Here is a 57,671-nt window from a genome sequence, read left to right as displayed (position 1 = left end):
CGGCTACGGCTTCTTCCAGCGTCAATTCGAGGTTATAGCGCAAATCCGCGCCGCGCTGCACGGAACCGCGAGAACGTCCGCCGCCGAAAATATCGCCAAACACATCGCCGAAAACATCACTGAAGCTCTCGGCGCCGAAACCACCACGACCGCCGCCCATGGACTGATCAACGCCGGCATGACCGAACTGATCGTAAGCGGAGCGCTTTTTAGGATCCGACAGAACTTCGTAAGCTTCCTTAATCTGCTTGAACTTTGCTTCAGCTTCAGCCGGATTCTCTTTATTTCTGTCCGGATGATACTTCATCGCCAAACGGCGATAGCTTTTCTTTATCTCTGCGTCACTGGCGTTTCTATCCAGACCGAGAAGCTTATAAAAGTCTTCTTTTGCCATGTTCCTATCGTTTCGTTTCGTCTTGTTTCGCTTAAATCCATTCCCGAGGACTCACTCAGGAAATGCAAGCATGCCATAAGGTTATCGATAACCGCGCCGGCAAAGGCGCGGCGTAACCATGTCTCAATTACTTTTTATCGTCATCCTTAACTTCTTCGAACTCCGCATCGACAACGCCTTCGTCAGCAGCCGCATGCTCGGAAGCTTGATGGGCGCCCGCGGATTCGCCGCCTTCAGCGCCCGCTTTTTGCGCATACACGCGCTCGGCCAGCTTGCCTGATAGTTCGGTCAATGCGTTTGTTTTTGCTTCAATATCGGCTTTGTTATCGCCTTTGACCGCCTCTTTCAAAGCATTGATTGCATCTTCGATCGCGCTTTTTTCATCGGCGCCGACTTGATCACCCAGTTCTTTCAAGGACTTTTCCGTAGCGTGAATCATACCATCGGCATGGTTGCGCGCCGTTACCAGCTCCGTCAACTTGCGGTCTTCATCCGCATGGGCTTCCGCATCCTTGATCATGCGTTCCACTTCTTCATCCGATAAGCCGCTGGACGCCTTGATGACGATAGATTGCTTTTTACCGGTTGCCTTGTCTTTGGCCGAAACGTTCAGAATACCGTTGGCATCGATATCAAATGCCACTTCAATCTGTGGAATGCCACGCGGTGCGGGTGGGATATCAGTCAGATCGAAACGTCCCAGCGACTTATTGGCGGAAGCCACTTCGCGCTCACCCTGCAGCACATGAACCGTTACCGCAGTCTGGTTGTCATCAGCCGTGGAGAAAATCTGCGAAGCATTGGTTGGAATCGTGGTGTTTTTCTCGATCAGCTTGGTCATGACGCCGCCCATGGTCTCGATACCCAGCGACAACGGGATCACATCCAGCAGCAACACGTCCTTGACTTCACCGCCCAATACGCCGGCCTGAATCGCGGCACCCAGTGCAACCGCTTCATCCGGATTGACATCTTTACGCGGCTCTTTGCCGAAAATGGTTTTCACCATCTCCTGTACTTTCGGCATACGGGTTTGACCGCCTACCAGAATCACGTCATCGATATCGGAGGCTGACAAGCCGGCATCCTTAAGCGCGATCTGACACGGGCCTTTAGTCCGATTGATCAGCTCTTCAACCAGAGACTCCAGTTTGGCGCGGGTCAATTTGACATTTAAATGCTTGGGGCCTGACGCATCGGCCGTAATATAAGGCAGGTTGACATCGGTTTGCTGGCTTGAAGACAATTCAATCTTGGCTTTCTCCGCCGCTTCCTTTAAACGTTGCAGCGCCAGCGGATCATTATGCAGGTCAACACCGCTTTCTTTTTTGAATTCCGCCGCCAGATATTCGATGACTCTTGAGTCGAAATCCTCACCACCCAGGAAGGTATCGCCGTTGGTCGACAATACTTCAAACTGGTGTTCGCCTTCTATCTCGGCAATTTCAATGATGGAGATATCAAACGTACCGCCGCCCAGGTCATAAACGGCAATCTTGGTATCACCCTTAGGCTTATCCATGCCGAAAGCCAACGCCGACGCGGTCGGCTCATTGATGATACGTTTTACATCCAACCCGGCAATACGTCCAGCGTCTTTAGTGGCCTGACGTTGCGAGTCGTTAAAATAAGCGGGTACGGTAATAACGGCTTCCGTGACTTCTTCGCCCAGATACGCTTCGGCGTCTTTTTTCAGCTTCATCAAAACACGCGCCGAAATTTCAGGGGCTGCCATTTTTTTACCGTGCACCTCCACCCAGGCATCGCCGTTTTCAGCTTCGACAATTTTATAAGGCACCATTGTGATGTCTTTTTGCACAACATCGTCTTTAAAGCGGCGGCCGATCAAACGCTTGATAGCGAATAACGTATTCTTAGGGTTGGTTACGGCCTGACGTTTAGCCGATTGGCCTACCAATACTTCGTCATCGCTGGTAAAAGCGATAATGGAGGGCGTCGTACGGGCACCTTCACTATTCTCGATCACTTTCGCCACGCCATTCTCTAAAACCGCAACGCAAGAGTTTGTGGTTCCTAAATCAATTCCAATTATTTTAGCCATTGAAGTCTCCAGACTTGAATATGTAAATGTTAAAAGTTGTTCTTAATATGGGGATTGTTTTATAGGGTTCAAGCCTGCTCATCAATGCTTGGCGTATCCGCCGCCGGTTTATCGGGCGCCTTTGCAACCACGACCATGGCGGGGCGCAACAAACGTCCGTTCAATAGATAACCTTTTTGAAAAACGTTAACCACTGTATTTGGCTCGACACCCTCCACGGCTTGCATGGTCATAGCCTGGTGGTGTTCAGGGTTAAAAGGCTGGCCGGCTGGATCAATCATTTCAATGTTAAACTTGGCAAACACCGATTCGAATTGCTTAATCGTCAATTCGCTGCCCACGCGGAATTTCTCCACTTCAGGGCTATCACCTGTCGCCGCTTGCAACCCTAACTCCAAACTATCCAATACCGGTAATAATTCCTTGGCAAATCCTTCCAGCGCGAACTTATGCGCACTCTCCAGATCTTTTTGCGTTCTTTTCTTCAGATTTTCCATTTCCGCCTGAGCGCGAACTGCTTTATCCCAGTTTTCCTGGGCTTTCTGCTCAGCCTGTGCCAATTGCTCCCTCAGCTCTTCAATAGTTGCCTCAGGCAGCAACTGCTCTTCGGTAGCGGCTTCTTCAGCCAGCTCTTCGTTCTTAGCCTCGGTTTCAACCTGTGATTCAGGCACTTCCTGATCATTACTCATTCGCTATAGCTCCTCAAATATAAAGTTTAGTTGCCGTGCCCAATTGCACGAGAAAAAACAGCTGTCAGTTATGATGGGGACGATGATTTGGGATTCAAGGCGGCGCCTAACAATTTTGCAGTAATATCGACAAACGGGATGATTTTCTCGTAAGCCATGCGTGTCGGCCCGATGACGCCCAATACCCCTACCACTTCATCGCTGACCGAATAAGACGAGGTAACCAGACTGCAATGATCGAACGCCTGATAGCCCGACTCTTCGCCGATGAAAATCTGCACGCCTTCGGCTTTCATGCACTGATCCAATAGATGAATCACATCCTGCTTCTGGCTGAACGCTTCAAATAATTTTTTCAACCGGTCCATGTCCGCCAACTCTGAAAAACCCATTAAATTGGTTTCGCCGGTCAGCACGTAATCTTCTTTTTCATTGTCCCGCTCAAACGTCAGTTGCGCTATTTTTATCGCGTCAAGCATGCCCTGATTCATGCGCGCCTGAGCCTCTTTCAACTCTTCAAAAACCGCCTGCCGCACAGCAACCAGACTTCGACCACAATAAATTGAATTTAAATAATTGGCTGCCTGCTGCAATTCGGAAGGGCTAAATACTTTGGCCGTATGGATGATTTTATTATGGACTTCCTGCTCATTGGTAACAAAAATCACCAGCACACGCGTATTGGATAAAGGTAAAAATTCAATATGCCGTAAACAGACCATCTCCCGCCTGGGCAGCGTTACGACTCCCGCCATGCGAGTCAATTCCGAAAGCAAACGCGATGCGACCCCGATAGCATCATTATTATTGTCAGTCACTGACAATCCCTGATGCAAAAGCGTCAAATCTTCCGATTTCAGCGGCTTAACCGTCAACAGACTGTCCACGAATAATCGATAGCCACTGACCGTGGGCACACGGCCTGCAGAAGTATGCGGTGAGTGCACCAGCCCTAAATCCTCAAGATCAGCCATGACATTGCGGATGGTGGCCGGGCTCAAATTTAAACCCGAGTCTTTCGATAAAACCCTTGAGCCCACTGGCTGACCATCGCTGATATAACGCTCGACCAGCGTTTTCAACAACTGCAACGACCGTTCGTTTAAAACCTGACTAGTACCCACATCAACCTCTAAAAGATCAAAATTAGCACTCTTCCCAGGCGAGTGCTAGCGAGGCAAAATATCAGCTCGACGGTCTGTTGTCAATAAAGCCCCTTAAAGCCCGATTAATTAATAATAGACTCATTATCGCGTTCCCTATCGATATCAGCCGATATAAAAAGCCTGCCATCCACCAGTAAAACAAATTGGTTTGGCAATGTTTTTTTGTATAATCCAATTCATTTGACTTACTATTCGGCAATGCATAGCCCTTTTAATACCATTGGCATCATAGGCAAACCCAGTGACCCCAGTATTGCTGAGACCCTATCCGCTCTTTATGATTTCTTAAAACACCACGAATACACTGTCGTGGTTGCCCCGGACAGCGCCCGATTCATTAATAACCAGACTGTTGTATCATGCGATATCGACAAACTGGGCGGCTATTGCGACCTGGTGATTGCCATTGGCGGCGACGGTACTTTTCTCTCCGCCGCGCGGGCCATCGCGAAATACGACATTCCCTTGATCGGTATCAATCTGGGCCGACTAGGCTTTTTGGTGGATATATCGCCTAATGAGCTGCCCGACCGGTTACATCGCATACTTCAAGGCTGTTACACTGAAGAGAACCGCTACTTGCTGCGCACTAAAATCATCCGCGATGAACAGATCATCCACGAAGAAACGGCGGTTAATGAAGTGGTTATTCATCGTTGGGTAACGCCCAGCATGATTGAAATCGTAACCAAAATTGACAATGTGTTTCTTAATTCACAACGCTCCGACGGACTCATCGTGTCCACTCCCACAGGCTCAACCGCCTATTCCTTGTCCGCGGGCGGCCCGATCCTGCACCCGTCGTTAAACGCATTGGTATTGGTACCGCTGAATCCGCATACGCTGACTAATCGTCCGGTCGTTATCGATGACTCCGCTGAAATCGAAATAAGCTTCTGCCAGACCAAGCAAATCAACGCACTGGTTACCTGTGACCAAATTGAAATTCCAGCTGTACTGATCAGCGATAAAATTTTGATCAAAAAAGATCCGAAACCGATTAGAATTCTGCACCCCGAAGACTACGACTTCTTTCAGATTCTGCGGGGCAAATTAAACTGGAGCAGTGGTTATCATAATTAATCCTTATGCTATTGAACCTTAATATTATCGATCTTGCCGTTGTCAAATCATTGGATCTGGATCTTGAAAAAGGCATGTCCGTGCTAACGGGCGAAACCGGAGCCGGCAAATCCATTCTATTGACCGCCTTAGGTCTCGCGCTGGGCGACCGCGCCGATTCCGGCTATATTCGTCCCGACGCCAAGCGCGCTGAAATCAATCTGGAATTCGACTTGGCCGATGCGCCCGAAGCCCAACACTGGCTGAGAGAAAACGATCTCGATGACGACCATCACTGTCTGATCCGGCGCATAGTCAATCAGGACGGCCGCTCCAAGGCCTATATCAATAATCGTCCCGTCACGTTGCAGACGCTGCAGGCGCTCAGCGAGAAACTGGTCGAAATTCACGGCCAGCATGCGCATTTGACCTTGCTTAATAGCGATGAGCAACGTCGTCTGCTCGATGTGTACGCAAAAGACCAGCCGCTTCTGGATCAGGTCAACGACTGCTACCGGCAATGGCTACAAGCCAACAAGGAACTGGAAGCGCTGGTCAAGGCCGGCAGGGACAAAGTCGAACGCGAAGAATTATTGCGCTACCAGATCGAGGAACTGCAACTGCTTGACCTGCAAAACTTCGATTACTCGGCCCTGTCGGAAGAGCACAGCAAACTGGCCAATCTGGGCCAGATTTTGACGGTTGGCCAAAGCCAGGTTGATCTGCTCTATGAAAACGACCAGCAGTCGGTCAGCCAGATGCTGAACCACAGCCTTGGCGAATTAACGCATATCGCCCGCTTTGCGCCGGAACTGAACGAGATCCTCGCGCTGTTATCGGAGGCGCAGATTCAAACCGAAGAAGCGGCACAGCAGCTGCGCCGCTTTCTCGAGTCCCAGGAGGCCGATCCGCAACGCATGGAAATACTGGAGAATCAGATCGCCACCATTCAGAATCTGAGCCGCAAGCACCATATCAAACCGGACGAACTGCCCGAATTACTGGAAAAGCTGGAACAGGAGCTGGATGGATTGACGCACAGCAGCGAGCGCATCGATGCCTTAAAGGTCAGCACAGCGCAACTGCACAATCAATACAACGAGTTGGCCTCGCAACTGTCAAAACAGCGCAAGAAAGCCGGAAAAAACCTGGCGCGCCAGATTTCGGCCATGATCAAGGAACTGGGCATGCCGAAGGGCGAGTTTCTGGTCGACATTACAGCACTGGATCTGGATGCGCCTAAACTGAACGGCAAGGACAAAATCGAATTTCTGGTCAGTGCCAACCCGGGATTGCCGCCCAAGCCGCTGGCCAAAGTCGCCTCTGGCGGCGAACTGTCGCGCATCAGTCTGGCTATTCAGGTCACGACCAGCAACGATAAAACCACGCCGACCATGATTTTCGATGAAGTCGATACCGGCATCGGCGGCGGCATTGCCGAAATTGTCGGACACAAGCTGCGCAGCCTGAGCCAGAACCGTCAGGTCATGTGCGTGACGCATTTGCCACAGGTTGCATCGCAAGCCCACTATCACTTATATGTAGAAAAAAACAATAAAGCCGATATCACCTCCTCCACTGTCAGACTGCTGGAAGACGAGGAACGCGTGCAAGAAATTGCCAGAATGCTGGGCGGCGTCAACATTACCGCCAATACGCTGGCCCACGCCAAGGAAATGTTATTTCAATCCACTGCCGGTCGTTAGCCGGCAAATACAATCAACCACAGGGTACCAAAATCAATGATCCGCTTTCCAGCCGAATGGGAACAACAATCCGCCGTATTAATCGCCTGGCCGCATGCTACCGGCGACTTCAGCAATCGTCTTGATACGGTCGAGCAGAGCTACGGTTTTATTGCCGAAACGATAAGCCAGTATCAGCGTTTGTTTATCGTCTGCCGGGATAACGCCCACCAGCAGCATATTCAGGCTTTAATCAAAAACACCGGCAATATTGTATTTCTTCACGCCGGGGTCAATGACATCTGGGTCAGGGATACGGTTTTTTTGACCGTGGAAGAAGACGGCCGCATGAAACTGCTCAATTTCAGATTCAATGGCTGGGGCGGTAAATATCCGCATCAGGCCGACAACGCGCTGAATCATGCCCTGCTGAATTACAGTCCGTTCAAGAATGCGGATTACGCCGATATAGACTTCATCCTAGAAGGCGGCAGTGTCGAAAGCGACGGCATCGACACGATCATGACCACGCGCCAGTGTCTGTTGAATCCGAACAGAAACAATGAACTGTCGCAACTGGAAATTGAACAGCGACTGCAAGAATACTTCGGCGCCAAGAGAATATTATGGGTGGATCAGGAAAATCTGTCCGGCGACGACACCGACGCCCATATCGATACGCTGGCCCGTTTTTGCTCGGCCACGACCATCGCGTATACCAGCAGCAATGATCCCGAAGACCAGCATTACGCAAGTTTGAAAAATATGGAATCTCAGCTACAGGCCTTCCGCACTCGATCGAATGAGACCTATCACCTGGTGCCGTTGCCGATGCCGAAACCAATATTTGACGAGGAAGGCCAACGCCTGCCCGCCAACTACGCCAATTTCCTGATCATTAATCAGGCCGTCATGGTGCCCGTCTATGACGACCCGATGGATGCGGTCGCCCTGGAACGGCTGGCAGGTTGTTTTCCCCGGCACAAAGTCATCGCCACGCCCTGCCGGCCACTGGTGCATCAATATGGCAGCCTGCATTGCATGACCATGCAGTTTCCTGAAAAAGCGCTTGGCCTTATTGACTGACACTCAACCCGCAGATAATCAACGATGCGTCCGGCGATTATATATGCCGGGCGCTTATAATATCTGGCGGCGTCGATCATACAATAATATGATTAGGAATGGGAATGAAATAAGACCCGCAAATGAGGCAGGATTTCTGTTCATATTCAAGGCGCGCAAACAGGCGCATGGCAAGCCATGTAACTGTTTGCGCAAAGCTTCCGCTCCTTACCTACATCCCTGTAGGCAACGCAGAAGATGGACGGAAAGACAAGTCAGTTGCGGGAATTATAAAATTCACGTTCCTTAAATGAACTTGCTGAATAAGACATTATTCAAAGGCTTCAACAGTCTTAATAAGCCGATTTGATGCAAACAGTAAACTATGAAATACGGTCTCAAAAAAAACACCATTTCGCAGATAAATGCTGTTTTTGCCAATCATCCTGAAATAGAACAGGCCATCATCTACGGCTCAAGAGCTAGAGGCAATTATAAAGAGGGTTCGGATATTGACCTGGCGCTAAAGGGGCGCGCATTAAACTTGCGCATTGTTGATAGAGTAAACTTTGAACTCGATGACCTGCTTTTACCTTATTGCTTTGATATTATCGATTTCAATCAAATAAGTAATGCCGGCTTTATCGATCACATTAATCAATATGGCATCGTTTTCTATAATTCCTTAAATGCATCGCATTTAAACAATCAAAACGCCGGTCATGACTAAAACCTGGCTGACGGTGTTTTTTTCAGTGCTGACATGGTCTGCCTTCGAGCCAAAAGATTACCCGACCTGGTGGCTGGAAACCGCTCCCGCCTTAATCGCCCTGGTTATACTTATCGCGACCCGGCGACGCTTTCCGCTGACCTCTCTCGCATATTTCCTGATTTTGATTCACAGCATTGTCCTGATGATAGGCGCCCATTATACTTATGCCGAAGTCCCATTATTTGACTGGCTGAAAGTGGCACTGGAACTTGAACGTAATAATTACGATAAACTCGGCCATTTTGCCCAGGGCTTTATCCCGGCCATCATTGCCAGGGAAATATTGATCAGAAATCAGGTCGTGGCCAGCCGCAATTGGCTAAACTTCCTCATAATCTGCATCTGTCTGGCCATCGCCGCATTTTACGAACTTATTGAATGGTTCGTTGCCTTACTCAGCGAAGAAGCCGCCGAATCGTTTTTAGGCACTCAGGGATATATCTGGGATACCCAGTCGGATATGGCTTATGCATTGGTCGGCGCAATTTCGGCAATAATAACCTTAAGCCGCCTTCATGACCGGCAAATCAGCGAAGTCACTGCTCGGCGCGCCTAACCTTGTTGTCGGCTTCCGTTAAACCGAACGCTCTATTTCCTGCTTTTAAATCGTTATAAAATACAACTGTTAAAACCTATCCCTGACACAACCATCATGAAATCAAAATTAATCGTCAGCGCTGTTCAACAGCCCTGTAATGAAGACAGACAGACCAACCTTGATTTTTCCATTGAGAAAATCCACGAAGCGGCTGCCGCCGATGCCGACCTGGTCGTGCTTCCGGAATTGCATCTGGGACCTTATTTCTGCCAGAACGAAGACTATAATAACTTTTCCCTGGCCCAGCCTATCCCTGGCCCCACCACGGACATTCTGTCGGCAGTGGCGAAAGAACGGGAAATCGTTATTGTTTCAACTATCTTCGAACAAAGAGCGCCCGGACTTTATCATAATACCGCCGTTGTTTTTGACAAGGACGGCAGTATCGCTGGCAAATATCGGAAAATGCATATTCCCGACGACCCGGGCTTTTATGAAAAATACTATTTCACGCCGGGCGACATCGGCTTCAAACCGATTCAAACGTCAATCGGTAAATTAGGCGTATTGGTCTGCTGGGATCAGTGGTTTCCCGAAGCGGCAAGACTGATGGCTTTAGCCGGCGCGGAGTTATTGATCTACCCTACTGCCATAGGCTGGGACCCACAGGACCCCCCTGAAGAGCACAAACGCCAGCTGGACGCCTGGACAACCATACAGCGTTCTCATGCGGTGGCGAATGGTATTCCCGTCATATCCTGTAATCGCATCGGTTTTGAAAAAGCGCCGGATTCGGAAACTGGCATAAATTTCTGGGGCAATAGCTTTATCGCGGGACCTCAAGGAGAGATCATAGCTCATGCTGACGAATCGGAAATAAAGTTGTTAACCGGCGCTATTGATAAGGCAAGAGTTGAACGCGTCAGACAAATATGGCCCTATTTGCGTGATCGCAGAATTGATGATTACGGGGATTTAACAAAACGTTTTATTGATTAGAAAACACCGGCACAAGGCTGAAAGTCGTGTCTTTTTGCCTTGTGCCCTGAGAATATCCGTCCTGGGCCTGGAGAATCACACTTCAAACTCGGAACGGTCATGGCCTTCATCAAGTAAAGTCTGCATCCATTTCGGCGTAACCCCGCGACCGGTCCATGTTTTTTCAGGATCCTGAGGATGACGGTATTTAACCGGAACCTTAACCCCTTTACGAGCAGATCTTTTATCACTTTCATAAATCTCCACGGCCACATCAATCGATGCGGCCAACTCCTTAATCTGGGCAATAACCTCTTTACGTTTATTGGCCTGTTTGGATTTTAATGCTTTTTCGGCTTTTTCAATAACCGCCTGCAATTCATTTTCAGATAGATTTTGATACTCGGCCATTTTAAGATTTTGATACTGGGTCATTTTCACTCCTAATAATAAAAAAATATAATTCAATCATATCATGACTCGCTAATACTATAAATAGCAACAATTACCAATATTTGATTCAAATAATCATTCATAACTATATATGTTTAAATTCCGGGACTAAGCCATTACTTAATAGTAACAACCTTAAAGCTTTTTTTATTTAGTATACGCTCATTCTCATCTATTAACCTGACAGACCAGTTACCTACATCATTATCAGTAAATAACTTACTGCTGGATGTACGCCACCTATTACCCAGGATATTCAACCTGCGGTTAAAAACGACTTCCCCATTATTTAGCCATTCATGGTAAAGCGTGCGACCTTTTAAACCTGTTAATTCGGTAAAATAATAGACACCTACAGCTTGTGCCTTATTGACTGCAACTGGAAGATTTAGTTCTCCCGCCGGCTCCTTATTATTAATTTTATCGGTTAATAAAGCGCGAGAAACATTTTTATTAATGACTGAAGCGCTCATTTTCCTGGTTACATTTTCTTGACTGATTATTGTCCGCTGCTTCTTTTTCACCTCAACCTTAATACTAGGTTTCTGTTTTTGAGTTTCCGCTTCAATTATATTATTAATGGCTACGGACTTATTTTCAGGCTTAATTGGTTTTGGCCTCTCTTGTATATATACATCTTTTTCTTCCGGCTTAACTGAAGCATTAAAATCGGTATCAGACAATGAGACCTCCGCGTTTTGCTCTCCGGGATTCAGCAAAAAGTACAAGGCACTGAAAATCAGCATGCCAATAACGATGACTGCCAGCACTATTCGTTTAACGTGCCACTCTGTTACCATCTCGGGCGCCGCCCCCACGCTACCGGCTTTTCTCCCGGATTTGGAATAGTTAACTCTAATTACAATATTCTTTTTGTCTCTCATGTTTTTTTTATCTCAACAACAAGCGGATGAAACTTTATGATTGCCTTTGCCACTAAAATAAACCATATTTTTAGCCAGACAACGCTTAACTGAGTAATATACCACTGCGGACCTGGTAAAAAGTGAAAACCCATTTCGAATAAATTGGATAATCCTAATGAGTAAACTGCTTAAACTTTTTCAAGATTCTTCTAGCCTCTATGGCAGCAACGCCAGTTTCATTGAAAACCTGTATGAAAAGTTTCTCGAAGATCCTGAATCGGTTGAGCCCAGTTGGCAAAAGGAATTCAGCGCCATTCACAACGGCGTCGATTATGAAGCAGCCCATAGCCCTATTGTGGAACGCTTTGCGCGACTCGCGACTAAATCCCGGGGCCGGCTGGCTGAACTGCAAGGATTTACGGAAGAAAGCGTCAAAAAACAATCCGCCGTTGCCCGACTCATCAACCACTACCGCGTCCGGGGACACCAGATCGCCCAAAATAATCCGCTAGGCAAAACAGCGCCGCCACCGCCCGAGTTTGACCCGGCTTTTTACGGCCTGTCCGCCCCCGATATGGATACACTGTTCGATGCGGATCTGCTGCACGGCGCCGACCGGCTGCGTCTACGCGACATTATCGCCGGCCTGAAGGACATTTACTGCGGCAGCATTGGTTCGGAGTACATGCATATTGTCGATACGACGATCAAACGCTGGATAAAAAATCGCCTGGAAAACCCGAAAGCCAATGTCATAGAGCCTGAAAAAAAACGCTGGCTGCTTAAACAGTTAACCGCGGCAGAAGGCATTGAAAACTATCTGCATACAAAATTTGTCGGCCAAAAGCGCTTCTCGCTGGAAGGCGGAGAATCACTGATCACCATCCTCGACGAGATCATTCAAGGCTCGGGCGATAAAAGCGTGAAGGAAATTGTGATCGGCATGGCGCATAGAGGCCGGCTGAATGTGCTGATCAATACTCTCGGCAAAAGCCCTGCCAGTTTGTTCGATGAATTCGCCGGCATGCCGACGTTATCGCCCGGCGTCAGTTCCGGTGATGTCAAATATCACATGGGTTTTTCATCGAATATCGCCACGGCCGGTGGGCCGGTGCATTTAACGCTGGCTTTCAATCCGTCGCATCTGGAGATTATCGACCCGGTTGTGGAAGGCTCGGTAAAGGCGCGCCAGGACAGAGCCGGAGCCGAAGGCAAAAATGCGGTTATCCCGGTACTGATCCATGGCGATGCCGCGTTTTCGGGGCAAGGCATCATCATGGAAACCCTGAACATGTCTCAGACCCGAGCCTTCTCGACCGGCGGCACGATTCATATCGTCATCAACAATCAGATCGGCTTTACCACCAGCAACCCACAGGACGCCCGATCCACGTTGTACTGCACCGATGTGGCCAGCATGATTCAGGCACCGGTTTTTCATGTTACGGGCGATGACCCCGAGGCCGTCAACTTTGTCACGAAACTGGCACTCGACTATCGCATGACCTTTAACAAGGACGTGGTCATCGACCTGATCTGCTACCGCCGTCTCGGCCATAATGAAGCCGACGAGCCCTCGGCCACGCAGCCGCGTATGTATAAGAAAATCCGCCAGCACAAAACCACGCGGCGAATTTACGCGGAACGGCTCATCAGGGAAGGCATCATTACGGAAGAGCAATCCAACCAGATGGAACAGGAGTATCAGAAGCAGCTCGATGCCGGCCGCGTCGTTTCGCGCCCCATACTGGATAACAATCATTACTCATATACCACGCAATGGAACCAATTCATGAACGGCAGCTGGGACACGCCCTGCGACACATCCATTTCGATTGATCACATTCGCTTCTGCAACGATCAGATGCAGCGACTGCCGGCCGGTTTCGAACTGCATTCGCGCGTCGCCAAAATCATGGACAACCGGCGTAAAATGGCCGCCGGCGCCATGCCGCTGGACTGGGGGTTTGCCGAGAACATGGCCTATGCGACCTTGCTGATGGATAAATACCACGTACGCCTGACCGGACAGGACGTGGGCCGGGGCACTTTCTTTCACCGGCATGCCGTGCTGCATAATCAGCTGAATGGCAAAACTCACACGCCGCTGAAACACCTGGACAAGGATCAGGGCCGGGCGCAGATTTTCGATTCACTGCTTTCGGAAGCCGCCGTTTTGGGTTTTGAATACGGCTACAGCTCAACCGTTCCGAATACGTTGGTCATCTGGGAAGCGCAATTCGGCGATTTTGCCAATGGCGCGCAAGTCGTCATCGACCAATTCATCAGTTCCGGCGAAACCAAATGGGGTCGGTTGAGCGGTCTGGTCATGCTGTTGCCGCATGGCTTCGAAGGCCAGGGTCCGGAGCATTCATCCGCCCGACTCGAACGCTACCTGCAGCTATGCGCCGAACACAACATGCAGGTCTGCAATCCGACCACGCCGGCGCAGATATTCCATCTATTGCGTCGGCAGTTGATCAGGCCCTATAGAAAGCCGCTGATCGTCATGACGCCTAAAAGCCTGCTCCGACACAAACTTGCCGTATCGACGCTGGAAGACCTGACTGACGGCCAATTTCAACCGGTCATCGGTGACCAGGATCCGATCAACCCGAAAAAAATCACGCGCTTTATTCTGTGTTCCGGTAAAGTTTATTATGATCTGCTCGAAGCACGGCGCCAGGACGACCTGAAACATGTCGCCATCACGCGCCTGGAACAACTGTATCCGTTCCCCGCTGAAGCATTCAGGGCGGAACTGGCGAAATACCCCGCCATGAAAGAATTCGTCTGGTGCCAGGAGGAGCCCCAGAATCAGGGAGCCTGGTATCAGTCAAAACATCATTTTGCCGACAATCTGGAGCCTCATATCACCATAACTTATAGCGGCCGAGAGGCATCTGCCGCCCCTGCTGTGGGCAATTTCCGTATCCATATAGAACAACAAAAAGCCGTCGTAGAATCGGCCTTATACGGCAAACCTTCAGGAAAATAACATGAGCATTGAAGTCTTAGTCCCTAACCTACCCGAATCGATTTCAGACGCCACATTGGCAACCTGGCATAAGAAGCCCGGCGACATCATCAATAAAAACGACAATCTCGTCGACCTGGAAACCGATAAAGTGGTACTTGAAGTCCCCGCGCCGGAATCAGGTATTCTGCGTGAAATACGCAAGGAAGACGGCGCGATAGTGGTAGCCGGCGAAGTGCTGGCCGTGCTGGATCCGCAAGACGTCCAGACACAACAGGCCGTTCAGACACAGGAAACCGAGGCTGTCGAAACGGCCGCGCCCGAAACGCAAGAGGCATACGGCGAAGCGACTCCCGCATTAAGCCCTTCGGTACGGCGAATGATTTTTGAAAAAAATATCGATCCCGCCGGTATTAAAGGCACCGGCAAAAACGGCCGCATCACCAAGACCGATGTGCTCGACTATCTGGAAAGTCACAAGCAGCCAGAAGCGGAAGCCGAACTTCCAGAACCTGAAGCCGCACCCGCGCCCGCCAAACCGGAGAAACTCAAGCCTGTCGAGCCGGCCGCGCCTTCTTTGAACCTGCGTCCGGAACAGCGGGTGCCGATGACACGCTTAAGGGCGAAGATTGCCGAACGCCTGCTACAGGCCCAACAAAACGCGGCCATGCTGACGACATTTAATGAAGTCAATATGCAAAACGTTATCGATCTTCGCAATCAGTACAAAGCCCGCTTCGAACAAAAGCACCATGTCAAACTGGGCTTTATGTCGTTTTTCGTCAAAGCCTCCATCGAAGCGTTAAAACGTTTTCCGGCCGTTAACGCCTCCATTGACGACAACGATATTATTTATCACGGCTACTACGACATAGGCATTGCCGTCACGACCCCGCGCGGCCTGATCGTGCCGGTTTTGCGCGATGCCGACCAGCTCGATTTTGCCGGTATCGAAAGAAGCATTGCCGATTTCGGTGAAAAGGGACGCAACGCCACGTTAGGCTACGAGGACTTAAAGGGCGGCACGTTTACCATTACCAACGGCGGCATTTTCGGTTCGATGCTATCGACACCGATACTGAACCCGCCGCAGTGTGCCATTTTAGGCATGCACGCCATCAAGGAACGCCCTGTGGTCGAAAACGGTCAGATCGTCGCCCGTCCCATTATGTACCTGGCCCTGTCCTATGATCACCGCCTGGTTGACGGACGCGATGCCGTGCAATTCCTTGTGACCATCAAAGAATGTCTGGAAGCCCCGGCTCACCTACTTCTTAATATTTAAGAAGGCAATAGTTATGTCAAAACAACACCCACATTATGATGTCATCGTTATCGGTGCCGGGCCCGCGGGCTATGTCAGCGCCATCCGATGCGCTCAGCTTGGTTTAAAAACGGCCTGCATCGACAACTGGAGCAATAATAAGCGCCAGAGCAGCCTGGGTGGCACTTACCTTAATGCCGGCTGCGTTTCCTCGATAGCATTGCTCGAGTCGGCGAAAATTTATCATTTGTTGAATCATGAAATAGGCAAACACGGCATACATGTCGAAAATATATCCCTGGATATCGGACAAATGATGCAGCGAAAAAACAAAATCATTGAGACGCTCAGCGCTAAAATCGCCGATATATTTACTTATCACGGCATTACCCGTATCCATGCCCATGCCAAACTGCTCAATGCGCGCCAGGTGGAAATAACCCCGCTCGACCATTCGGCACCGTCAGTCATTCAGTCCGGGAATATTATTCTGGCCGCCGGCTCTTCGTCGGTCGACCTGCCCTGCGCCCCGATCGACAACGAATTCATCATCGATTCCACCGCCGCCTTAAACCTTGACAGCGTACCCAAAAAAATGGGCATCATCGGTGCCGGCGTCATTGGTCTTGAGTTGGCCAGTATATGGAGCAGGCTGGGCTCGGAAGTCATTCTGCTGGAAGCTCAGGAAAACTTTTTAACCCTGACCGATCAGCAGATTTCACGCGAGGCCTATCGCATCTATACACAACAGGGCCTGGACATGCGTTTGGGCGCACGGGTCATCTCCGCTAAAAAAAGCCATAAGAAAGTTAGCGTTGAATACCAGGATAATGAAGGCCAGCATTGCCTGCGCGTGGACAAACTGATCGTCGCATCGGGCCGGAAGCCTAATACCGAAAACCTGGCTACCGCGGAAACCAATTTAGTGCTCGACGAAAACAGTTTTATTCATGTCGACGAAAACTGCCGGACTACCCTGCCTGGTGTTTATGCGATAGGCGACCTGACCTTGCTCGGCCCCATGCTGGCCCATAAAGGCATAGAAGAAGGCGTCTTTGTCGCCGAACAGATTGCCGGCATTCACACTCCGATTAACTATGACATCCTGCCCAGCGTTATTTATACCGAACCCGAAATTGCCTGGGTCGGCCAGACCGAACAGGCCTTGAGAGCCATAGGCGAGAATATCAAGATCGGGACTTTCCCGTTGACGGCCTCCACCCGGTCTCACGTCAAGGGCTCCCCCGATGGCTTGGTTAAAATCATTGCCCATGCCGATACCGACACCATACTCGGCGTTCATATCATTGGCGCCCATGCTTCCGAACTGATCGCCGAAGCCGTGCTGGCCATGGAGTTCTCCGCCAGCAGTGAAGATTTGGCCAGAACCATACACGCGCACCCGACCATTTCAGAATCCCTGCATGAAGCCGCCTTAGCGCTTGATAAGCGGACATTGCATTTGCCGGCAGGCAGACTGATACCGTAAGGACACATCAGCACGCCCTACTGCGTTACATAAGGAAATTATCATGCCGCTTTCTTCCGTTTTTGAACGCCTGTTCAAATGGCTTTTCATGCTCAGCCTATCGACGATGGGTATCACTGCTTTCTACAAGAACGAACTGCCCGACCCCTCGTATTATGATCTGGACCATCTTGAAGCGCCCAGACAGACGCGTATTCCCGAGCAAGCGTTTATAACAAGAGTCAACGGTCAGGAATATACCATCCAGCCAGAATTCAGCTATGAGCTTGATGGCGTCGTCGTCAGCTACCACGACTCCGATGATTTCAGCGATGTTTGGCATCACAAACGCTGGAAGGATTTTATCAATCTGCGCGATCTCTGCGTGATCTGGGGCGGAAATGTCGAGTCAGGCGTTTACAAGAGCATGACCTTCAACAATGACAGCTGGACCTGCTGGGCATCCTGGCCCGATAACGCGATCGGCGCCCTGTTTAGAATGAATGCGCTGTCCAATAACCATCTGCTGACCGATAGCGACGACGTCAAAAGCGTCTTGATGTCCGCCGAACCCGGCGATCATATCCGCCTGAAAGGCGTTCTGGCGAGTTATTCCAATAAAGCCAACGGCTTTCAGCGCGGCACCAGCATCGTCCGCGACGACACCGGCAACGGCGCCTGCGAAACGATTTATCTGGACGATTTCAAGATCATCAAGAAAGCCAACCGCAAGTCACGCCGGTTATATGACCTGTCAAAGTGGCTGGCCATTGTTGCCGGCATCGGATTTTTGATCATGTTTGCCATCACGCCGGTCAGGAATAAGCACAGGTATTAGCTACAAAATATATCTGCCACATAGGATGTGGCGACGACAGGAGGCGCATCCATCGCGCGCGATGCGCTTCACTGCATCGCCTGGAACGCCTGCCTTCTTTAGTCAGCCTTGTTCTGACGAGTAAAATTTTCAGCCTACATTCCGCAGCAAAATTTGACCTAAGAAGCCTATTACAGCCGAGTCATTCATCATCTTGGTCTGGTTTCGGGGATGATTGAGCCCTGATACCGTAAAATGCACAGACACATAGGGGCGAACCTGTGTGTTCGCCCTTGCCCAACGGTTCTCCGATAACCCGTTGTGCACCCGAAACAAGGCGGACACGCAGGTCCGCCCCTACATTGGTTGCGGAATGTCGGTTACAGCGTAACCTACGATTGCATAGCAGCTCACTCACATTCCATTCCGTCAACCCGCTGAAAGCCCCTCGGCAAAGCCGTTCCCCTGTTGGCGCGGCTGCCTGAGTAATGCTCGATATCGGCCGGCTTCAGCGTTATATGGCGCTTGCCCGACAGCACTTTCAGCTGGCCGTTTTCCGGGAGCGCAGTCACTGCCATCACCTGATCCTTGCCCGCGGCCAGATCAGCCGTTGGAATCTGGATCAGTTTGTTGCCTTTGCCTTTTGCCAGCGCCGGCAGCTCGGCGACCGGAAAAATCAGCAACCGGCCCTGCTGGGTGACGGCGGCAAGCAGATCGGATTCATGGCGGACCGGTGCGGGCTTTAAAACCTTGGCGCCATACGGCAGCGTAATCAGCGTCTTGCCGGCTTTGTTCTTGCTCAACAGCTCCTTGAGCTGTACCCGGAAGCCGTAGCCGGCATTGCTGGCCAGCACATACCAGTCGTCGGGGCTGCCTGCAAGCAGATGCGTGAAGTAGGCGCCGGCCGGCGGATTAAGGCGGCCCGTCAGCGGCTCGCCCTGGGTTCGGGCCGACGGCAGGTCATGCGCGGAGGTGCTGTAAGCCCGGCCGGTTGAATCGAGCAGATATACCGGCTGGGTCGTCCGGGTCCTGACCGCATCGAGAAAACCGTCGCCGGAGCGATAGTTCAGACTGGTCACATCGATATCGTGCCCCTTGGCCGCCCTGATCCAGCCTTTCTGCGAGAGAATGACCGTCAATGGTTCATTGGCGATCAGCTCGGTCGTATCCAGCGCCTGCGCGGCCTGTCGTTCGACGATCGGCGAGCGACGGTCATCACCGTATTTCTCGGCATCGCGCTCCAGTTCTTTTCTGATCAGGCGGTTGAGCAATTTTTTGGAACCGAGGGTTTTCTCCAGCGCGGCCCGCTCTTTTTCCAATTCATCCTGCTCGCCGCGGATTTTCATCTCTTCCAGTTTGGCCAGATGCCGCAATTTTAATTCGAGAATCGCTTCGGCCTGCAGATCACTGAGCCCGAACCGCGCCATCAGCACCGGCTTGGGATGGTCCTCATTGCGAATAATGGCGATGACTTCATCGATATTCAGGTAGGCGATCAGCAAGCCGTCCAGAATGTGCAACCGCGCCAGAACCTTGTCGAGCCGGTGCTGAAGCCGGCGCCGGACCGTCTCGGTACGGAACGTCAGCCATTCGGTCAGGATGTCTCTGAGCCCCTTGACCTGCGGCCGGCCGTCCAGACCGATCATGTTCATATTGACGCGATAGCTTCTTTCCAGGTCTGTCGTGGCAAACAGATGCGACATGACCGCCCCGACATCGAGCCGTTTCGACTTCGGTATGACCAGCAGACGGGTCGGATTTTCATGGTCCGACTCGTCCCTCAGGTCCTCGATCATCGGCAGTTTTTTGGCCAGCATTTGCGCCGCGATCTGCTCCATCAATTTGGCGCCGGATACCTGATGCGGCAAGGCCGTGATGACGATATTGCCGTCTTCCAGCTCGTATCTGGCGCGCATTTTTACCGAGCCGCCGCCGCTGACATACATTTTCCGTATCTCCTCGGCGGGCGTGATGATTTCGGCATCGGTCGGATAATCAGGGCCTTTAATATGGCTGAAAATGGCCTCCGTCGGGCAATCGGGATCATCCAGCAGCTCGATGCAGGCATTGGTCACTTCGCGCAGATTGTGCGGCGGAATGTCGGTCGCCATGCCGACGGCGATGCCCATCGTGCCGTTCAGCAGCACGTTCGGCAGTCTTGCCGGCAGTAAAACCGGCTCTTTCAGCGTGCCGTCGAAATTGTCGGTCCAATCGACCGTGCCCTGCCCCAACTCGCTCAGCAGGGTCTGCGCATAAGGCGTCAGCCGCGATTCGGTGTAACGCATGGCCGCAAACGATTTCGGGTCGTCCGGCGAGCCCCAGTTGCCCTGCCCGTCGATCAGCGGATAGCGGTAGGAAAAATCCTGCGCCATCAGCACCATGGCTTCGTAGCAGGCCGAATCGCCGTGCGGATGGTATTTACCGAGCACGTCCCCGACCGTTCTGGCCGATTTTTTGTATTTCGCCGCCGCCGTCAGGCCCAGCTCCGACATCGCGTAAACGATGCGCCGTTGTACCGGTTTCAGGCCGTCGGCGATATGCGGCAAAGCCCGGTCCAGAATCACATACATGGAGTAATCCAGGTAGGCTTTCTCGGCAAAATGCTTTAACGGCAGTTGTTCGTAATTCTCTTGTATACCCACAATCACAATTCATCCTTTGGCAAATCGACATGTAACGCGCGGCTCTTTTCCATGAATTCCTGACGCATTTTTTTGCGCATTTCCGCGGCTTCAAATAATCTTTTTTCCACTTCGTTCTCTATCTGTAGTTTCGGTATTTGTTTGGGTTTGCCCTGTTCATCGACGGCCACCATGGTGAAATAGCAGGAATTGGTATGCCTTTTCTCTTCCGTCATCAGATTCTCGGCCACGACCTTGACGCCGATTTCCATCGAGGAGCGCCCCACATAATTGACATGGGCATTGAAAGTCACCAGTTCGCCGACCTTGATCATCTGTTTAAAGAAAACATGATCCAGCGATGCGGTCACGACATAGCTCTTGCAATATTTCGCCGCGCAGGCGTAGGCCACCTGATCCAATAACTTCAATAAGGCACCGCCGTGTACATTGCCGGAAAAATTCGCCATATCCGGGGTCATCAACACCGTCATGGCCAACGACTTTTCTTGTTTATTCATGATTTATTGACTCGACTCAATAAGACTTTGCAGCCTTGTTTGATGGCAGGGACAATTTTGAAAAATGCCCTAATGAAAACCGCCTTACCTTCAGGAAGGGCTATTCTACACTGAAGCCCTTTCATAACCGGTGCTACGAATGAAACTGGCTCCACCGGGCTTGCTATGAGTCGACTCTATCTATCAGCCGATTTTCAGGCCGAAATAAAAACCGGCGGCGCCGCTGGCTCCCTTACTGGTAATATTCGATAGCCGATCCATCAGGAAAGTGCCGGATTGCTGCGCGGCATCGGTTGCCGCGCTGGCCGCGCTCTGCAAGTGGGCATCGCTGATACTGACGACACCGTAATATTCGGAGGCGAACAGCAGCACAACCGCCGCGCCTCCCATGAACAGCGCCAGCTTCAGCATTTTCTTGGCGAAATAGCCGACAGCCAAGCCAATGATAAACGGGGCGCCCACATTGCCGATCATAAAGGTCGAGGAAAAAATATCGCTGGACGATGCGCTGTTGATTGCTTGCTCACTACTCATAATTTGTACTTCTCGTGATGTTATTGCTGACTCCAGGCAAGCTGGAAAAAAAGCCGACATTGTAATCATTTTAAAGCCGGGCGCCAGTTCATTAAGAACCGAGGCCGTTAAAATAATCCCGTTATCATAAGCGGCAGCACCTATTGCTTTTGGCCTGTCTAAAAGAAAAAATGCTAATGCCATGATCCAAAAGGAATTACTTATGCACTATCCCATCAAAGTACCTGGCGCCGCTCCGGCCGGCATCGTTGAAGTCTTCTCGCCTTATGACGAGCGGCTTGTGGGTTCCGTTGAAGCCATTGATTCATCCGGAGCCGAACAGGCATTGAAAAACATGCATGCGCTGTTTCAGGACCGCAAAAGCTGGCTGCCAGCCCATGAACGCATCGCCATTCTGGAACGAGCGATCGCACTCATGCAGACGCAGACCGAATCATTAATCGCCACCGCGGTGGCTGAAGGCGGCAAGCCTTATCAGGATACTCAGATCGAACTGACGAGGGCGCTCGACAGCCTCAGGATCTGTGTCGAATGCCTCCGCACGGAACGCGGAACGGAAGTTCCGATGCAGTTGAACCCGGCCTCCATGCATCGGCTGGCTTTTACGCACAGGGAACCCATTGGTCCTGTTGTGGCGATCAGCGCCTTCAACCATCCGATCAATCTGATTGTCCATCAGGTAGGCCCTGCTATCGCCGCCGGCTGTCCTGTCGCCATCAAGCCGGCGCGCGAGACGCCTTTGTCGGCCTTTATGCTGGTGGAGATCCTGCGTGAAGCGGGCCTGCCCGATCTCTGGTGTCAGCCCGTCTTGGAAAACGACATTCAGGTCGTCGAACAACTGGCGACCGATCCGCGCGTCGCCTTTTTAAGTTTTATCGGCAGCGCCCGCGTCGGCTGGATGCTGCGTTCAAAACTGGCGCCCGGTACGCGCTGCGCGCTGGAACATGGCGGCGTAGCGCCGGTCATTGTCGCTGAAGACGCCGACCTCGAACGGATGTTGCCATTGCTGGCCAAAGGCGGCTTTTATCATGCAGGGCAGGTTTGCGTATCGGTGCAGCGCATTTATGCGCATGAATCGATCGCGAGAAAAGTGGCGGAAGAACTGGCGGCACAGGCCGACCAAATGGCGGTCGGTGATCCGGCCGATCCGGACACGGATTGCGGTCCGCTGATCCGGCATAGCGAAGTTGACCGCATTGAAGCCTGGGTAAACGAAGCCGTTACTGAAAACGCCGAACTGGTCACGGGCGGCCAGCGGCTTTCGGACTCGTTGTACAAACCGACAGTGTTATTGAATGCATCGCCGGCCAGCAAGGTCAGCCGTCAGGAAGTCTTCGGGCCGGTCGTCTGCGTTTACCCATACAGCAGCCTGGATGACGCTATCGGACAGGCCAATGCCCTGCCTTACGCCTTCCAGGCTTCAATGATCACGCAAAATATCGACACCGCCCTGTATGCTTACAGGCAACTGGCGGCATCGACCGTCCTGATCAATGACCACACCGCTTTCCGCGTGGACTGGATGCCGTTTGCGGGCCTGCGCGAGTCCGGCCATGGAACCGGCGGCATTCCCTACACCTTCCGCGATATGCAGATCGAGAAAATGGCCGTGTTCCATTCGCCGGCTTTGTAGACGGCTATACCTGGATATCCGCCAGATTGCCTTTGGCCTCCAGCCACGCCTTCCTGTCCTGCGCGCGTTTCTTCGCCAGCAGCAAGTCCAGTTGGGCAGTGGTGTCATCTTCTTCCTGAACCGTCAGCTGCACGAGCCGGCGCGTATCGGGGTTCATGGTGGTTTCGCGCAACTGGCTCGGATTCATCTCGCCCAGGCCTTTGAAGCGCTGGACATTGATCGTGCCTTTGAGCTTTTCGGCCTTGATGCGGTCCAGTACGCCCTGCCGCTCGGACTCGTCCAATGCATAGAACACTTTTTTGCCGACATCGATGCGGTACAAGGGCGGCATGGCCACGAACACGTGCCCGGCCTTTACCAGCGCCGGAAAATGCTGGTAGAACAAGGCGCAGATCAGGGTGGCGATGTGGTTGCCGTCGGAATCGGCATCAGCCAGTATGCACACCTTGCCGTAACGCAGGTTTTGCAAATCGTTGGAGCCGGGTTCGATGCCCAAAGCCACGGCGATATCGTGGACTTCCTGCGAAGCCATCACCAGATTCGATTCCACCTCCCAGGTATTGAGGATCTTGCCGCGTAACGGCATGATCGCCTGAAAGTCGCGCTCGCGCGCCTGCTTGGCCGAACCACCGGCCGAATCGCCCTCGACCAGAAACAGTTCGGTTCTGGCGATGTCCTGCGCCGAACAGTCGGCCAATTTGCCGGGCAAGGCGGGGCCTGCGGTGATTTTCTTGCGGACTATTTTCTTGTTGGAGCGCAGCCTTTTCTGGGCGCTGGAAATAATGATTTCGGCGATTTTCTCGCCTTCGGTAGGATGCTGGTTCAGCCACAAACTGAAGCTGTCCTTGGCCACGCCGGACACGAAAGCCACGCATTCCCGGGAGCTGAGCCGCTCCTTGGTCTGGCCTGAAAACTGCGGGTCTTCCAGTTTGACCGAAAGCACGAAATGGCAGTTTTCCCAGACATCCTCGGGCGCCACTTTGACGCCGCGCGGCAGGATGTTTCTGAAATCGCAGAACTCGCGCATCGCTTCGGTCAAACCGGCCCGCAAACCGTTGACATGCGTGCCGCCCTGCGCCGTCGGCACCAGATTGACGTAGCTCTCGGCCAGCACCTCAGCAGGATTTTCGATAGCCCAGACGACGCCCCACTCGACGGCCTCATGGCTCGCGGCCATATTGCCCATAAACGGCTGCTGCGGGTAAAACTCGATATCGCCGATACGGTCCAGCAGATATTCCTGCAAACCATTCTGGTAACACCAGACAATCTCTTCCTCAGGTTGCTCGACCTTCAGCGTAATTTTAAGGCCCGGACACAACACCGCTTTCGCGCGCAGCACCTGTTTCAATTTGGTGACGGAGACTTTGCTGGAATCGAAATATTTTTCATTCGGCCAAAACTTCACCGACGTGCCGGTATTATTGCGACCAACCGTTCCGACTTCGGTCAGTTCGGTCTGCTTGTCCCCATTGGCGAATTCCATGCGATAGACTTTGCCGTTGCGTTTGACCTCTATCTCCAACTTCTCCGACAAGGCATTGACGACTGAAACGCCGACGCCATGCAAGCCGCCGGAAAACTGATAATTCTTGTTGGAGAATTTGCCGCCTGCGTGCAATTGGGTCAGGATCACCTCGACGCCCGGCATGCCCTGCTCGGGATGGATATCGACCGGCATCCCCCGACCGTTATCGGCGACCGACACGGCGCCGTCTTTATGCAAAAAGACGTCGATGCTGTCGGCATGCCCTGCTATCGCTTCGTCAACACTGTTATCAACCACTTCCTGCACCAGATGGTTGGGCCGGGTGGTATCCGTATACATGCCGGGACGTTTACGCACCGGTTCCAATCCGCTTAAGACCTCGATGGCCGCCGCGTTATATTCACTGCTCATACTTCCTAATCACTCACAATCCGAGTTTAATGCTAATGTTCAGCCGCACATCGTACCATTAAAATATTTTTATCTGTACGATGATAAAAAACACAATTCATGTTTGCCCGCTATCCTCTGTATAGATCCTGGATTGAGCCTATACAGAAACAGAATCGACACATCGGCAGCCTTGCGAATTTGTGGATAGACCTTCAGTCAGCAAACTCGGGCACGTTGATATCCAAATAATCAATCCATTGATTTGAAGATGGAATTGCCCCCTGCTTGCCAGTCGTCTTCCATCGCCCGTATGGCAAGCCCGCTTTTCCCGGCAAAAATGATTGCATCGTAGGGATGCGCATCGCCGTTGGCAACGTGTATAAGTTTGTTTATTGATTGTCTTTACCGGTTAGAAACTTATTGGGATCCAGGTAAAACATGGTATTCCATGCTTGCGGCCTGCGGGAGTTGTATAACCACGGCGAAGGAAACAGGTTGCGGATGGCAAAATGCAAGTGCGGTGGCTTGCCCTTGGCATTGCCAGTACTGCCGACTGCGCCGATTGGCTCTCCTGCGTGCACGAACCGGTAAGCCTGGGCATCAACCCGCTGTAAATGCGCATAGTAATAAAAACGCCACTTTGCTCCCAGTATCAGCACGATATTACCGCCCAGGCTATCGACACCCGTATAAACTACCATGCCACTGCTCGCCGCCAGCACCGGCACGCCTTCCCTGGCGAAAATATCAATGCCTTTATGCACGCCGGAACGGCCCCACGGATAATACCAGAACGATTTCGGGTGCCAGTCGGCAACGCTTGCGCCAGCGACTGGAATCCGATGGCTTTCAGGGATCAGGAAGCCGGCCACCAAAACTGTCAGCAATAATCTTAACCATTTTATTTTCACAGTATTCCCCGGTATTTGTTTATATCAGAAACGGTATCGTGCCATCCTGCTGGAGCCGCCACTTGCCCCGTCAACGCATACCAGTCGAAACGGCGGATACAAGATTTGATTCCGCAAACATGGCGAGAATCAAGAAACCCTCCCAACTTGCGGCTATGCTGATAGCAATATTAAAGATAAGCAAAACCCACTGTAAAAATGCACTGGAATTGTGCAAATGCCCCGCGTCATGCTTCGCCCATAACGGCGATGGCGCATTCTTTCCTGACCACTTGCCCGCCGATTTCATATATAATGCCCCGGTTAATTTATACACTGTATCTTGAAAATATTTTATCTACATGCCGAAAAAGAAAAGCCCGACTTTATTTGAAGACTCGCTCGCGGAACTTGAACAGCTGGTTACACAACTGGAACAAGGTGATATTTCTCTGGAAGAATCACTAAAGTCATTTGAACGCGGGGTCAATCTTACCCGAACCTGTCAAAAAGCCTTGCAGGAGGCAGAACAGAAAGTTCAGATCTTACTGGAAAAAAACGGCAATCAAACCCTGGAGCCATTTACTGATGAGTAATGCGTTAAAAGAATACCTTAGTTTTTGTCAAAACCGTGTAGAAAGAGCTCTGGATGCTCGACTTCCCCATGAAAACATCCTGCCGAAGAAACTGCATGAAGCCATGCGCTATTGCGTGCTCGACGGCGGCAAACGCATGCGTCCGATGCTGGCTTATTGCACCGGCAAGACACTCGGCATTCCTCCTGAAGTACTCGATGGACCGGCCTGCGCGGTCGAATTCATCCACGTTTATTCGTTGATCCATGACGATCTGCCGGCCATGGACGATGATGATCTCAGACGCGGCAAGCCCACCTGCCATGTGGCTTTTGACGAAGCAACCGCTATTTTAACCGGCGACGCCCTGCAGGCGCTGGCATTTGAAATACTGGCGCATGATCCCAGCATGACCGCCGATGCCGACAGCCGCCTTAAAATGATCACCATGCTGGCAAAGGCCAGCGGTTCTCAGGGCATGGTCGGAGGCCAGGCGATAGACCTTGAGTCCGTGGGCACTAAACTGAGCCTGCCGGAACTTGAAAACATGCATATTCACAAAACCGGCGCTTTAATCCGCGCCAGCGTTAATATGGCAACATTGGCGAAACCCGATATCGATCCGACCGTGGCAGCCAAGCTGGATCATTATGCCAAGTGCATCGGTTTGTCTTTCCAGGTCAAAGACGACATTCTCGACGAGGAAAGCGATACGACCACATTGGGCAAAACCCAGGGTAAGGACAAGAATAACGATAAACCGACTTATCCTGCCTTGCTGGGCCTGTCCGGCGCCAAGCAAAAAGCACAGGAACTGCATGAACAAGCTATTGACAGCCTTGGCATTTTTGGCAAGGAAGCCGATCTGCTGCGCGACCTGTCGCTCTATATTATTCAGCGGGATCATTAATTACCGATTTGATTACTAAGGAATTAATCTGCATAATCACAGGACTGCTTAAAAAGAAGTGCCGATTAAAGGAATTGATTTATACATGTACAAACCTGGTAATTATCCTATCCTGGATACCATCAATATACCTGCCGACGTCCGCAAGCTTGCCAAAGACCAATTAAAGCCCTTGGCCAAGGAACTGCGCGAGTACCTGACCCACACGGTCAGCATTTCCGGCGGCCACTTCGCCGCCGGGCTCGGCACGGTCGAGCTGACCATCGCCCTGCATTATGTCTTCGATACGCCGGCCGATCAGCTGGTCTGGGATGTCGGCCATCAGGCCTATCCGCACAAAATCCTGACCGGCCGCAAGGAAGCCATGCCGACCATCCGCACCAAGGGCGGCGTGTCGGCCTTCCCGAGCCGCGCCGAGAGCGAGTACGACGCCTTCGGCGTCGGCCACTCCAGCACCTCGATCAGTGCCGCCTTAGGGATGGCCATCGCCTCCGAGCTGAAAGGCGAGGACAAGCAAATGGTGGCCATCATCGGCGACGGCAGCATCACCGGCGGCATGGCGTTCGAGGCCATGAACCATGCCGGTTCCCTGGACGCCAATCTGCTGGTGATCCTGAACGACAACGAAATGTCGATCTCGCCGCCGGTCGGGGCCATGAACAATTACCTGACCAAGATCCTGTCCAGCCGCCTGTATTCGTCCGTGCGCGAGGAAAGCAAGAAAGTGCTGAGCCGCATGCCCAGCGTCTGGGAACTGGCGCGCAAGACCGAGGAGCACATGAAGGGCATGATCGCGCCGGGCACGCTGTTCGAGGAACTGGGCTTCAATTACATCGGCCCGATCGACGGCCACGACCTGGACATGCTGGTCTCGACCCTGGAGAACCTCAAGCATATCTCGGGGCCGCGCTTTTTGCATATCGTCACCAAAAAAGGCAAGGGCTACGCGCCGGCCGAGAAGGATCCGCTGGCCTATCACGGCGTGCCGGCCTTCGACCCGAGCAAGGATTGCCTGCCCAAATCGACGCCGTCGCCCTACCCGACCTATACCGAGGTGTTCGGTCAGTGGCTGTGCGACATGGCCGGCCAGGACGAGCGCCTGCTGGGCATTACCCCGGCCATGCGCGAGGGCTCGGGGCTGGTCAAGTTTTCCCAATGCTATCCCAAGCGCTATTTCGACGTCGCGATTGCCGAGCAGCATGCCGTGACCCTGGCGGCCGGCCAGGCCTGCCAGGGCGCCAAGCCGGTGGTGGCGATCTATTCGACCTTCCTGCAGCGCGCCTACGACCAGCTGATCCATGACGTGGCGCTGCAGAATCTCGACGTCCTGTTCGCGCTGGACCGCGCAGGGCTGGTCGGCCCGGACGGCCCGACCCATGCCGGCAGCTTCGACTACAGCTATCTGCGCTGCGTGCCGAACATGCTGGTCATGGCGCCGGCCGACGAGAACGAATGCCGGCAGATGCTGACCACGGGCTATCACCATGAGGGACCCGCGGCCGTGCGCTATCCGCGCGGCAAGGGGCCGGGCGCGGCGGTACAGCCCGGCCTGACCACCCTGCCGATCGGCAAGGCCGAAGTCCGGCACCGGGGCGGCCGCATCGCCATCCTGGCCTGGGGCAGCCTGGTGACGCCGGCGCTGGAAGCCGGCAAACACCTCGGCGCCACGGTCGTCAACATGCGCTTTGTCAAGCCCTTCGATACCGACCTGGTGCTGGAACTGGCCAAAACCCATGACGTGTTCGTGACCGCCGAGGAGAACGTGCTGGCGGGCGGCGCCGGCAGCGCCGTCAATGAGTTCCTGCAGGCGCAAAAGGTGCTGATGCCGGTACTCAATATCGGCCTGCCGGACCGCTTCGTCGAGCAGGGCACGCGTGAGGAACTGCTGGCCCTGTGCGGCCTCGACAGCCAGGGCCTGATCGAACGGATTGAGCAGTTCTGCGCTTAGAGTGCAGGACAGCCGGCAGCCTTTATTCTCACCCCTACTGATTACAAAAATACAGAATAATAAAACAATGGACAGACTTAAAAACAAAATCCGTGATATTCCCGACTTCCCAAAATCAGGCATCATCTTCAAGGATATAACACCGCTGGTAAAAGACCCGGCCTCGCTACGCTTGACCGTCCACCAGTTGCTCCACCCTTTTCTGGGCAGGGATATCACGGCAGTTGCCGGCATGGAAGCGCGGGGCTTTATTTTTGGCTCACTCGTCGCCTGGGAGTTGGGACTTCCATTTGTGCCTTTAAGAAAACCAGGCAAGCTGCCTTATGACGTACAAAGTGTATCTTATGATCTGGAGTATGGTTCGGCTACGCTTGAGGCGCATATTGATGCCTTTGAGCCAAACGATCGCGTATTATTGATTGATGATTTATTGGCTACGGGGGGAACCGCAAAGGCCAGCTGTGAACTGATTGAAAAACTCGGAGCTGAAGTCGTAGCTTGCGCGTTTGTAGTGGAACTGGACTTTCTAACGGGAAGAGAAAAACTTAACGGTTACGAAGTCCATTCTTTATTGCACTTTTAGAACTTTTGGAGCCACATCCCTGTAGCCCCATTGGAGATCATTTGATCGTCAGCCGATCTATTTTATTGCTTGCCTCTTCGAAAGACCTGGCTGTCGAGTCAAATGATTGAGCAGTGCTACTAAATGAATCAGAGACTTGCTCAAATTCTTTTGTATCGGCGCTTAAAGTCAAATTAAAGGCTCTTGGATTAGTAGTATTGCCAGCCTCATCCTGTTCGGCAGCCATATCTCCGGAAATAGCCGCCTCCTGATTGGAGGCCTCATTTTCACTCTCTTCAAGCAACAAGTCCTCATCCATCTCGAACAAATCGTCAGATGGATCGATTTTGCCATCCAATGCCAGGCTTTTACGCCACTGCAAAAAAGACTCGCGCGTAAATACATAAGGATCCAGCGCCGCTTCATCAATGAATTTCAAGGCACCTTCGGCGTTAGCCCGCGCATTGAGCATGGCAACCAATTGCACTGGTGCGCCTACATAAGTGACCGGGTTGGCCGCTGTGTCAAATATCGACCCGGGAATGCCACGCGCCGTAGAAGGACCCAGGAAAGGCAATACCAGATAAGAGCCTTGAGGCACACCCCAGACAGCCAGTGTCTGCTCGAAATCTTCCTCATTCTGCTCCAGCCCGAACTGCTTGGCAACGTCAAACAGCCCAGCCAAACCTACAGTCGTGTTAATCAAAAACCGACCGGAATCTTGAGCACTTTGTTGGAATTTAGCCTGTAATACATCATTCAGAGCAACATTAATGTTTTTCAAGTTATTGAAAAAATTGAACACGCCCGTTTGCACGAATTGCGGCGTTATGAACTTATACGCATCTGAAATAGGTTTGGCGACATAGTCATCAACGGTATCATTAAAAGCATACATTTTTCTATTGAAACCTTCATAAGGATCAACCGGACTCACTTCCACTTGCTGTTCAACACCGCCGGTGCTTGCACAGCCGCTCAGAGTAACAGCGACTCCGATAAGCATACCTGACAAAGTCTGTTTGATTTTACCGTTCCGATTACCGTTGGGCTTGTTCATTAATAAAACCTACTGTTTTGAATAATTATCAATTTTTTCGTTGATTTTGGCTATTAAGGCGTCGAATCCTTCACGCTGTAAAATAGCAGTGTACTCTGATCGTTTTAAAGCCAAATCACTGACGCCATTAGCTATTATATTAATAATGCGCCAGCTATCGCCTTTTTCTTTCAGCATATAGTCGAACTTCACATCTTTTTCGCCGGGTATCACTAGATGGGAATGCACAACGACTCCGCCTCTAGTGGTTTCCTCTTCCGAATCGAATACAAATGACTCTCCTGAGTAATCTTTAAAATTATGGGCATAAGAAGCAATACTCAGACGGCTAAACACATCAACGAGTTCTTGTTGTTGAGCTTCGGATAGCTTTTCCCATTCCTTACCGACCACAATCCGAGCAATCTTTGTCAAATCATGGCTATTGGAAATCGGATCCTTAAGCTTATCGTACCTGCCGGCATAGCCTAATTGCTTGCCGTTTTTCATAACGTCGATCAGCTCCGCCTGGAATTTTTCCACTACCTGTCTTGCCGTAGCCGCGCCTTCTTCCTGAGCATAAGCCGTTGCCGATATAAAGAAACACCACATCAAGACCCATGCTAACTTTATACTTTTTAAAACCATAATCAAAAAACCTCGTAATTATAAAGCATATTTATATCTTTTGATAAACACGTCCTTTCCATCTAGAACGCTCTCCTTTCCAGTAACGTATCGCAGAAGTCCAGGTCATCAACAAGTAAAGACTGGCGATCAACGGCAAAATGAAACCCCAGGCCGGATTAAATGCGTAAAATCGCAATACCGGACTGTATATCAGCACCATTAGCAAGATTGCCAGAAAGCTTAATAGAACCGATCCACCTTGAAAATAAAATAAGCCGAATGCAGGGAGCCAGTACATAGCCAGCATACTCATTGTGCAAATCAGTAACAATGTCACCGAGTAATAAAGCTGCGTATAGGCCGTGCGCGCCACCATATCCCATATGTCACGCAGTGACCTATAGGGGCGTTGACTCAATACGCCATGTGTCAATCCCATCCAGATTTTGTACCCGGCGGATTTTACTGTTTTTGCCAACGTGCAATCATCGATAAGCGCATCTTTAATAGAAGCCATACCGCCTATTCGACGCAATACATCTGTTTCCACAAAAATGCAGCCGCCCGCCGCCGTGGCCATTTTGCTATCAGGCCTGTTAGCCAGGGCAAACGGATAAATCATCTTAAAAAAGAACACAAACGCAGGCATCAACAGCTTTTCCCAGAACGATTCAAACCGCAATACCGCCATCAGAGACACAAAGCTAACACTTTCCGCCGCCTGCTTGTTCTTGAGACTTTTGATCATACCGGGACGCAATACTATATCCGCATCAAGCAATAAAGTATAAGGCGTCCCGACCTGCTTGAGTCCTTGCTCCTGAGCCCACAATTTGCCTGTCCATCCAGCCGGCAACGAGCCTGACCGGACAACCTTCAAAGCTTGCAGATTGCTCTGACGGATAATAGCGAGCGTTCCATCAGTTGACTCATCGTCCACGACGATGACGTTAAGCCCACGCCCCTGATGCGACAGAGCCTCCAATGTCTTGCCGATAAACTCTTCCTCATTACGCGCCGGTATGACCACGGTAATGTCACTGAGGTCAGTTTGTTCATAATCAGACGAGTCCGCTTCCAGCGCCTCTCTGACACTCCACGGTCGCCAAGGCAGCAGCAAAACAATCAACCAGATTGCTACCGCCACAATGGACAAATACAAACCTGCGTCAATCATTACAATTTATTCGATTATTTCAATTCTGACAGGGATACCGGAAATTGTCGGCGCAGGTTTCTCGCGCACATAATCCGGCACAGGCTCGGGCACCATGACACCTTCGGTTTTCGGACCGCGAACAGAGGTCAACAAGGCTTTCAACGGATTTTTCAACATGTCTTCGACGGCAGTAGCCTCATAACCGCAGTGAGCCATACAACTGGCGCATTTGGGATTATTGACCGTGCCATACTTATCCCATGGCGTACTATCAAGCAACTCCTGGAAGCTTGCCGCGTTACCTTCATCGGCTAATAAATAGCAGGGTTTTTGCCAACCAAACACGTTGCGCGTCGGATTGCCCCAGGGCGTGCAGTTATAACTTTGATTGCCGGCCAGAAAATCCAGGTACAACGAGGAATGATTCAGCTTCCAATTGCGTTTTTTGCCGATTTTAAAAATACCGCGGAACAGTTCCTTCACATCCCTGCCCTTGATAAATACGTCCTGTTGCGGCGCCCGCTCATAGCTGAAACCCGGTGCGATGGTAATGCCTTCCACTCCCAATTCCATTGCATAATCAAGAAACTCAGCCACTTCTTCCGGGGTTTCGCCCTGGAACAAAGTACAGTTTATCGTAACCCTGAAACCTTTCCCCAATGCCAGCTTTATAGCCTCAACAGCTTGATCAAAAACGCCTTTCTGACATACCGAGGCATCATGCCGCTCTCGCATGCCATCAAGATGAATGGAAAAAGTCAGGTAAGGCGAAGGCTTATAATCGTTGATTCTCTTCTTCAGTAAGAGAGCGTTCGTACACAAGTAAACAAACTTCTTGCGCGCAATAATGCCCTCAACAATCTGCGGCATCTCCTTATGTATCAGAGGCTCACCGCCCGGTATCGATACCATTGGCGCATCACACTCATCCACCGCCTGTAAGCATTCCTCAACTGAAAGACGCTTGTTCAGAATATCGTCAGGATAATCAATTTTACCGCAGCCCGCACAGGCTAAATTGCAGCGAAACAAAGGCTCCAGCATAAGAACCAAAGGATATCGCTTAACCCCTTTCAACTTTTGCTTGATCAGATAACTGCCTACAGCCAACTGTTGACGTAAAGGAACTCCCACGGGTAAACCCTCCAAAAATATTTCAATAAACTGACGACAACCCCTTTTTTTACAGGTCATCCTGAAACCACATTCTTAAACGAATAATAAACGCGTTGCAACAAAACAACAACAAAACAATATTCACTGAAAATACAACTTCATTACTTAAGCATCATTAAGATCAACGAATTAACTCGCTTTGCCATATAACACAAATAATACAAGCGCTTATCCATTGGGGCGCTAGAATACTATCTTTTAATGACCGACTCCAGTTTTTACGATAAATTATGCCTGTCCGTCTTTACGCAGTATATCGCCAAGTTAATTTGCATCAACACAACAGACAACCTTAAACCCCTGTTTTTATTCTCAATAAACCCCTCAAAAATCTCTCTTAACTGGCATATTGGCAACAAAACAACATTGCTTTGCAAAATACCAACAAACAGTCTATCATTGCCTTCAGCACTACACTTAAAACTAAAAACCGTAAGTAGACATAAAAACAACCATGAACGGAACTCAAATTTCCCTGGAAAACCCCAAATCACTCAGCAAATTATCTGATGATGAATTTCAGGCCTTACTGCTTGAGGGTGTATCCAGAACATTTGCGCTAACCATTCCCCAACTGCCGGAGAAACTTTATAGTGCGGTAGCCAATGCTTACCTGCTCTGCCGCATCGTCGACACCATAGAAGACGAAGTCTCCTTATCACCGGAGCAAAAGAAATATTTTTGCTCGGAATTTATCAACGTTGTAAAAACCGGCGTCAACTCCGAGCCCTTTGCCGTCGAGCTAGCGCCATTGCTCTCGGACCAGACCATTCCGGCTGAACACACTCTGATTCATGTATTACCGCGCGTAATAGAAATCACGCACAAATTCGACCCCGCTCAAATCGAAGCCCTGGCTTGCTGCGTCGAAACCATGGCTGAAGGCATGCCGATCTATCAGGCCATGGACCTGCGGGGCGGATTGCCTACACTGGCCGATATGGACAAATATTGCTATTACGTTGCCGGCTGTGTAGGTGAAATGCTGGCTAAACTCTTCTGTCATTACTCGACCGAAATTGCCCAACATCGCGAGCAACTCCTGATCTTGTCGATTTCCTTTGGACAAGGTTTGCAAATGACCAACATTCTGAAAGATATCTGGGATGATGCGCAGCGCGGCGTCTGCTGGCTGCCGCAGGATATTTTCACCGAAACCGGATTTGATCTTAAAAACCTGACGCCTGAAACCAATGATGAAAATTTCAGGAAAGGTCTTGAGCATCTGATCAGCATTGCTCATGACCACCTGCATAACGCCCTGATCTATACACAATTAATTCCTGCGCATGAAACCGGCATCCGTAACTTTTGCCTATGGGCACTCGGCATGGCGGTATTAACCTTGCGAAAAATCAAACAAAATCTGGATTTTAACAAATCCAGCCAAGTCAAAATTTCACGCAACAGTGTCAAAGCCACCATTCTTGCCACCAAGGTAGCCGGACGCAGCAATAGCATGCTTTCCCTGTTTTTCAGTTTAGCCGGTCGAAAACTCAAAACACCCGACTGGACCTATACAACGCCATCCTCAAAATCCAAGTCAGATCTTTAAGGACACACCCCATGTTTACTGAAGCAATTACAGCGATAAATATCAGCACTGCACAAAGTTCATCGACTGCTATTAATTCTCATGCATTGGACCTCGACAAGGCTATCAGCAAGGCTCAAGAAAAATTATTAAGCCTGCAACACGAAGAAGGCTTTTGGGTATTCGAATTGGAAGCGGACTGCACGATTCCGGCTGAATACATCATGATGATGCATTATTTAGGTGAGATCGACGAACTGTTACAGGCCAAAATAGCCAATTACCTAAGATCACGTCAGTCCAAGGATGGCAGTTACCCGCTATTCACAGGCGGCCCCGGCGATATCAGCTGCAGCGTAAAAGTCTATTACGCCCTGAAAATGGCCGGCGATTCTATTCATGCGCCACACATGGTGCAGCTGAGAAACTTCATTCTGAGTCAAGGGGGCGCCGCCAAGGCTAACGTTTTTACCCGCATCGCCCTGGCGACCTTCGAACAATTGCCGTGGCGCGGTGTGCCCTATATCCCGGTGGAGATCATGCTGTTCCCGAACTGGTTTCCTTTCCACCTGGATAAAGTTTCGTACTGGTCCAGAACCGTAATGGTACCGCTGTTTATTCTATGCACGTTGAAAGCGACCGCCAAGAATCCTAACAAAGTCGATATACTGGAACTGTTCATTACCCATCCAGATGAAGAACAAAATTATTTCCAGGAAAGCACGCCTTTAAACAAGTTTTTTCTGGCCTTGGATAAACTGGGCCGTAAAACGCGCCCTTTAATCCCTAAAAAAATGCATGCGCTTGCGATCGAAAAAGCCAAAGACTGGTTTATCGAGCGCTTGAACGGCGAAGACGGCCTCGGGGCCATTTTCCCCGCCATGGTCAACGCCTATGAAGCCATGCTGCTACTGGGCATGCCCAAGGACCATGAACTGGTCGTGACGGCGCGTAGAGCCATCGACAAACTGTTGGTTATCCACGAGCACGAGGCCTATTGTCAGCCCTGTGTTTCGCCGGTTTGGGATACCGGACTTACCGCCCTTGCCTTGGTGGAAGCCGACAAATCCGGCAATCGCGAAAGCCTGAAACGAGCCTATGACTGGCTGAAAAGCAAACAATTATCCGATGAGCCGGGCGACTGGCGGGTTTCAAGACCCGATTTGAAAGGCGGCGGCTGGGCGTTTCAATTTGCCAATCCGCATTACCCTGATGTTGACGATACGGCGGTAGTCGCGTTTGGAATGGCCGAATCGGATCTGCCCGACATGGACGAATCCGTGCACAGGGCTACCGGCTGGATAGCCGGGATGCAGTCTAAAAATGGCGGTTACGGAGCTTTTGATGCCGACAACACCTATTATTATCTGAATGAGATTCCTTTTGCCGATCACGGGGCCTTGCTGGACCCTCCTACCGCTGACGTCAGCGCACGCTGCGCCATGCTGATGGCGCGTGTAGCCAAGGATCACGACGAATATCTGCCGGCCCTCGAACGCGCCATCAACTACTTGCGCGATGAACAGGAAGAAGACGGATCATGGTTTGGACGCTGGGGCACCAATTATATCTATGGCACCTGGTCGGTACTGCTGGGACTTGAGCAAACTAACCTGCCTAAAGATGATCCCATGTTCACCAAAGCCGCGAAATGGTTAAAAAGCGTGCAGCGTGAGGACGGCGGCTGGGGCGAAGACAACTACAGCTATCACGACCTTGAATACAGCGGAAAATACCGGTTCAGCACAGCCTTCCAGACGGCTTGGGCGCTTTTGGCCCTAATGGCGGCCGGCGAGGCTCATTGTTCCGAAGTAAAAGCCGGCATTGATTTTCTACTGCGCAATCAGCAGGCTGATGGCGTCTGGAACGACAAATGCTTCACGGCCCCTGGCTTTCCAAAAGTTTTCTATTTGAAATATCACGGCTACGACAAGTTTTTCCCGTTATGGGCGCTTGCCAGATACCGCAATGAGCTTAACAAACAGTGATCACCGGAATCGTTGTTGCCTTAGAGGAAGAACTCGGTACCCTAACATCAAAAAACATTGAAAAAGGGCACTGTGTTTTTATATCCGACAAAGTTCTGGTTGCATATTCAGGCGCCGGCCCTGAATATGCACAAACCGCCGCTGAACTGTTAGTCTCCAGAGGCGTAACCCGACTGATCAGCTGGGGATGCGCCGCGGCCCTCGGCGCATCATTGAAACCCGGAGACCTTACCCTGGCCGATTCACTGATCGATGCGGATAAAGTCCGGTTTGACATCGCCTCGGACTGGCACAACCACGCCAAAAATATTCTATCGGCACAAACTACCGTTCATACCGGCTGCCTGGCCGAAAGTTCGCGCATTGTCTCGTCCAGCAAAGACAAAAAACAGCTCCATGTCCAAACCGGCGCCATTGCCCTGGATATGGAAAGCATTGCCGTCGCCAAGATCGCCAGGCAACACGCCCTTCCTTTCCTGGCAATCCGTGCGATTGTCGACCCGGTTAACATGAACCTGCCCAAAGCCATCGATCACTCGCTTAATGACCAAGGCGATGTGGTTATAGGCAAACTATTGATATTTCTGACATTGCACCCCCTTGAACTGCCCGGATTGATCAAGCTGGGACTGCATTTCAACGCTGCCAAAAATAAATTAAAATTGGTTGCCAAACAGCTTGATATAATTAACGGCTTTGGTTACTAAGGCACAATTAGGTAAAGCCTTCATGAATAACGCAGACTCTTTAATCACTATCTCCAGCGCTGTTGCCTTTCCGCATGCCACTCTGCCAAAGATAGACGACGTTATGGGCAGCCTTCTTAGCTTAATTTCTGCCGCTCAGGCAGGTATAGAGGCCGCGAGCCGGTTACTGTCGTTCATGGTAATCATTTTCACACTTATTTGCTCTTTGATGCGACTGCCTGCTTTTAGCACTCACCCGAACACAAACAGCAAAAGAATTTAAATTTTTTGAGGTCCTTAATGTCTTTTAGCATCGCCGAACTGTTTTCCCAACACAGTACCGATAAATTTGAATTGCACGAGCAGCACCTGAACAATCAAATGGTCAGGGTTTTAAAAACTATCGGTTATGATCGCCATTACAAAAAAGCTGTCGGTCAATACCTGTATGACCAGGATGGCACCGAGTACCTGGATTTACTGAGCGGTTTTGGTGTCTTTGCGATCGGCCGCAATCATCCAACCGTGGTCAAGGCTTTGACCGAAACCCTGACCCTGGAACTGCCCAACCTGGTTCAGCTTGATGTTTCCGTTCTCAGCGGCTTGCTGGCCAGGGAAATTCTGAAGACCACGCCCGATAACCTGACCAAGATGTTTTTCTGCAACTCAGGCACTGAATCGGTCGAGGCCGCGATTAAATTTTCCCGCTATGTCACCCGACGCGAAAAAATTGTTTATTGCGAGCACGGCTACCACGGCTTGACCATGGGCTCGTTATCGCTGAACGGCGAAGAAATTTTCCGCGAGGGCTTCGGCCCGCTGTTGCCCGGCTGCAGCGCCATCCCCTTCAATGATCTTGAGGCGCTGGAAAAAGCGTTAAGCAATAAAGATGTGGCCGCCTTTATCATCGAACCCATTCAAGGCAAGGGCGTTAATGTTCCCGACGATAATTACCTCCCTGAAGTCGAGCGCCTGTGTAAAAAATACGGCACGTTATTCGTTGCCGATGAAGTCCAGACAGGCCTGGGACGAACCGGCAAGTTCTGGGCGATCGATCACTGGAACGTCAAGCCCGACATGATCTGCATGGCAAAAGCCTTGTCCGGCGGCTTCGTTCCGGTCGGCGCGGTCGCGATGACATCGAAAATCATGGATACCGTATTTAACCGCATGGACAGAGCCGTCGTGCACGGCTCGACTTTCTCCAAAAACAATGCGGCGATGGCGGCAGGCCTGGCCACGCTGCATGTCATGGAAGCCGAAAACCTGGTCGAAAACAGCAACAAAGTCGGCACCGACATTATCAACAGCCTGAACGCCATGGCCGGCAAATATGAATTCCTGAAAGAAGCGCGCGGCAAAGGCATGATGATCGCGATCGAATTCAATTCGCCCAAAAGCCTGTCTCTGAAAGCCGCCTGGGCGATGCTGGAAGCGGCCAACAAAGGCCTGTTCTGCCAAATGATCACCATTCCATTGTTCAAGGAACACCACATACTGACTCAAGTGGCCGGACACGGCATGAACGTGGTCAAGCTGCTACCGCCGTTAAACCTGACCCAAAAAGACCGCGACCATATCGTCACGGCTTTTGACAAGGTCATCGCCGACACCCACCAGATACCTGGGTCTATCTGGGATTTAGGCAAAAATCTGGCCAGCCATGCAATGAAAAACAAAAAAGGATAACGACTGTGAAAAGATTATTCCAATTAAGCCTGTTAACACTGAGCCTGTTGCAGCTAGAAACAGTTTCCGCTCATGCCGTGGTAATGGATAATTCCTTACAAATCGCGCCCATTCACGCCAACCGCGCGGAAAAAGTCGAACTGACATTCAATTCCCAGGTTGAGCTCGGATTGTCCCAGATCTTTCTGGTGAGCAAAGGTGATCGGCATGAATTATTAAAGGCGACAAAAGGTCAGCAGAACGGCCGCATCGTGGTGGAAATCCCGCCACTAGCCCCCGGCGACTATGCCCTCAGATTTAAAATCTTTGCGGCCGACGGCCATTTGACTGAAGACGTCATTCACTTTGTTGTCGACTCCACGGAAGGAGAAGATCAAGCAGGGCAGGAACAATCGCCAAATCTTGATAGGTTGTAATAATGGAAGCCATAGCTGACTTTCTCGACTCCCTGGTTGGCGGAGTCGATCTGATTTGTTACTCATTAGCGATAGGCAGTTTATTCTGGGGACTTTTTGTTTTACGCCCTTGGTATAGTCATGCCGGATATACCGACGCGTTATTGGAAAAAACCATCGCCCTTTTATATAAAGGCGGTTTTGCCCTGGCACTGATTCAGCTTTTCAAGATCGTTCTTAAAATCTGGCTGATGGCCGCCATACTGGGGAGATGGCCGTTTCCTGAATTCGCTGACACCACGCAATTTACCGGCGGCCTGATTCGCATGGTATTAACGCTGTTGGTGGCCGGCTACGCCTACCTGTACCTGAGCAAGAACCCTTTTTCCCGCCAGCACTGGATGACGACGGGCTATATAGCGGTACCGATGATCATTTCCGGCGCCTGGCTCGTGCATGCTGCCGGGCGCTTTGACAATCAGGTCCCGCTGATGGCGCTGACCGTTGCCCACCAACTGGGCGCAGCCGCCTGGATAGGCGGCATTTTCCAATTGGTCAACATCTGGTTATTGCGCAGCAATATGCGGGTTCCAGCCGAGCTCTGGCCTATCATGCTGAAACGCTTTTCTTTGTACGGCATGGCCTCGGTAGCGATGATTTTAATTACCGGCCTGCCAATCGCCTTACAGTATATCGACACCTGGAACGGTTTTATCGGCACCGGCTACGGCAATCTGCTATTGGTCAAAATCATACTGTTGTCGCTCGCCCTGGGCTTTGCCTGGCTGAACAGAAGCGCCGTCCAGCAATTCGGTGCTTCCGGCGATAACTATGCTCTAAACAATCGGGTGCCCTATTATATTGAAGCGGAATCCCTGGTTCTGGTCGTTCTGTTATTCACAGCCGCCAGTCTCGCTTCACAGCCGCCGGCTATCGACATTCCTAATCTGACGGCTACCTGGCAGGAAGTCCTGGATACCTTCGCGCCACGCATTCCCCGCACCAGCTCGCCGAGTCACGAAGCCTTACTGGCCGGTGAAGCGGGCCGTGTCGCCATCGTAGGCCAGATCCCCTCGGAAGCGGCAACGGCATGGTCTGACTACAATCATAATATTTCAGGCATATTCCTGACCGTGATGAGCTTCGTGGCAATGCTTTCCTATATAAAGCGCTTGCCCTCCGCTTTTTCAATGTTCGATAAATACCTGCCGCTGGCCAAATACTGGCCTTTCGGTTTCGTCGCCTTGGGCGTCTTCCTGTTTTTCCGCAGCGACGCCGAATCCTGGCCGTTGGGTCCGATAGGATTTTGGGACAGCACCTTCAATAACGGCGAAGTATTGCAACACAGAATTGCGACCTTGCTGGTATTTGTACTGGGCGTTATGGAATTACGCGCCAGGATGAGCCATGACCCCAATAGCAAACTGCCTTTTGTATTCCCCATGCTGGCCGCTTTCGGCGGGCTCATGCTGCTGACGCATTCGCATATCGGGTTCCAGGCCAAAAGCGCTTTTCTTATCCAGGTGGGTCATACTTTAATGGGCGTTTTCTCACTGGTTCTGGCGTGCGGACGCTGGCTGGAATTAAAACTGGACAGACCGGGCAAGGATATTGCCGGGTTCGTTTCCGTTGCCGCCCTGTTTCAGATCGGACTCATTTTGATGTTCTATCGCGAACCTCTCTATTAACATGCATACATTAAATCAATATCCCCTGCTTAAAGACATCAATACGCCGGCCGACGTCCGCAAGCTTGCCAAAGACCAATTAAAGCCCTTGGCCAAGGAACTGCGCGAGTACCTGACCCACACGGTCAGCATTTCCGGCGGCCACTTCGCCGCCGGGCTCGGCACGGTCGAGCTGACCATCGCTCTGCATTATGTCTTCGATACACCGGCCGATCAGCTGATCTGGGATGTCGGCCATCAGGCCTATCCGCACAAAATCCTGACCGGCCGCAAGGAAGCCATGCCGACCATCCGCACCAAGGGCGGCGTGTCGGCCTTCCCGAGCCGCGCCGAGAGCGAGTACGACGCCTTCGGCGTCGGCCATTCCAGCACCTCGATCAGTGCCGCCTTAGGGATGGCCATCGCCTCCGAGCTGAAAGGCGAGGACAAGCAAATGGTGGCCATCATCGGCGACGGCAGCATCACCGGCGGCATGGCNTTCGAGGCCATGAACCATGCCGGTTCCCTGGACGCCAATCTGCTGGTGATCCTGAACGACAACGAAATGTCGATCTCGCCGCCGGTCGGGGCCATGAACAATTACCTGACCAAGATCCTGTCCAGCCGCCTGTATTCGTCCGTGCGCGAGGAAAGCAAGAAAGTGCTGAGCCGCATGCCCAGCGTCTGGGAACTGGCGCGCAAGACCGAGGAGCACATGAAGGGCATGATCGCGCCGGGCACGCTGTTCGAGGAACTGGGCTTCAATTACATCGGCCCGATCGACGGCCACGACCTGGACATGCTGGTCTCGACCCTGGAGAACCTCAAGCATATCTCGGGGCCGCGCTTTTTGCATATCGTCACCAAAAAAGGCAAGGGCTACGCGCCGGCCGAGAAGGACCCGCTGGCCTATCACGGCGTGCCGGCCTTCGACCCGAGCAAGGATTGCCTGCCCAAATCCACGCCGTCGCCCTACCCGACCTATACCGAGGTGTTCGGTCAGTGGCTGTGCGACATGGCCGGCCAGGACGAGCGCCTGCTGGGCATTACCCCGGCCATGCGCGAGGGCTCGGGGCTGGTCAAGTTTTCCCAATGCTATCCCAAGCGCTATTTCGACGTCGCGATTGCCGAGCANCATGCCGTGACCCTGGCGGCCGGCCAGGCCTGCCAGGGCGCCAAGCCGGTGGTGGCGATCTATTCGACCTTCCTGCAGCGCGCCTACGACCAGCTGATCCATGACGTGGCGCTGCAGAATCTCGACGTCCTGTTCGCGCTGGACCGCGCAGGGCTGGTCGGCCCGGACGGCCCGACCCATGCCGGCAGCTTCGACTACAGCTATCTGCGCTGCGTGCCGAACATGCTGGTCATGGCGCCGGCCGACGAGAACGAATGCCGGCAGATGCTGACCACGGGCTATCACCATGAGGGACCCGCGGCCGTGCGCTATCCGCGCGGCAAGGGGCCGGGCGCGGCGGTACAGCCCGGCCTGACCACCCTGCCGATCGGCAAGGCCGAAGTCCGGCACCGGGGCGGCCGCATCGCCATCCTGGCCTGGGGCAGCCTGGTGACGCCGGCGCTGGAAGCCGGCAAGCACCTCGGCGCCACGGTCGTCAACATGCGCTTTGTCAAGCCCTTCGATACCGACCTGGTGCTGGAACTGGCCAAAACCCATGACGTGTTCGTGACCGCCGAGGAGAACGTGCTGGCCGGCGGCGCCGGCAGCGCCGTCAATGAGTTCCTGCAGGCGCAAAAGGTGCTGATGCCGGTGCTCAATATCGGCCTGCCGGACCGCTTCGTCGAGCAGGGCACACGCGAGGAACTGCTGGCCCTGTGCGGCCTCGACAGCCAGGGCCTGATCGAACGGATTGAGCAGTTCTGCGCTTAGAATACTTCTCTGAATTTTGACGGGATCAGTTGTAGGGGCGAATTCATTCGCCTTGGGCGACTTACGTCGCCCCCCACTCCTGTTGCCCGTCAAAATTCAGGAAGTTATTTCTCGCCCTATTCTTAAAATAAATAATTCTTCAATTCTTCCTGTTCAATAAGACAATCTGCTGAACAGATGCCTCGCGCATCAAGTCATTGGGCTCGATTCTCATAGCCTTCAGAAAATAAGACACAACCGCCGCCCTCACCTTGTGCTCCAACATTCTATTCTCCATCGCATAAAGCAATAAGGATACATCCCTGCGGGATGAAACCAATGACTGGGAAGGGATCTGCATCCACTTCCCAATCCGCGCCCAAGAAAGCAACTTCTCTTCGCTTGTTGCGGGCACTCCTTTCGGCCTGAAGGCCGAGCTCTAAAACCAGCAAGGAATATTGATTAATTAATAAAGTATCTCCCGGCTTAACCGCCGGGAGCGATTGAAACATGACTGATGATGATTGTCGGGTTATCGATATAGTATTAAGACCTGCAAGGCATTAAATGCCGCTGAATTTTTTGCTAGACGCTTAAAATTCGCTTAATATTCACCACCAGATAACAATGAGAAATTGAAACATGAATAATGATTTTGGGCTGCATTTAAAACGAATGATGCTGGGCACGGCTGCCGGCCATCTGCTACTTGCTACGCGTAGCAAATTTAATTTACTATCAACCGCAATTCGACATCCGGAGCGCGTCGGAACCGTCGCCAACGATCAAATAGCCGGCGCATTACTGCCCATGCTGTGCCGTCCTGGCATGACCTTTATCGATGTCGGCGCCCATATCGGCTCCGTCGTCGCTGATGTTATTAGGCATGATAAATCAATAAATATCATCGCGTTCGAAGCGATTCCGGAGAAAGCCGCCGCATTGTGCCGAAAATTCCCCGGGGTAACTATTCATGAGTGCGCGGCCGGCGATCATGAGGGCGACGTTTCGTTTTTCATCAATCAGAAAAAATCCGGTTACAGTTCGCTTGGTCGACCATCCAATGCGGATGAATTGCAGAAAATCACCGTACCCATGCGCCGACTGGATGATTTAATCAGCGCGGACAACATCGACGCTATCAAAATCGATGTTGAAGGGGCCGAGCTTGGCGTTCTGATCGGAGCAAAGCGTATCATCGAGCAAAACCAGCCCGTTATCATGTTTGAGTCTGGGCCGGGTGATAACGGACTCGGCTATACAAAAGAGGCGATGTGGGATTTTTTTGATGGAATCGGATACTCAATCCATATGCCGTCACGAGTTGCGCATGATGATATCGGGCTCAGCAAAAGTGGCTTTATTGATGGCCATGTTTACCCCAGGCGTTGCACGAATTATTTTGCCATTCCTGTTGAACGCCGTGATGAAATTCGCGACTGTGCTAGAAAACTAAAATAACTCAACTGAATGACCGACTCGGCAATGCCACGCCGGTCTTATTAACTGCGCTTATCAATAGCTCCTATATCCGGATTTACAGCCCGGCTGCGTCTCGTGCCGAAAAAATCAACGTATGTTCCATCAACCGCTACCCCGCTCTCTATTCCATAACTGTTCGGTAATAATTTAAAACTATCCGGCCCGGCTGGGTATCTCCCGGCTTAACCGCCGGGAACAGATTGAAACTTCTGTGACCGGTAGCTTTTTTTAAGATTCGTATAGCCCCACCCAACTGTCAATCACTCTATGATGGCGATTTCCCGCTCGAACTCGACTTCCGCGCGAAGTCCCTCGACATCCCGATTAACCACGGCGACCGCCAGCTTCTTGCCTCCGCGCCGGTAAACAATCGTGCAATCCTGCTTGTCCAGCTGACCGTCGATTTCAACCTGATCCCAGCGCTCGGCATGGCCTACATAAGCGATACCCAAATTGTATTGCCGGGTCCAAAAGAATGGGATGGCGTCGAAGCGCTCCCGCCAGCCCAGCATGTTGCGCGCGGCGGTCTGCCCCTGGCGCTGGGCGACAACCCAATGCTCGACGCGGATGCCTTCGCCGGTGAGCCGATCCGGCCAGCGCGCGATGTCGCCGGCGGCGAAAATACCCGGGACGCTTGATTCCAGATATTCGTTGACCTTGACGCCACGGTCCAGGGCAAGCCCGGCCTGTTCCGCCAAGGCGATCGCCGGCTTTACCCCGACGCCGACAACAACGAGGTCGGCCTCAAGTGTTTCTCCGTTCTCCAGGACGACAGTGCCTTCGTCCATCGATACGGCTTTGGTGCCCAGATGAAACGTAACGCCCCGCTGTTCGTGCAGTTTGCGAATATAACTTCCGACCCGCACCCCCAGTATCTTTTCCATGGGACAGGCTTCCGGTCCGACTACATGCACGTCGAGCTTACGCTTGCGCAGCGATGCCGCCACTTCAAGTCCGATGAAGCTGGCGCCGATCACTACCGCCCGTTGCGATGCGAGCGCCTGGTCGATAATCGCGCGGCTGTCGGCCAGCGTGCGCAGATAATGCACATGCGCAAGACCGGCGCCGGGCACGTCGAGCCGCACCGGCTCGGCGCCGGTGGCCAGCAGAAGCCTGTCATAGGCGTGCCGATTGCCATTGGCGAGTTGCACCTGCCGATTGACCGTGTCGATCGCGGCAACATGCGCCCCCAGTTTCAAATCAATGCCCTGCTCCCGGTAAAACTCAAGCGAACGCAGAGGCGTCGATTCCTCGCTTGCAACGCCGGCAAGATAGCTTTTGGAAAGCTTTGGGCGATCGCAGGGGACCGACTCATCGGCGCTCAGCAACGTAATCCCGCCATCGTAGCCCTCCCGTCGCAGTGTTTCCGCCGCCGCGCTGCCCGCCGCACCGCCGCCGACGATAACGATGGCGCGCGGCACATCGGTCAAAATGGCGGGCAGCTGCTTCCTGGCCGGCTCCAGCTTTTCCCGTACATAGACAGTGCCGCCCTGCTGCTCCACGCGCCAGCAGGAGACCGGATCCAGCGCCGGGGCACGCAGGGCCTCGCCCGTACGCAGACTGAAACAGGCATGGTGCCATGGGCAGCGAACCGTATCCCCCACGAGCAGCCCTTCGCTCAGCGGAGCATCGTAATGCGTGCAACGATTGCCGATCGCAAACAACTCGTCGCCCCGCCGCGTCAAAAGCACCGGTTCGCCATGCACATGACCAAGAACAGGCTCGTTGTCGGAGATGTTGGAGAATGCCACGCCTTCGGTGAAGTCGGGTCCGCTCGGTTTTGCTGTGGATTCGCTCATTTGATTGCCTTGCGCTTGCAATTTCAGATACATTGCATTCAATCGCTTTCCACGTCTGTACGGTAACTCACATAACGCTCGACCGAAAACTTGCCAATTTATAACCCGATCAGTGCGTCAACCTTATTGAACCACGCGTTCCCTGCCCTACACTAAGTCTTGTTTACATAAAAACGGACAACTCTCATGACCGAAATCCGATATCCGTCTCTCGAGGCACTGCTGGCGGCCGTGCGCAATTGCCGGGCATGTGAGCGGCATCTGCCGCTAGGTCCGCGTCCCGTGCTGCGCGCCGAGGCAACTGCCCGCATTCTCATCGTCGGACAAGCGCCCGGCGCGCGCGTGCATGAAACGGGCATTCCCTGGGACGACCCGAGCGGCGAGCGCCTGCGCACCTGGATGGGGATAGACAAGGCGGCTTTTTACGATGCCTCGCGCATCGCGATCATTCCCATGGGTTATTGTTATCCCGGACGCGGGAAAAGCGGCGATCTGCCGCCGCGCCGCGAATGCGCCGACCTTTGGCTGAACCGATTGCTGGCCGAACTGCCCCGGATTGAACTGGTGCTGCTGGTCGGCCAATATGCCCAGCGCCGTTTTTTGGCTGCTCGCCGCCGGCCTTCACTGACGGAAACGACCCGAAATTGGCAAGCGTATGCACCGCGCTACCTGCCCTTGCCGCATCCTTCGCCGCGCAATACTCCTTGGCTCAAGCGCAACCCCTGGTTTGAAGAAAGGCTTCTGCCCGAGCTGCGCGCGCGGATCAGGGCGCTTCAGGCCGGCTGACAGAACCCTGTCCCGCAGACGCCGCCAATATGTTGAAACATATCCATGCCGAAACAGGCGGCGCGTAACCGGAGATCGATGTTGAAGCAGGAATTCCAGCCCATCGTTTTGACTGTCGGACATTCCACGCGCTCATTGGAAGCATTCATCGATCTGCTCAAGGCGCACTCGGTCGACCGCCTCATCGATGTGCGTACCGTGCCGCGCTCGCGCCATAATCCGCAATTTAACCGCGACACGTTTTGTGTGGCGCTTGAGTCCGCCGGCATCCGCTATACGCACGCTATCGGTTTGGGCGGCTTCCGGCGCACGAGCCCGGATTCGCCAAATCTCGGATGGCGAAACGAGGCGTTTCGCGGTTACGCGGATTACATGCAGACCCCGGAATTCGCGGCAAGCCTGGCGGACCTTATCGATCGGGTAAAGCGGGAGCGCATCGTATTGATGTGCGCCGAGGCCGTGCCATGGCGCTGCCATCGCTCGCTGATCGCCGACGCTTTGCTGATACGCGGGATTCGCGTGGAGGAAATCGTCAGCGAGACACGCCGGCAAAAGCACACGCTGACGCCTTTCGCCAAGGTGGACGGCACGGCAATCACATATCCGCCTTATGAAACTTAGGAAAATGGTAGGCAGTGCGTGTTCTCACTGCTATTAAACCGTTCAGGTTCGACCAGCTCACCATGAAAAGCTTAACTTGGTGGCGGATAGGATGGGCTGACGAAGGAAGCCCATCATTCGCGATTGATGAGCTTCGCATTATCCTATCGTGCTTATCCGCCTTAGATGCATAGAAAAGGTACGAGACTGTGAATGAATTAGTGAAAAACGTCATAAAAAGCCTTATTCACCACGAAGATCACGAACGACTGCAGGGATGCAGGAGGTAGAGCACCAAAAGTAGGCGCTTTAGGCGCAGCTTCCGCTCCTGCTCACGCTAAGTACCTACATCCCTGTAGGCAACGCAGGAGCAGTTGCCGAGGACACGAAGAAATAATTAACTTAATCAAAAACTTAAAACTTCGTGCTCTCGATTGCTGTTCCAGACGCAATTCTACCGCCTCCATAATCCCCATGGATGGGGTGAATGCAGAGAAATGACGGGATCATTTCCTGTCCTTGGAGGCGTTCGTGTCCTTCGTGGTTAAATCTTTTAAATTGAATACTGGCTTACGGACGCGGCTGCAGCAATTTCGCCACCAGGCCGGTCCAGCCGGTCTGGTGGGAGGCGCCCAGGCCATGACCTTCATCGCCGTGGAAGTATTCGTGAAATAGCAGGTAATCTTTAAAGTGCGGATCATTTTGCAGCCTTTCGTCACCGCCATAGGCGGGTCTGCGCCCATTGGCGTCCTTGCGGAAAATCCGGATCAGCCGCCGGGACAGCTCATCGGCGACTTCATTGATGGACAGCAATCTGCCCGATCCGGTCGGACACTCTATTTTGAAGCCCTCGCCGTAGAAGCTGGCAAAGCGCCGGAGCGAGGTGATCAACAGGTAATTGACCGGAAACCAGACAGGCCCCCGCCAGTTGGAGTTGCCGCCGAACATGCCCGATTCGGCTTCGCCCGGCTGGTAATGCACGCTCATCGGGGTACTGGCGCAACTGACCACATAGGGCTGGTCACGATGCGCACGCGACAGGGAACGCACGCCGAAGTCGGATAAAAACTCGGTCTCGTCCAGCATGCGTTGCAACAGTTTTCTCATGCGATGACCGCGAAGCAGGGATAGCAAGTGACGATTGCCGCGTCCCGGCTCATTCCAATCGGATACTAATGAAGCCAGATCGGGACGGTAATCAAGAAACCATTTCATGCGGCGTTTGAAATCCGGTAATTTATCCAGCAGTTCGGAACCGATGACCTCTACCGCGTAAAACGGAATCAGCCCGATCATGGAACGCACTTTGAGCGGGATTTTTGTCCCGTCGGGCGAACGCAGCACGTCATAGAAAAAATGGTCATCCTCATCCCAAAGACCGATATGCTGATCGCTGATGTCGCTCATCGCTTTGGCGATGTAGAGAAAATGTTCGAAAAACTTGGTGGCGATATCCTCATAAACACGATCATGCAGCGCCAACTCCAGGGCTATGCGCATCAGATTCAGACAATACATCGCCATCCAGCTGGTGCCGTCGGCCTGGTCGATATGGCCGCCGCCCGGCAATGGCGTGCTGCGATCGAACACACCGATATTGTCCAGGCCGAGAAAGCCGCCCTGGAAAACGTTATTGTCGTCGGCATCCTTGCGATTGACCCACCAGGTGAAGTTGATGATCAATTTGTGCATGATCCGCTCCAGGAAGTCGAGATCACCGATGCCGCCGTTGCTTTGGCGTTCGGACTGGTACACTTCCCACGCGGCCCAGGCATGCACCGGCGGGTTGACGTCGCCCAGCTTCCATTCATAAGCGGGCATCTGGCCGTTCGGGTGCATGTACCATTCCCGCGTCATCAGCAGCAGCTGGTTTTTGGCGAAGACCGGATCGATTATCGCCAGGGTCACGCAATGAAACGCCAGGTCCCAGGCCGCATACCACGGATATTCCCAGGTATCGGGCATGGAAACGATGTCGGCATTGTTCAGATGCTGCCAGTCGCTGTTGCGCCCGTTGAGACGCTCTCTCGGCGGCGGAATAGTGCCCGGATCGCCATTCAGCCACTGCGGGATGTCGTAGTAATAGAACTGTTTGCTCCAGATCATGCCGGCCAAGGCCTGGCGTTGGATTAGCCGGGCCTCGGCATCGGTCATGCCCGCTTGCAGCTCGGCATAAAAATCGTCCGCCTCGTCGCGGCGCAGGGTGAACAGCTCGTTGAAGTCATGAAAAGGCCGCGCGTTCCGGGTCTTGCTCAGACGCAGACGTACCTCAACCTTGCCGTGAGCCGGAACCGACAAGCGATAATGCCCCGCCGCCTTGGTCCCATATTGCTCGGGATTGACGGCCTGGCGGTTGCCGTTGATGAGCCAGTCATGAAGAGCATCCTTGAAATAGCCGTCAGCGGGCTGATTATACAAGTGCCGGAGATTGGTTTCGTTGTCGCAGAACAGCAATTCGGGATCGCCGTCGAAATAGCAATGGTAATCGCCCAGATCGGCCTGGTGAATCTGAATGCCGCCGGTTTCGGCGGCGGCTAATGCCGGGCGGATAACATCATAGCCCCAGCTCCAGGTATTGCGGAACCAGAGCTGCGGCAGCACATGCAGCGTCGCCAAATCGCCGCCGCGGTTGTGCGCCGTGATCAGCATGAGGATATCGTCGACGCCGGCCTTGGCGTATTCGATGAACACGTCGAAGTAGCGATTGTCATCGAACACGCCGGTGTCCAGCAGTTCGAATTCCGGCCTGTCCCGACCGCGCTTGCGATTTTCCTCAACCAGCGCCGCATAGGGAAAGGCCTGTTGCGGATACTTGTACAGCATTTTCAGGTATGCATGGCTGGGCGTGGCATCGAGATAGTAATAAAGCTCCTTGACGTCCTCGCCGTGATTGCCTTCTTCATTGGTCAGGCCGAACAGGCGTTCCTTGAGGATAGCGTCCTGTCCGTTCCATAGGGCCAAACCAAGGCACAGCCACTGTTTTTCATCGCAAAGCCCCGCGATGCCGTCCTCGCCCCAGCGGTAGGCCCGGCTGCGAGCCTGGTCGTGGCTGAAATAGTCCCAGGCGTCCCCGTTTTTACTGTAGTCCTCGCGTACCGTGCCCCACTGGCGCTCGCTTAAGTAAGGCCCCCATAACCGCCATGCCGCCTCGCCGCTGTTCTGATCCAGCATGCGCCTTCGTTCCGCGCTGACGGGGCGGCCTGTTTCTGTCTCCGATTGGAAGGTGTCTTTTGTCATGTTGGCCTCCGTGATGATTTAAAGTTGATCCGGCACATTCATCGGACCGCTAGACAGTTCTGCGCGGTACTTCCGGGGCCGAATTGATTCGTCCCGCAACGGGACAGCATCAGTATGTTGGTTTTCATGTTATCTTCGGGCGTGAGGGCTAATTTTTTACCGGATTAGATAAAAACCCGATACGCTGTATCTAACCGTCAATTCTGTTTTATTCCAGGAGCGGTATCAGTTGAATCTGAATATTGCAATTCATAAGCTCAAATAGAAGGAATAACCATGTCGCAACTCAGTGATTACTTCGATTACAAAATGGATGAAAACGGCAACCCTTATATGGAGGTTTCCGTCCGGGGCATTGTCTTGTTGCGGCTGTCCGCAACCAACAAGGGTACCGCTTTTACCGAACAAGAACGTATCGCCCTCGGTCTTGAAGGTCTGTTGCCGCCGCAAGTAACCAACCTGGAACTTCAGGTGGACCGGCTGTATACCAATTACCGCAGGCAGCCCGACGACATTTCAAAATATCAGTTTCTTCGCGCCGTGCAGGAACGGTCCGAAGTGCTTTTTTACGCACTGCTCGAGCGCCACCTGGAAGAAATGACGCCGATTGTCTATACCCCGACGATCGGCCTGGCGGTTCAGAAATTCAGCAAGCTCTATTCAACGGCGCGCGGCCTGACCTTGTCCGCCAACAATATCGACCGCGTGGAAACCATCCTGGACGATTACCCTTTGCATGATATCCGCATGATTGTCGTTACCGACGCTTCCGCCATCCTCGGCATTGGCGACCAGGGCATGGGCGGACTGATCATCTGCATAGGAAAGCTGTCGTTGTACACCGTCGGCGGCGGGCTTAACCCTTGCCACACCCTGCCGGTGAATCTGGATGTAGGCACGGACCGGACGGAATTGCTCGAAGATCCGCGTTATCTGGGCATTCACGAAAAACGCCTGCGAGGTCAGGCTTACTTTGAGCTGGTGGATAAATTCGTCGGCGCCGTGAGGAAGAAATGGCCGAAAGCCATTATTCAATGGGAAGACTTCGCCAAAAATGTCGCGTTTGACGTGCTGGAGAAATATCGGGATCAGGTCCCCTGCTTCAACGACGACATCCAGGGCACCGGGGCCGTGGCGCTTGCGGGACTGTTGTCGGCCTGCTGTAAAAAAGGCGAGTCGCTTGCCGACCAGAGGGTGGTCGTGGTCGGGGCCGGCGCGGGCGGCGTCGGCGTCGCCCGCGCGATTCAGGAAGGCATGGTGCGCGACGGCCTGAGCCGCGAGCAGGCGCGCCGGCAGATGTTCGTCATGGACGGGCGCGGACTGGTGGTCGAGGAAATCACGACCGATGCCTATAAACTGCCGGTCGCGCAATTCAAGGACATGTATGAAAACTGGGTGATCCGTGGCGAAATCCCCGATCTCATGGAAGTCGTCAGCCACGCTCAGCCCACGGTACTGATCGGGCTTTCGGGCATCGCCGGGCTGTTTAACGAGCCCATCATCAAAGCCATGGCCAAAAGCACCCGGCAGCCGGTGATCTTTCCGCTGTCGAACCCGACCGCCAACTGCGAAGCGATTCCCGAAGACATCCTTGCCTGGACCCAAGGCCAGGCGATCGTCGCGACAGGCAGCCCGTTCGGCGACGTCGACTATAACGGTCACCGTTATCCTGTCGGCCAGGGCAATAACGCGTTTATCTTTCCCGGCCTGGGTTTTGCCGCGGTATTGGGGGAATGCTACCGCATCAGCGACGCCATGGTGCTGGAATCCGCCTATGCGCTGGCCGATTACACGGCGGAGCACTACCTTGCCGCCGGCCAGATTTATCCCCCCATTGCCGATCTGCGGAAAGTCAGCATCGTTGTCGCCACGCGTGTCCTTGCCAAAGCGCTGGAAGATGGCTCATCCAGTCGCCAGGAACTTAAAGGAACCGATCTTGAAGCCTATGTGCGCGCCAGATTCTGGAAAGCCGAACACCTGCCTTTCAAATACTCGCCTCCGAGCACACCGTCACGTGGCTGCCAGGAGGCGTCCTCACGTTGACCCCATTCTGTCAGGTTACCGTGAAACTGCAGGATGCCCGTGGCATCATCCTATTTATCATGCGCTTTCAGGGCGATGAAACCTTCATGGCGCTGTTACGGCATCGCCCTGCTGTTCCTGCTCGGCAGCGGGGTGCGGCGCGGCTGGCGCATCATCAAGCCGCGCGGCCGTTAGGCATCCTTGTGCAGGTCAAGCTCGATTCAATCGATCGCTCATGGGATCAAATAGAACAAATTTTTCCGCGCCCTGTCCAATTTTATATTTTCAAGACGAAGGTAACGGCTATGGCAACACATCACGCGGTTCCGGGGGAAATTGTCGACCTTGCCAGTTGGGCCAATGATCTGCCCAACGAAAAGACCAAGGTCATCATAAAAACAGATGAAATGGAACTGGCGCGCCTTGTCGTGCCCCAAAACAAGGAATTTCCCAATCACCACGTTCCAGGGGCCATCGTCGTTCATTGCGTGCAGGGAAAAATCGAGTTGACCGCCATGGGCAAGACGCAAGAATTACAAGAGGGCCAGTTGCTCTATCTCATGCCGGGAGAGCCGCATTCGCTCAAAGGCATTGAGGATGCGGTCATCGTCCTGACCGTCTTTCTTAAAAGAGTGGTTCACTAAGTAATGGGCATGGAATAAATTAGGGAATGTAGGTGCGAATGCACTTGTGCCCTTCAGGGTATTCGCACTGTGGGGATACCCTATAGGGCACAAGTACCCATAGGGTATAAATAAATCCGCACCTACAACGGAAATTCATCCGCGCACTTGTGGAAGTTATTTTATGCGCGTTCCTAAGCCTCATCCCTCCGGAACACAAGGGCATGAGGCGCACGAAAGGCCGGAACTTCAATCCCGGCTGCCGGACTCATCATCCATGGGATGACCATTGATAACCTTGCGTCCGGAGAACATCGCGGAAATAATGCCGCCCCCTTCCCTCAGCTCAGTGATGATTACCGCCGCCACGTGCAGAACAATGACCGCGATCAGCGTATAAAAACTGTAAAGATGCACCACTGCCACAGGTTTGCGGTAAGCGCGCATGGCTTCATAGGCGGCCGCATCGTACATTTCCGGCGCATAGGGCGCCAGTGTTTCCGGAGCGGTGCCGGGGGCCGCCACCCATTGCGCGACCCATTGGCCAAAGGGCGGATAAAACAGATCAGTGCCGGCCAGCACTAGGCCGGTGATCGCTTGCGCGGTCATGAGCAGCAGCATTAACGCTACCGACATCCGGCCTAGCGGATTGTGACCCACGTATTGTTCGGGCTGAGCGGAGAAGAAAGCCGCGGCATAGCGGCGCAACGCCCGGAAATAGCCCCTACCGCCCGGAAGGATCGCGGACCACCGGGCATAACGGTTGCCGAGAAAAGCCCACAGGAAGCGCCAAAGCAGGTTGAATACGAAAACGTAGCCGATCCAGACGTGAACCGTCTTAAGGGTTATTTTGCCGGCCTTGTCGACTCCCAGATCGCCGGCATTGAGAATCACAACCCCGACAACCGCCAACGCCGTGACACAAAGCACATTAATCCAGTGAAACCAACGGGTGCCTGCGTCCCACACCATATAATATTTCAACTCAGACATAACCATTTCCTATCCTGCACCCGGGAAATACATTAACCACGGGCTGTTCGCAAATGAATGCCTGATTTACATTCATGACCTTATCCCACATCGATTCATATCCTCCAAACAATTAAATAACCAATACCGCATAGTTTATCTATCAATCATCGTTTATTGCCAATTAAAACCCTGCAAATCAAATTTTATGCCGCTGAAATTTAATATTGGCTGTTGCCGGGGAACGTGCAGTCGACAATAGAGACTGTGAAAGAATTAATGAAAACCTTATTCACCACGAAGATCACGGAGAATATTCATACGAATAAATTTGTAGAGTACTCATAAAGTGCGAATAAATTCGCACCTACAAATTTCCGATAGCGAAACGGCATGAAAAGGCGCTTGTAAAATCGCCACTACAGCCTTATTTTGATCTATTCGAAAAAAACAGACTGGAGCATAAGCCAATGCTGGAGATCATTCAACTCCCCGCCCTAAACGATAATTATATTTACCTTGTCCACGACCCCGAATCGGGTGACACGGCGGCCGTGGACCCGGCCCTTGCCCGGCCGGTTCTGGATGTTCTGGAGGAAAAAGGCTGGCGCCTGAAATACATTCTCAATACCCATCATCATGGCGATCATGTCGGGGCCAACCTGGAATTGAAGAAAAAAACCGGCTGTACGATTATTGCCGGGCTTTCAGATCAGAATCGTATTCCCGGCATGGACATCGGTGTCAATGAAGGCGACCGGATTTCGCTCGGCCGCCACGCCGCCGAGGTGCTTTTTACGCCCGGCCATACCCGGGGGCATATCGTCTATTACTTCGCTGATAATAGCGCGCTGTTTTGCGGCGATACCTTATTCGTGATGGGATGCGGGCGCCTGTTTGAAGGCACGGCCGAGCAAATGTGGCATTCATTGCAGAAATTGAAAGCCTTGCCCGCGGCTACACGCATCTATTGCGCGCATGAGTACACGCAAGCCAATGCCCGCTTCGCGTTAAGCGTCGAACCTGATAACCGGCAGTTAGCGCAACGCATGGACGAAGTGAATCGATTGCGTGCCCAACATCTGCCGACCGTGCCGTCGACAATAGAGCAGGAGCTGGCGACCAATCCGTTTTTCAGGGAAAACAGCCCGGCATTGCAAAAGACCATCAACATGCATGGGGCAGCGCCGGTACAGGTGTTTGCAAAAATCCGGAGCCTGAAGGACCACTTTTAAAACGCAAAAATCGCGTATTCATGGCGGCTCTCAGGCTCAGCTGAATAGAGCATGGGGCCGATATATCCTATAGTCTCAGGCCGGTCGCCCTGAGACTCATCCCCTACTCCTCGGACCAGTAGAACGCCAATGAGGCTCTCTTTCCGCCGCTTATCCTGGCATTCTGGCGCACGACATGGCCGTCTTTTTCGGCCAGCACTGCATAACGACCGGGCTTGAGTCTGGCGAATAGAAACGGTCCGTCGGCAACGGTTTCTACAAGCGTGTTGCCTTGTGCATCGGCAATGCGCACATTGACATCGGCGACAAATTTGCCTGTTCCTTTAACGGCGAACAACAGGTCCAGATTGTAATCGCTTTTCATGGCCTCCATGGCATTACGCTCGGTTTCGCCAACGCCGCCGCTGACGAAAGTCACATCGTTTTGCGTCTGGGGTTCGGGCATGAACTCTTGTGCAAACGCCTGCACACTGATCAGATAACAGGAAAGCCCCAGGATATAAAGTAATCGTTTCATGAATAAATCTCCTTAATCACCGGAAGATGCAGGACGCAAAGGCGTTTTTAACGCTAAGGATTTGGCTAAAAACGACTTCCTGAAATTATCGTGAATGATGCGCCGCCTGTCGTCGGCGCATCCCATGTTTAAACAGGGAACTTATTTACGGCCAAATCCTAAGCATTAAAATTAACACCTATAGCGGATTTTCCCACGCTGGTCTGCTCGGTATCGTACAGACTTGACTGGCCGCTAGT

The 57,671-nt window shown here is 52.4% G+C and carries 49 protein-coding genes (1 of these 49 running past the window's edge); 28 read left to right on the top strand and 21 right to left on the bottom strand.

Features of this window, described 5'->3' with window-relative positions:
• The 4 genes from dnaJ to hrcA all read right to left on the bottom strand — a co-directional run.
• Positions 1–394, bottom strand: the 5' end (the start) of a protein-coding gene (gene dnaJ / locus METMA_RS0119760) for a molecular chaperone DnaJ (RefSeq protein ID WP_020160847.1). The gene continues 737 nt to the left of window position 1, outside the view; the window shows 394 of its 1,131 coding nt (coding positions 1–394); it begins with the start codon at positions 392–394; its stop codon lies beyond the left edge, outside the window.
• Between the two features lie 127 nt (positions 395–521).
• The gene (dnaK, locus tag METMA_RS0119755; RefSeq protein ID WP_027147481.1) at positions 522–2,456 is read right to left on the bottom strand and encodes a molecular chaperone DnaK; all 1,935 of its coding nucleotides are present in this window, start codon (positions 2,454–2,456) and stop codon (positions 522–524) included.
• A gap of 68 nt (positions 2,457–2,524) precedes the next feature.
• Complete coding sequence (gene grpE, locus METMA_RS0119750) at positions 2,525–3,145, bottom strand: nucleotide exchange factor GrpE (protein WP_020160845.1); 621 nt, start codon at positions 3,143–3,145, stop codon at positions 2,525–2,527.
• 68 nt (positions 3,146–3,213) lie between these two features.
• Positions 3,214–4,269 (bottom strand): heat-inducible transcriptional repressor HrcA, encoded by a 1,056-nt coding sequence (gene hrcA, locus METMA_RS0119745; protein WP_027147480.1) that lies wholly within the window; start codon positions 4,267–4,269, stop codon positions 3,214–3,216.
• Positions 4,270–4,509: 240 nt separating this feature from the next.
• On the opposite strand from hrcA, the gene METMA_RS0119740 reads away from it, so the two are divergent.
• The 6 genes from METMA_RS0119740 to METMA_RS0119715 all read left to right on the top strand — a co-directional run bounded on the left by METMA_RS0119740 (position 4,510) and on the right by METMA_RS0119715 (position 10,432).
• Complete coding sequence (locus METMA_RS0119740) at positions 4,510–5,394, top strand: NAD(+) kinase (RefSeq protein WP_020160843.1); 885 nt, start codon at positions 4,510–4,512, stop codon at positions 5,392–5,394.
• Positions 5,395–5,399: 5 nt separating this feature from the next.
• Positions 5,400–7,079, top strand: a complete 1,680-nt coding sequence (recN, locus tag METMA_RS0119735) for a DNA repair protein RecN (RefSeq protein WP_020160842.1) — start codon at positions 5,400–5,402, stop codon at positions 7,077–7,079.
• Between the two features lie 36 nt (positions 7,080–7,115).
• The gene (locus METMA_RS0119730) at positions 7,116–8,144 is read left to right on the top strand and encodes an agmatine deiminase family protein (protein WP_020160841.1); all 1,029 of its coding nucleotides are present in this window, start codon (positions 7,116–7,118) and stop codon (positions 8,142–8,144) included.
• 364 nt (positions 8,145–8,508) lie between these two features.
• Positions 8,509–8,853, top strand: coding sequence for a nucleotidyltransferase domain-containing protein (locus METMA_RS25170; RefSeq protein WP_020160840.1), 345 nt, complete (start codon positions 8,509–8,511; stop codon positions 8,851–8,853).
• Entirely contained in the window at positions 8,846–9,451 is a 606-nt protein-coding gene (locus METMA_RS0119720; protein ID WP_020160839.1) for a DUF2238 domain-containing protein, read from the top strand. Before METMA_RS25170 ends, METMA_RS0119720 begins: the two co-directional genes overlap by 8 nt.
• Positions 9,452–9,547: 96 nt before the next feature.
• Positions 9,548–10,432: a carbon-nitrogen hydrolase gene (locus tag METMA_RS0119715; RefSeq protein WP_020160838.1), complete on the top strand. Its 885-nt coding sequence runs from the start codon at positions 9,548–9,550 to the stop codon at positions 10,430–10,432.
• Positions 10,433–10,507: 75 nt separating this feature from the next.
• Here METMA_RS0119715 and METMA_RS0119710 read toward each other — a convergent pair whose 3' ends face one another.
• Positions 10,508–10,822 carry an H-NS histone family protein gene (locus tag METMA_RS0119710; protein WP_027147479.1) on the bottom strand — a complete coding sequence of 105 codons (315 nt, stop codon included), beginning with the start codon at positions 10,820–10,822 and terminating at the stop codon, positions 10,508–10,510.
• A gap of 158 nt (positions 10,823–10,980) precedes the next feature.
• The gene (locus METMA_RS0119705) at positions 10,981–11,748 is read right to left on the bottom strand and encodes a DUF2914 domain-containing protein (RefSeq protein WP_020160836.1); all 768 of its coding nucleotides are present in this window, start codon (positions 11,746–11,748) and stop codon (positions 10,981–10,983) included.
• 157 nt (positions 11,749–11,905) lie between these two features.
• On the opposite strand from METMA_RS0119705, the gene METMA_RS0119700 reads away from it, so the two are divergent.
• From METMA_RS0119700 to METMA_RS0119685, 4 genes are read left to right on the top strand one after another with little or no spacing between them, the layout of a single operon-like run.
• A complete protein-coding gene (locus METMA_RS0119700; RefSeq protein WP_020160835.1) occupies positions 11,906–14,728 on the top strand; it encodes a 2-oxoglutarate dehydrogenase E1 component in 2,823 nt (940 codons plus the stop codon).
• 1 nt (position 14,729) lies between these two features.
• Positions 14,730–15,992, top strand: coding sequence for a 2-oxoglutarate dehydrogenase complex dihydrolipoyllysine-residue succinyltransferase (gene odhB / locus METMA_RS0119695; RefSeq protein WP_020160834.1), 1,263 nt, complete (start codon positions 14,730–14,732; stop codon positions 15,990–15,992).
• Between the two features lie 13 nt (positions 15,993–16,005).
• Positions 16,006–17,460 (top strand): dihydrolipoyl dehydrogenase, encoded by a 1,455-nt coding sequence (lpdA, locus tag METMA_RS0119690; protein ID WP_020160833.1) that lies wholly within the window; start codon positions 16,006–16,008, stop codon positions 17,458–17,460.
• 43 nt (positions 17,461–17,503) lie between these two features.
• Complete coding sequence (locus METMA_RS0119685) at positions 17,504–18,277, top strand: hypothetical protein (RefSeq protein WP_020160832.1); 774 nt, start codon at positions 17,504–17,506, stop codon at positions 18,275–18,277.
• 389 nt (positions 18,278–18,666) lie between these two features.
• Here the strand turns inward: METMA_RS0119685 and parC are convergent, their stop codons facing one another.
• The 3 genes from parC to METMA_RS0119670 form a co-directional block, all read right to left on the bottom strand.
• Complete coding sequence (gene parC, locus METMA_RS0119680; RefSeq protein ID WP_027147478.1) at positions 18,667–20,898, bottom strand: DNA topoisomerase IV subunit A; 2,232 nt, start codon at positions 20,896–20,898, stop codon at positions 18,667–18,669.
• A gap of 2 nt (positions 20,899–20,900) precedes the next feature.
• On the bottom strand, positions 20,901–21,398 hold the full coding sequence (locus METMA_RS0119675) for an acyl-CoA thioesterase (protein ID WP_020160830.1): 498 nt from the start codon (positions 21,396–21,398) through the stop codon (positions 20,901–20,903).
• Positions 21,399–21,581: 183 nt separating this feature from the next.
• The gene (locus METMA_RS0119670) at positions 21,582–21,932 is read right to left on the bottom strand and encodes an FUN14 domain-containing protein (protein WP_020160829.1); all 351 of its coding nucleotides are present in this window, start codon (positions 21,930–21,932) and stop codon (positions 21,582–21,584) included.
• A 202-nt stretch (positions 21,933–22,134) separates the two neighbouring features.
• Between METMA_RS0119670 and METMA_RS0119665 the strand changes: the two genes are divergently transcribed.
• Positions 22,135–23,565, top strand: coding sequence for an aldehyde dehydrogenase family protein (locus METMA_RS0119665; RefSeq protein ID WP_020160828.1), 1,431 nt, complete (start codon positions 22,135–22,137; stop codon positions 23,563–23,565).
• A gap of 4 nt (positions 23,566–23,569) precedes the next feature.
• On the opposite strand, the gene parE is transcribed toward METMA_RS0119665, so the two are convergent.
• A complete protein-coding gene (gene parE / locus METMA_RS0119660) occupies positions 23,570–25,465 on the bottom strand; it encodes a DNA topoisomerase IV subunit B (RefSeq protein ID WP_020160827.1) in 1,896 nt (631 codons plus the stop codon).
• 371 nt (positions 25,466–25,836) lie between these two features.
• Positions 25,837–26,358 carry a M23 family metallopeptidase gene (locus tag METMA_RS0119655; RefSeq protein ID WP_020160826.1) on the bottom strand — a complete coding sequence of 174 codons (522 nt, stop codon included), beginning with the start codon at positions 26,356–26,358 and terminating at the stop codon, positions 25,837–25,839.
• 341 nt (positions 26,359–26,699) lie between these two features.
• Between METMA_RS0119655 and METMA_RS0119645 the strand changes: the two genes are divergently transcribed.
• The 4 genes from METMA_RS0119645 to METMA_RS0119630 all read left to right on the top strand — a co-directional run bounded on the left by METMA_RS0119645 (position 26,700) and on the right by METMA_RS0119630 (position 30,353).
• The gene (locus METMA_RS0119645; RefSeq protein WP_020160824.1) at positions 26,700–26,933 is read left to right on the top strand and encodes an exodeoxyribonuclease VII small subunit; all 234 of its coding nucleotides are present in this window, start codon (positions 26,700–26,702) and stop codon (positions 26,931–26,933) included.
• Positions 26,926–27,822, top strand: coding sequence for a (2E,6E)-farnesyl diphosphate synthase (gene ispA / locus METMA_RS0119640; RefSeq protein WP_020160823.1), 897 nt, complete (start codon positions 26,926–26,928; stop codon positions 27,820–27,822). The genes METMA_RS0119645 and ispA overlap by 8 nt, the downstream gene beginning before the upstream one ends.
• Positions 27,823–27,907: 85 nt before the next feature.
• Positions 27,908–29,770 carry a 1-deoxy-D-xylulose-5-phosphate synthase gene (gene dxs / locus METMA_RS0119635; RefSeq protein ID WP_020160822.1) on the top strand — a complete coding sequence of 621 codons (1,863 nt, stop codon included), beginning with the start codon at positions 27,908–27,910 and terminating at the stop codon, positions 29,768–29,770.
• A 67-nt stretch (positions 29,771–29,837) separates the two neighbouring features.
• On the top strand, positions 29,838–30,353 hold the full coding sequence (locus METMA_RS0119630; RefSeq protein WP_027147476.1) for an adenine phosphoribosyltransferase: 516 nt from the start codon (positions 29,838–29,840) through the stop codon (positions 30,351–30,353).
• 37 nt (positions 30,354–30,390) lie between these two features.
• On the opposite strand, the gene METMA_RS0119625 is transcribed toward METMA_RS0119630, so the two are convergent.
• The 4 genes from METMA_RS0119625 to hpnH are packed head-to-tail and all read right to left on the bottom strand — an operon-like array spanning position 30,391 to position 34,294.
• Positions 30,391–31,392 (bottom strand): MlaA family lipoprotein, encoded by a 1,002-nt coding sequence (locus METMA_RS0119625; RefSeq protein ID WP_020160820.1) that lies wholly within the window; start codon positions 31,390–31,392, stop codon positions 30,391–30,393.
• A gap of 9 nt (positions 31,393–31,401) precedes the next feature.
• Positions 31,402–32,019: an ABC transporter substrate-binding protein gene (locus METMA_RS0119620; RefSeq protein WP_020160819.1), complete on the bottom strand. Its 618-nt coding sequence runs from the start codon at positions 32,017–32,019 to the stop codon at positions 31,402–31,404.
• A 31-nt stretch (positions 32,020–32,050) separates the two neighbouring features.
• Positions 32,051–33,178 carry a glycosyltransferase gene (locus METMA_RS0119615; RefSeq protein WP_020160818.1) on the bottom strand — a complete coding sequence of 376 codons (1,128 nt, stop codon included), beginning with the start codon at positions 33,176–33,178 and terminating at the stop codon, positions 32,051–32,053.
• 6 nt (positions 33,179–33,184) lie between these two features.
• A complete protein-coding gene (hpnH, locus tag METMA_RS0119610; RefSeq protein ID WP_027147475.1) occupies positions 33,185–34,294 on the bottom strand; it encodes an adenosyl-hopene transferase HpnH in 1,110 nt (369 codons plus the stop codon).
• Positions 34,295–34,790: 496 nt separating this feature from the next.
• Between hpnH and METMA_RS0119605 the strand changes: the two genes are divergently transcribed.
• The 7 genes from METMA_RS0119605 to dxs (METMA_RS0119570) all read left to right on the top strand — a co-directional run bounded on the left by METMA_RS0119605 (position 34,791) and on the right by dxs (METMA_RS0119570) (position 44,180).
• On the top strand, positions 34,791–35,891 hold the full coding sequence (locus tag METMA_RS0119605) for a phytoene/squalene synthase family protein (RefSeq protein ID WP_020160816.1): 1,101 nt from the start codon (positions 34,791–34,793) through the stop codon (positions 35,889–35,891).
• A gap of 11 nt (positions 35,892–35,902) precedes the next feature.
• Entirely contained in the window at positions 35,903–37,858 is a 1,956-nt protein-coding gene (gene shc / locus METMA_RS0119600; protein WP_020160815.1) for a squalene--hopene cyclase, read from the top strand.
• Complete coding sequence (locus METMA_RS0119595) at positions 37,855–38,565, top strand: phosphorylase family protein (protein ID WP_020160814.1); 711 nt, start codon at positions 37,855–37,857, stop codon at positions 38,563–38,565. The genes shc and METMA_RS0119595 overlap by 4 nt, the downstream gene beginning before the upstream one ends.
• Before the next feature lie 279 nt (positions 38,566–38,844).
• Positions 38,845–40,233, top strand: coding sequence for an aspartate aminotransferase family protein (locus METMA_RS0119585; RefSeq protein WP_020160812.1), 1,389 nt, complete (start codon positions 38,845–38,847; stop codon positions 40,231–40,233).
• 5 nt (positions 40,234–40,238) lie between these two features.
• Complete coding sequence (locus METMA_RS0119580; protein ID WP_020160811.1) at positions 40,239–40,649, top strand: copper resistance CopC family protein; 411 nt, start codon at positions 40,239–40,241, stop codon at positions 40,647–40,649.
• A gap of 2 nt (positions 40,650–40,651) precedes the next feature.
• Positions 40,652–42,316 carry a copper resistance D family protein gene (locus METMA_RS0119575; RefSeq protein ID WP_020160810.1) on the top strand — a complete coding sequence of 555 codons (1,665 nt, stop codon included), beginning with the start codon at positions 40,652–40,654 and terminating at the stop codon, positions 42,314–42,316.
• A gap of 1 nt (position 42,317) precedes the next feature.
• Positions 42,318–44,180 carry a 1-deoxy-D-xylulose-5-phosphate synthase gene (gene dxs / locus METMA_RS0119570; RefSeq protein WP_020160809.1) on the top strand — a complete coding sequence of 621 codons (1,863 nt, stop codon included), beginning with the start codon at positions 42,318–42,320 and terminating at the stop codon, positions 44,178–44,180.
• A gap of 139 nt (positions 44,181–44,319) precedes the next feature.
• Here dxs (METMA_RS0119570) and METMA_RS28065 read toward each other — a convergent pair whose 3' ends face one another.
• The gene (locus tag METMA_RS28065) at positions 44,320–44,445 is read right to left on the bottom strand and encodes a hypothetical protein (protein WP_269634207.1); all 126 of its coding nucleotides are present in this window, start codon (positions 44,443–44,445) and stop codon (positions 44,320–44,322) included.
• A 1-nt stretch (position 44,446) separates the two neighbouring features.
• On the bottom strand, positions 44,447–44,671 hold the full coding sequence (locus METMA_RS25165) for a hypothetical protein (RefSeq protein ID WP_040590719.1): 225 nt from the start codon (positions 44,669–44,671) through the stop codon (positions 44,447–44,449).
• Positions 44,672–44,801: 130 nt separating this feature from the next.
• Here METMA_RS25165 and METMA_RS0119560 point away from each other — a divergent pair, with 130 nt between their 5' ends.
• Positions 44,802–45,620 (top strand): FkbM family methyltransferase, encoded by an 819-nt coding sequence (locus tag METMA_RS0119560; RefSeq protein ID WP_020160807.1) that lies wholly within the window; start codon positions 44,802–44,804, stop codon positions 45,618–45,620.
• Between the two features lie 281 nt (positions 45,621–45,901).
• On the opposite strand, the gene METMA_RS0119555 is transcribed toward METMA_RS0119560, so the two are convergent.
• Complete coding sequence (locus METMA_RS0119555; protein ID WP_027147474.1) at positions 45,902–47,440, bottom strand: FAD-dependent oxidoreductase; 1,539 nt, start codon at positions 47,438–47,440, stop codon at positions 45,902–45,904.
• A gap of 186 nt (positions 47,441–47,626) precedes the next feature.
• Between METMA_RS0119555 and METMA_RS0119550 the strand changes: the two genes are divergently transcribed.
• Positions 47,627–48,226 (top strand): uracil-DNA glycosylase family protein, encoded by a 600-nt coding sequence (locus METMA_RS0119550; protein ID WP_020160805.1) that lies wholly within the window; start codon positions 47,627–47,629, stop codon positions 48,224–48,226.
• 78 nt (positions 48,227–48,304) lie between these two features.
• Complete coding sequence (locus tag METMA_RS0119545) at positions 48,305–48,847, top strand: DUF488 domain-containing protein (protein WP_020160804.1); 543 nt, start codon at positions 48,305–48,307, stop codon at positions 48,845–48,847.
• A gap of 549 nt (positions 48,848–49,396) precedes the next feature.
• Here METMA_RS0119545 and METMA_RS0119540 read toward each other — a convergent pair.
• A complete protein-coding gene (locus METMA_RS0119540) occupies positions 49,397–52,063 on the bottom strand; it encodes an MGH1-like glycoside hydrolase domain-containing protein (RefSeq protein ID WP_156830569.1) in 2,667 nt (888 codons plus the stop codon).
• A gap of 276 nt (positions 52,064–52,339) precedes the next feature.
• On the opposite strand from METMA_RS0119540, the gene METMA_RS0119535 reads away from it, so the two are divergent.
• Both METMA_RS0119535 and METMA_RS27890 read left to right on the top strand, forming a co-directional pair.
• Positions 52,340–54,106: an NAD-dependent malic enzyme gene (locus METMA_RS0119535; protein WP_020160802.1), complete on the top strand. Its 1,767-nt coding sequence runs from the start codon at positions 52,340–52,342 to the stop codon at positions 54,104–54,106.
• A gap of 20 nt (positions 54,107–54,126) precedes the next feature.
• Positions 54,127–54,729 carry a cupin domain-containing protein gene (locus METMA_RS27890; RefSeq protein ID WP_020160801.1) on the top strand — a complete coding sequence of 201 codons (603 nt, stop codon included), beginning with the start codon at positions 54,127–54,129 and terminating at the stop codon, positions 54,727–54,729.
• Positions 54,730–54,957: 228 nt separating this feature from the next.
• On the opposite strand, the gene METMA_RS0119525 is transcribed toward METMA_RS27890, so the two are convergent.
• Positions 54,958–55,701, bottom strand: coding sequence for a cytochrome b/b6 domain-containing protein (locus METMA_RS0119525; protein WP_152565013.1), 744 nt, complete (start codon positions 55,699–55,701; stop codon positions 54,958–54,960).
• Positions 55,702–56,150: 449 nt separating this feature from the next.
• On the opposite strand from METMA_RS0119525, the gene gloB reads away from it, so the two are divergent.
• Entirely contained in the window at positions 56,151–56,915 is a 765-nt protein-coding gene (gene gloB, locus METMA_RS0119520) for a hydroxyacylglutathione hydrolase (protein WP_020160799.1), read from the top strand.
• A gap of 103 nt (positions 56,916–57,018) precedes the next feature.
• Here gloB and METMA_RS0119515 read toward each other — a convergent pair whose 3' ends face one another.
• Positions 57,019–57,432, bottom strand: coding sequence for a carboxypeptidase-like regulatory domain-containing protein (locus tag METMA_RS0119515; RefSeq protein WP_020160798.1), 414 nt, complete (start codon positions 57,430–57,432; stop codon positions 57,019–57,021).
• Positions 57,433–57,671: the final 239 nt, after the last annotated feature.

The organism is Methylobacter marinus A45 (assembly GCF_000383855.1).
Classification (GTDB): Bacteria; Pseudomonadota; Gammaproteobacteria; order Methylococcales; family Methylomonadaceae; genus Methylobacter; species Methylobacter marinus.
This window is presented reverse-complemented; position numbering and strand designations above follow the sequence as displayed.

Excerpts from the sequence above, each read along its gene's own strand:
- METMA_RS0119710 (WP_027147479.1), bottom strand. The coding sequence starts at position 10,822 with ATGGCCGAGTATCAAAATCTATCTGAAAATGAATTGCAGGCGGTTATT.
- METMA_RS0119560 (WP_020160807.1), top strand. The coding sequence starts at position 44,802 with ATGAATAATGATTTTGGGCTGCATTTAAAACGAATGATGCTGGGCACG.
- METMA_RS0119700 (WP_020160835.1), top strand. The coding sequence starts at position 11,906 with ATGAGTAAACTGCTTAAACTTTTTCAAGATTCTTCTAGCCTCTATGGC.
- METMA_RS0119740 (WP_020160843.1), top strand. The coding sequence starts at position 4,510 with ATGCATAGCCCTTTTAATACCATTGGCATCATAGGCAAACCCAGTGAC.
- dxs (WP_020160822.1), top strand. The coding sequence starts at position 27,908 with ATGTACAAACCTGGTAATTATCCTATCCTGGATACCATCAATATACCT.
- ispA (WP_020160823.1), top strand. The coding sequence starts at position 26,926 with ATGAGTAATGCGTTAAAAGAATACCTTAGTTTTTGTCAAAACCGTGTA.
- shc (WP_020160815.1), top strand. The coding sequence starts at position 35,903 with ATGTTTACTGAAGCAATTACAGCGATAAATATCAGCACTGCACAAAGT.
- METMA_RS0119645 (WP_020160824.1), top strand. The coding sequence starts at position 26,700 with ATGCCGAAAAAGAAAAGCCCGACTTTATTTGAAGACTCGCTCGCGGAA.
- METMA_RS0119730 (WP_020160841.1), top strand. The coding sequence starts at position 7,116 with ATGATCCGCTTTCCAGCCGAATGGGAACAACAATCCGCCGTATTAATC.
- METMA_RS0119615 (WP_020160818.1), bottom strand. The coding sequence starts at position 33,178 with ATGATTGACGCAGGTTTGTATTTGTCCATTGTGGCGGTAGCAATCTGG.
- METMA_RS0119625 (WP_020160820.1), bottom strand. The coding sequence starts at position 31,392 with ATGAACAAGCCCAACGGTAATCGGAACGGTAAAATCAAACAGACTTTG.
- METMA_RS28065 (WP_269634207.1), bottom strand. The coding sequence starts at position 44,445 with ATGTTGGAGCACAAGGTGAGGGCGGCGGTTGTGTCTTATTTTCTGAAG.
- METMA_RS0119670 (WP_020160829.1), bottom strand. The coding sequence starts at position 21,932 with ATGAGTAGTGAGCAAGCAATCAACAGCGCATCGTCCAGCGATATTTTT.
- METMA_RS0119665 (WP_020160828.1), top strand. The coding sequence starts at position 22,135 with ATGCACTATCCCATCAAAGTACCTGGCGCCGCTCCGGCCGGCATCGTT.
- METMA_RS0119685 (WP_020160832.1), top strand. The coding sequence starts at position 17,504 with ATGCCGCTTTCTTCCGTTTTTGAACGCCTGTTCAAATGGCTTTTCATG.
- METMA_RS0119545 (WP_020160804.1), top strand. The coding sequence starts at position 48,305 with ATGTTGAAGCAGGAATTCCAGCCCATCGTTTTGACTGTCGGACATTCC.
- METMA_RS0119705 (WP_020160836.1), bottom strand. The coding sequence starts at position 11,748 with ATGAGAGACAAAAAGAATATTGTAATTAGAGTTAACTATTCCAAATCC.
- parE (WP_020160827.1), bottom strand. The coding sequence starts at position 25,465 with ATGAGCAGTGAATATAACGCGGCGGCCATCGAGGTCTTAAGCGGATTG.
- METMA_RS0119720 (WP_020160839.1), top strand. The coding sequence starts at position 8,846 with ATGACTAAAACCTGGCTGACGGTGTTTTTTTCAGTGCTGACATGGTCT.
- METMA_RS0119575 (WP_020160810.1), top strand. The coding sequence starts at position 40,652 with ATGGAAGCCATAGCTGACTTTCTCGACTCCCTGGTTGGCGGAGTCGAT.
- recN (WP_020160842.1), top strand. The coding sequence starts at position 5,400 with ATGCTATTGAACCTTAATATTATCGATCTTGCCGTTGTCAAATCATTG.
- dnaK (WP_027147481.1), bottom strand. The coding sequence starts at position 2,456 with ATGGCTAAAATAATTGGAATTGATTTAGGAACCACAAACTCTTGCGTT.
- METMA_RS0119630 (WP_027147476.1), top strand. The coding sequence starts at position 29,838 with ATGGACAGACTTAAAAACAAAATCCGTGATATTCCCGACTTCCCAAAA.
- METMA_RS0119550 (WP_020160805.1), top strand. The coding sequence starts at position 47,627 with ATGACCGAAATCCGATATCCGTCTCTCGAGGCACTGCTGGCGGCCGTG.
- METMA_RS0119620 (WP_020160819.1), bottom strand. The coding sequence starts at position 32,019 with ATGGTTTTAAAAAGTATAAAGTTAGCATGGGTCTTGATGTGGTGTTTC.
- METMA_RS0119525 (WP_152565013.1), bottom strand. The coding sequence starts at position 55,701 with ATGTCTGAGTTGAAATATTATATGGTGTGGGACGCAGGCACCCGTTGG.
- METMA_RS25165 (WP_040590719.1), bottom strand. The coding sequence starts at position 44,671 with ATGTTTCAATCGCTCCCGGCGGTTAAGCCGGGAGATACTTTATTAATT.
- grpE (WP_020160845.1), bottom strand. The coding sequence starts at position 3,145 with ATGAGTAATGATCAGGAAGTGCCTGAATCACAGGTTGAAACCGAGGCT.
- METMA_RS0119540 (WP_156830569.1), bottom strand. The coding sequence starts at position 52,063 with ATGACAAAAGACACCTTCCAATCGGAGACAGAAACAGGCCGCCCCGTC.
- METMA_RS0119605 (WP_020160816.1), top strand. The coding sequence starts at position 34,791 with ATGAACGGAACTCAAATTTCCCTGGAAAACCCCAAATCACTCAGCAAA.
- METMA_RS0119555 (WP_027147474.1), bottom strand. The coding sequence starts at position 47,440 with ATGAGCGAATCCACAGCAAAACCGAGCGGACCCGACTTCACCGAAGGC.
- odhB (WP_020160834.1), top strand. The coding sequence starts at position 14,730 with ATGAGCATTGAAGTCTTAGTCCCTAACCTACCCGAATCGATTTCAGAC.
- METMA_RS0119585 (WP_020160812.1), top strand. The coding sequence starts at position 38,845 with ATGTCTTTTAGCATCGCCGAACTGTTTTCCCAACACAGTACCGATAAA.
- METMA_RS0119675 (WP_020160830.1), bottom strand. The coding sequence starts at position 21,398 with ATGAATAAACAAGAAAAGTCGTTGGCCATGACGGTGTTGATGACCCCG.
- METMA_RS0119715 (WP_020160838.1), top strand. The coding sequence starts at position 9,548 with ATGAAATCAAAATTAATCGTCAGCGCTGTTCAACAGCCCTGTAATGAA.
- METMA_RS25170 (WP_020160840.1), top strand. The coding sequence starts at position 8,509 with ATGAAATACGGTCTCAAAAAAAACACCATTTCGCAGATAAATGCTGTT.
- METMA_RS0119535 (WP_020160802.1), top strand. The coding sequence starts at position 52,340 with ATGTCGCAACTCAGTGATTACTTCGATTACAAAATGGATGAAAACGGC.
- lpdA (WP_020160833.1), top strand. The coding sequence starts at position 16,006 with ATGTCAAAACAACACCCACATTATGATGTCATCGTTATCGGTGCCGGG.
- gloB (WP_020160799.1), top strand. The coding sequence starts at position 56,151 with ATGCTGGAGATCATTCAACTCCCCGCCCTAAACGATAATTATATTTAC.
- METMA_RS0119515 (WP_020160798.1), bottom strand. The coding sequence starts at position 57,432 with ATGAAACGATTACTTTATATCCTGGGGCTTTCCTGTTATCTGATCAGT.